The 57,671-nt window shown below is 57.4% G+C and carries 47 protein-coding genes and 3 pseudogenes (1 of these 50 running past the window's edge); 24 read left to right on the top strand and 26 right to left on the bottom strand.

Translation table 11 applies throughout. The features are described 5' to 3' along the window. The 3 genes in view from AACY44_RS09340 to AACY44_RS09330 are tightly spaced (at most 9 nt apart) and all read left to right on the top strand, a layout consistent with a single transcriptional unit that may run on beyond the window. Positions 1 to 1,339: the 3' portion of a sensor histidine kinase gene (locus AACY44_RS09340; protein WP_339420211.1), read on the top strand. 2 nt of this gene lie to the left of the window's left edge; only the last 1,339 of its 1,341 coding nucleotides appear in the window; its start codon straddles the left edge of the window (only 1 of its three bases is visible, at position 1); the stop codon is at positions 1,337 to 1,339. Continuing rightward, the gene (locus AACY44_RS09335) at positions 1,324 to 1,707 is read left to right on the top strand and encodes a response regulator (protein WP_339420210.1); all 384 of its coding nucleotides are present in this window, start codon (positions 1,324 to 1,326) and stop codon (positions 1,705 to 1,707) included. Before AACY44_RS09340 ends, AACY44_RS09335 begins: the two co-directional genes overlap by 16 nt. A 9-nt stretch (positions 1,708 to 1,716) precedes the next feature. Next, positions 1,717 to 2,934 carry an EAL domain-containing response regulator gene (locus AACY44_RS09330; RefSeq protein WP_339437242.1) on the top strand — a complete coding sequence of 406 codons (1,218 nt, stop codon included), beginning with the start codon at positions 1,717 to 1,719 and terminating at the stop codon, positions 2,932 to 2,934. 80 nt (positions 2,935 to 3,014) lie between these two features. Here AACY44_RS09330 and AACY44_RS09325 read toward each other — a convergent pair whose 3' ends face one another. From AACY44_RS09325 to AACY44_RS09315, 3 genes are all read right to left on the bottom strand, one after another. Next, positions 3,015 to 3,149 carry a hypothetical protein gene (locus AACY44_RS09325; RefSeq protein WP_339420206.1) on the bottom strand — a complete coding sequence of 45 codons (135 nt, stop codon included), beginning with the start codon at positions 3,147 to 3,149 and terminating at the stop codon, positions 3,015 to 3,017. An 11-nt stretch (positions 3,150 to 3,160) separates the two neighbouring features. Beyond that, the gene (locus AACY44_RS09320; protein WP_339420205.1) at positions 3,161 to 3,373 is read right to left on the bottom strand and encodes a hypothetical protein; all 213 of its coding nucleotides are present in this window, start codon (positions 3,371 to 3,373) and stop codon (positions 3,161 to 3,163) included. 85 nt (positions 3,374 to 3,458) lie between these two features. Further along, positions 3,459 to 4,004, bottom strand: a complete 546-nt coding sequence (locus AACY44_RS09315) for a hypothetical protein (RefSeq protein WP_339420203.1) — start codon at positions 4,002 to 4,004, stop codon at positions 3,459 to 3,461. Between the two features lie 404 nt (positions 4,005 to 4,408). Between AACY44_RS09315 and AACY44_RS09310 the strand changes: the two genes are divergently transcribed. Both AACY44_RS09310 and AACY44_RS09305 read left to right on the top strand, forming a co-directional pair. Next, entirely contained in the window at positions 4,409 to 5,818 is a 1,410-nt protein-coding gene (locus AACY44_RS09310) for a circularly permuted type 2 ATP-grasp protein (RefSeq protein WP_339428449.1), read from the top strand. A 2-nt stretch (positions 5,819 to 5,820) separates the two neighbouring features. After that, on the top strand, positions 5,821 to 6,771 hold the full coding sequence (locus tag AACY44_RS09305; protein WP_339428448.1) for an alpha-E domain-containing protein: 951 nt from the start codon (positions 5,821 to 5,823) through the stop codon (positions 6,769 to 6,771). Between the two features lie 108 nt (positions 6,772 to 6,879). Here the strand turns inward: AACY44_RS09305 and AACY44_RS09300 are convergent, their stop codons facing one another. The 5 genes and pseudogenes from AACY44_RS09300 to AACY44_RS09285 all read right to left on the bottom strand — a co-directional run bounded on the left by AACY44_RS09300 (position 6,880) and on the right by AACY44_RS09285 (position 12,354). Continuing rightward, the gene (locus AACY44_RS09300) at positions 6,880 to 7,821 is read right to left on the bottom strand and encodes an alpha/beta fold hydrolase (protein ID WP_339420199.1); all 942 of its coding nucleotides are present in this window, start codon (positions 7,819 to 7,821) and stop codon (positions 6,880 to 6,882) included. Continuing rightward, a complete protein-coding gene (locus tag AACY44_RS09295; RefSeq protein WP_339437244.1) occupies positions 7,778 to 8,020 on the bottom strand; it encodes a helix-turn-helix domain-containing protein in 243 nt (80 codons plus the stop codon). The genes AACY44_RS09300 and AACY44_RS09295 overlap by 44 nt, the downstream gene beginning before the upstream one ends. A 55-nt stretch (positions 8,021 to 8,075) precedes the next feature. Beyond that, positions 8,076 to 8,165 (bottom strand): annotated as a pseudogene (locus tag AACY44_RS27730) (hypothetical protein); the annotation flags it as partial. Between the two features lie 281 nt (positions 8,166 to 8,446). Further along, entirely contained in the window at positions 8,447 to 10,711 is a 2,265-nt protein-coding gene (locus AACY44_RS09290) for an ATP-dependent DNA helicase (RefSeq protein WP_339530111.1), read from the bottom strand. Next, positions 10,708 to 12,354, bottom strand: a complete 1,647-nt coding sequence (locus AACY44_RS09285; RefSeq protein ID WP_339530109.1) for a VRR-NUC domain-containing protein — start codon at positions 12,352 to 12,354, stop codon at positions 10,708 to 10,710. The genes AACY44_RS09290 and AACY44_RS09285 overlap by 4 nt, the downstream gene beginning before the upstream one ends. Positions 12,355 to 12,540: 186 nt before the next feature. Here AACY44_RS09285 and AACY44_RS09280 point away from each other — a divergent pair, with 186 nt between their 5' ends. Further along, the gene (locus tag AACY44_RS09280) at positions 12,541 to 12,765 is read left to right on the top strand and encodes a YgdI/YgdR family lipoprotein (RefSeq protein WP_049708369.1); all 225 of its coding nucleotides are present in this window, start codon (positions 12,541 to 12,543) and stop codon (positions 12,763 to 12,765) included. Positions 12,766 to 12,922: 157 nt separating this feature from the next. On the opposite strand, the gene AACY44_RS09275 is transcribed toward AACY44_RS09280, so the two are convergent. From AACY44_RS09275 to AACY44_RS09235, 9 genes and pseudogenes are all read right to left on the bottom strand, one after another. Beyond that, a complete protein-coding gene (locus AACY44_RS09275) occupies positions 12,923 to 14,257 on the bottom strand; it encodes a TolC family outer membrane protein (protein WP_339420186.1) in 1,335 nt (444 codons plus the stop codon). 2 nt (positions 14,258 to 14,259) lie between these two features. Then, the gene (locus AACY44_RS09270) at positions 14,260 to 15,573 is read right to left on the bottom strand and encodes an HlyD family type I secretion periplasmic adaptor subunit (protein WP_339437246.1); all 1,314 of its coding nucleotides are present in this window, start codon (positions 15,571 to 15,573) and stop codon (positions 14,260 to 14,262) included. Beyond that, the gene (locus AACY44_RS09265; protein WP_339530106.1) at positions 15,570 to 17,321 is read right to left on the bottom strand and encodes a type I secretion system permease/ATPase; all 1,752 of its coding nucleotides are present in this window, start codon (positions 17,319 to 17,321) and stop codon (positions 15,570 to 15,572) included. The genes AACY44_RS09270 and AACY44_RS09265 overlap by 4 nt, the downstream gene beginning before the upstream one ends. A gap of 103 nt (positions 17,322 to 17,424) precedes the next feature. Then, entirely contained in the window at positions 17,425 to 17,793 is a 369-nt protein-coding gene (locus AACY44_RS09260) for a protease inhibitor Inh/omp19 family protein (protein WP_339437247.1), read from the bottom strand. A 49-nt stretch (positions 17,794 to 17,842) separates the two neighbouring features. Beyond that, on the bottom strand, positions 17,843 to 19,276 hold the full coding sequence (locus AACY44_RS09255; protein ID WP_339494568.1) for a serralysin family metalloprotease: 1,434 nt from the start codon (positions 19,274 to 19,276) through the stop codon (positions 17,843 to 17,845). 363 nt (positions 19,277 to 19,639) lie between these two features. Then, positions 19,640 to 19,990 (bottom strand): P1 family peptidase, encoded by a 351-nt coding sequence (locus AACY44_RS09250; protein WP_370467913.1) that lies wholly within the window; start codon positions 19,988 to 19,990, stop codon positions 19,640 to 19,642. 4 nt (positions 19,991 to 19,994) lie between these two features. Further along, positions 19,995 to 20,098, bottom strand: a pseudogene (locus tag AACY44_RS09245) (spermidine/putrescine ABC transporter substrate-binding protein PotF); the annotation flags it as partial. Between the two features lie 44 nt (positions 20,099 to 20,142). After that, positions 20,143 to 21,549 (bottom strand): NAD(P)/FAD-dependent oxidoreductase, encoded by a 1,407-nt coding sequence (locus tag AACY44_RS09240; protein WP_339437249.1) that lies wholly within the window; start codon positions 21,547 to 21,549, stop codon positions 20,143 to 20,145. Positions 21,550 to 21,598: 49 nt separating this feature from the next. Next, positions 21,599 to 22,303, bottom strand: coding sequence for a helix-turn-helix transcriptional regulator (locus AACY44_RS09235; protein WP_370467914.1), 705 nt, complete (start codon positions 22,301 to 22,303; stop codon positions 21,599 to 21,601). A gap of 362 nt (positions 22,304 to 22,665) precedes the next feature. Between AACY44_RS09235 and AACY44_RS09230 the strand changes: the two genes are divergently transcribed. After that, a complete protein-coding gene (locus tag AACY44_RS09230) occupies positions 22,666 to 22,938 on the top strand; it encodes a DUF1652 domain-containing protein (RefSeq protein ID WP_339420174.1) in 273 nt (90 codons plus the stop codon). Positions 22,939 to 22,961: 23 nt separating this feature from the next. Here AACY44_RS09230 and AACY44_RS09225 read toward each other — a convergent pair whose 3' ends face one another. After that, positions 22,962 to 25,409, bottom strand: coding sequence for a UvrD-helicase domain-containing protein (locus AACY44_RS09225; RefSeq protein WP_339437250.1), 2,448 nt, complete (start codon positions 25,407 to 25,409; stop codon positions 22,962 to 22,964). 219 nt (positions 25,410 to 25,628) lie between these two features. Here AACY44_RS09225 and AACY44_RS09220 point away from each other — a divergent pair, with 219 nt between their 5' ends. Then, the gene (locus AACY44_RS09220) at positions 25,629 to 26,324 is read left to right on the top strand and encodes a pirin family protein (protein WP_339420170.1); all 696 of its coding nucleotides are present in this window, start codon (positions 25,629 to 25,631) and stop codon (positions 26,322 to 26,324) included. A gap of 55 nt (positions 26,325 to 26,379) precedes the next feature. On the opposite strand, the gene pgm is transcribed toward AACY44_RS09220, so the two are convergent. The 4 genes from pgm to AACY44_RS09200 form a co-directional block, all read right to left on the bottom strand. Beyond that, positions 26,380 to 28,023 carry a phosphoglucomutase (alpha-D-glucose-1,6-bisphosphate-dependent) gene (gene pgm / locus AACY44_RS09215; protein WP_339437251.1) on the bottom strand — a complete coding sequence of 548 codons (1,644 nt, stop codon included), beginning with the start codon at positions 28,021 to 28,023 and terminating at the stop codon, positions 26,380 to 26,382. A 105-nt stretch (positions 28,024 to 28,128) separates the two neighbouring features. After that, positions 28,129 to 29,535: an aminotransferase-like domain-containing protein gene (locus tag AACY44_RS09210; protein WP_339420166.1), complete on the bottom strand. Its 1,407-nt coding sequence runs from the start codon at positions 29,533 to 29,535 to the stop codon at positions 28,129 to 28,131. Continuing rightward, on the bottom strand, positions 29,532 to 30,956 hold the full coding sequence (locus AACY44_RS09205; protein ID WP_339530103.1) for a hypothetical protein: 1,425 nt from the start codon (positions 30,954 to 30,956) through the stop codon (positions 29,532 to 29,534). Before AACY44_RS09205 ends, AACY44_RS09210 begins: the two co-directional genes overlap by 4 nt. Before the next feature lie 703 nt (positions 30,957 to 31,659). Then, a complete protein-coding gene (locus AACY44_RS09200; protein ID WP_339420163.1) occupies positions 31,660 to 32,682 on the bottom strand; it encodes a zinc-dependent alcohol dehydrogenase family protein in 1,023 nt (340 codons plus the stop codon). A gap of 247 nt (positions 32,683 to 32,929) precedes the next feature. On the opposite strand from AACY44_RS09200, the gene AACY44_RS09195 reads away from it, so the two are divergent. Together AACY44_RS09195 and AACY44_RS09190 are read left to right on the top strand one after the other, a co-directional pair. Next, positions 32,930 to 33,844, top strand: a complete 915-nt coding sequence (locus AACY44_RS09195; RefSeq protein WP_038850482.1) for a LysR family transcriptional regulator — start codon at positions 32,930 to 32,932, stop codon at positions 33,842 to 33,844. Positions 33,845 to 33,998: 154 nt separating this feature from the next. Further along, entirely contained in the window at positions 33,999 to 35,267 is a 1,269-nt protein-coding gene (locus AACY44_RS09190) for a tyrosine-type recombinase/integrase (RefSeq protein WP_339530246.1), read from the top strand. A 364-nt stretch (positions 35,268 to 35,631) separates the two neighbouring features. Here the strand turns inward: AACY44_RS09190 and AACY44_RS27725 are convergent, their stop codons facing one another. The 3 genes and pseudogenes from AACY44_RS27725 to AACY44_RS09180 form a co-directional block, all read right to left on the bottom strand. Continuing rightward, positions 35,632 to 36,387 carry a methyl-accepting chemotaxis protein gene (locus AACY44_RS27725; RefSeq protein ID WP_445261116.1) on the bottom strand — a complete coding sequence of 252 codons (756 nt, stop codon included), beginning with the start codon at positions 36,385 to 36,387 and terminating at the stop codon, positions 35,632 to 35,634. 102 nt (positions 36,388 to 36,489) lie between these two features. After that, positions 36,490 to 37,497: pseudogene (locus tag AACY44_RS27720) on the bottom strand (PDC sensor domain-containing protein); the annotation flags it as partial. 891 nt (positions 37,498 to 38,388) lie between these two features. Then, a complete protein-coding gene (locus tag AACY44_RS09180; protein ID WP_339530099.1) occupies positions 38,389 to 39,714 on the bottom strand; it encodes a hypothetical protein in 1,326 nt (441 codons plus the stop codon). Positions 39,715 to 40,327: 613 nt separating this feature from the next. On the opposite strand from AACY44_RS09180, the gene AACY44_RS09175 reads away from it, so the two are divergent. The 3 genes from AACY44_RS09175 to AACY44_RS09165 all read left to right on the top strand — a co-directional run bounded on the left by AACY44_RS09175 (position 40,328) and on the right by AACY44_RS09165 (position 44,653). Further along, a complete protein-coding gene (locus AACY44_RS09175) occupies positions 40,328 to 41,221 on the top strand; it encodes a LysR family transcriptional regulator (protein ID WP_339530097.1) in 894 nt (297 codons plus the stop codon). A gap of 531 nt (positions 41,222 to 41,752) precedes the next feature. Continuing rightward, on the top strand, positions 41,753 to 43,168 hold the full coding sequence (locus tag AACY44_RS09170; protein WP_339530095.1) for an APC family permease: 1,416 nt from the start codon (positions 41,753 to 41,755) through the stop codon (positions 43,166 to 43,168). Positions 43,169 to 43,306: 138 nt separating this feature from the next. Further along, complete coding sequence (locus tag AACY44_RS09165) at positions 43,307 to 44,653, top strand: aspartate aminotransferase family protein (protein ID WP_339530093.1); 1,347 nt, start codon at positions 43,307 to 43,309, stop codon at positions 44,651 to 44,653. A 147-nt stretch (positions 44,654 to 44,800) separates the two neighbouring features. On the opposite strand, the gene AACY44_RS09160 is transcribed toward AACY44_RS09165, so the two are convergent. After that, on the bottom strand, positions 44,801 to 45,811 hold the full coding sequence (locus tag AACY44_RS09160; protein ID WP_339530091.1) for an AraC family transcriptional regulator: 1,011 nt from the start codon (positions 45,809 to 45,811) through the stop codon (positions 44,801 to 44,803). 466 nt (positions 45,812 to 46,277) lie between these two features. Here AACY44_RS09160 and antA point away from each other — a divergent pair, with 466 nt between their 5' ends. The 11 genes from antA to AACY44_RS09105 all read left to right on the top strand — a co-directional run bounded on the left by antA (position 46,278) and on the right by AACY44_RS09105 (position 57,393). Next, positions 46,278 to 47,681 (top strand): anthranilate 1,2-dioxygenase large subunit, encoded by a 1,404-nt coding sequence (gene antA, locus AACY44_RS09155; protein ID WP_339530089.1) that lies wholly within the window; start codon positions 46,278 to 46,280, stop codon positions 47,679 to 47,681. Between the two features lie 4 nt (positions 47,682 to 47,685). Further along, on the top strand, positions 47,686 to 48,177 hold the full coding sequence (gene antB, locus AACY44_RS09150) for an anthranilate 1,2-dioxygenase small subunit (RefSeq protein WP_339530087.1): 492 nt from the start codon (positions 47,686 to 47,688) through the stop codon (positions 48,175 to 48,177). 19 nt (positions 48,178 to 48,196) lie between these two features. Continuing rightward, positions 48,197 to 49,216 carry an anthranilate 1,2-dioxygenase electron transfer component AntC gene (antC, locus tag AACY44_RS09145; protein ID WP_339530085.1) on the top strand — a complete coding sequence of 340 codons (1,020 nt, stop codon included), beginning with the start codon at positions 48,197 to 48,199 and terminating at the stop codon, positions 49,214 to 49,216. A 122-nt stretch (positions 49,217 to 49,338) separates the two neighbouring features. Beyond that, entirely contained in the window at positions 49,339 to 50,283 is a 945-nt protein-coding gene (locus AACY44_RS09140) for a PDR/VanB family oxidoreductase (RefSeq protein WP_339530083.1), read from the top strand. An 18-nt stretch (positions 50,284 to 50,301) separates the two neighbouring features. Next, a complete protein-coding gene (locus AACY44_RS09135; RefSeq protein ID WP_339530081.1) occupies positions 50,302 to 51,633 on the top strand; it encodes an aromatic ring-hydroxylating dioxygenase subunit alpha in 1,332 nt (443 codons plus the stop codon). Next, positions 51,623 to 52,156, top strand: a complete 534-nt coding sequence (locus tag AACY44_RS09130) for an aromatic-ring-hydroxylating dioxygenase subunit beta (protein ID WP_339530080.1) — start codon at positions 51,623 to 51,625, stop codon at positions 52,154 to 52,156. Before AACY44_RS09135 ends, AACY44_RS09130 begins: the two co-directional genes overlap by 11 nt. An 11-nt stretch (positions 52,157 to 52,167) precedes the next feature. Further along, entirely contained in the window at positions 52,168 to 52,749 is a 582-nt protein-coding gene (locus AACY44_RS09125) for an isochorismatase family cysteine hydrolase (protein WP_339530079.1), read from the top strand. Further along, the gene (locus AACY44_RS09120; RefSeq protein ID WP_339530078.1) at positions 52,746 to 53,540 is read left to right on the top strand and encodes an SDR family oxidoreductase; all 795 of its coding nucleotides are present in this window, start codon (positions 52,746 to 52,748) and stop codon (positions 53,538 to 53,540) included. Before AACY44_RS09125 ends, AACY44_RS09120 begins: the two co-directional genes overlap by 4 nt. A 22-nt stretch (positions 53,541 to 53,562) precedes the next feature. Beyond that, positions 53,563 to 54,798, top strand: a complete 1,236-nt coding sequence (locus tag AACY44_RS09115; protein ID WP_339530077.1) for a dienelactone hydrolase family protein — start codon at positions 53,563 to 53,565, stop codon at positions 54,796 to 54,798. Positions 54,799 to 54,899: 101 nt separating this feature from the next. Then, on the top strand, positions 54,900 to 56,366 hold the full coding sequence (locus tag AACY44_RS09110; RefSeq protein ID WP_339530075.1) for an aldehyde dehydrogenase family protein: 1,467 nt from the start codon (positions 54,900 to 54,902) through the stop codon (positions 56,364 to 56,366). 277 nt (positions 56,367 to 56,643) lie between these two features. Beyond that, entirely contained in the window at positions 56,644 to 57,393 is a 750-nt protein-coding gene (locus AACY44_RS09105; RefSeq protein ID WP_339530074.1) for a hypothetical protein, read from the top strand. Positions 57,394 to 57,671 lie beyond the last annotated feature (278 nt).

Below are 57,671 nucleotides of genomic sequence, written 5' to 3'. Positions count from 1 at the left end.
GGACACACCGCTCCCCGAACAGCCGCAATCGCGCGCCGAAAAAATCGTCGAGTTCAAACGCCAGAAAACCCTGCTCAAGACCGGCGCACTGCAAGACGCCATCTTCAACAGCGCCTATTTCTCGAGCATCGCCACCGATGAGAAAGGCGTGATCCAAATCTTCAATGTAGGCGCCGAACGCATGCTCGGCTATGCCGCCGCCGATGTGGTCAACCGCATCACCCCCGCCGATATCTCCGACCCCATCGAACTGGTCACCCGCGCTGCCGCGCTCAGCCAGGAACTGGATACGCCGATCACGCCGGGGTTCGAAGCGCTGGTGTTCAAGGCCTCCCGGGGTATAGAAGACATCTACGAGCTGACCTATATCCGCAAGGATGGCAGTCGCCTGTCGGCCATGGTGTCGGTGACCGCCTTGCGTAACCGGCATGACACGATCATCGGTTACCTGCTGATCGGCACCGACAACACCGCGCGCAAGCAGGAAGAAGCCGAACGCAAAGGCTTCGAGCGTGCCCTGGAAGAGAAGAACCTGGAGCTGGAGCACGCCAGCCACATGAAGTCCGAGTTCCTCGCCACCATGTCCCACGAACTGCGCACGCCGCTGAATGCCGTGATCGGTTTTTCCGAGGCGCTCAAGGACGGGCTGGTCGGGGAAATGAGCGAGACCCAGCGCGAGTACATCGGTGATATCTTCACCAGCGGCCAGCATTTGCTGTCATTGATCAACGACATTCTCGACCTGTCCAAGGTCGAGGCCGGCATGATGGAGCTGGAACTGGAGAGCGCGGAGCTTTCCAGCTTGTTGGCCAACAGCCTGTTGATCGTGCGGGAAAAGGCCGCGCTGCAACGTATTCAACTGAAGCTGGAAAGCCCTGAAGACTTCGGCTGTCTGGAACTGGACCTGCGCAAGACCAAGCAGATCGTCTACAACCTCCTGGCCAATGCGGTGAAGTTCAGCGAGCACGGCAGCTCAGTGACGCTGATGGTGCGCCAGGTGGCCCGCGAGCAGGTCGGGCAGATTCCCGGCGAATGGCCGGTGTACCGCTTCGACTTGCCCGACAGTGCGCATCAACAGTTCCTCGAGTTGAGCGTCAGCGATACCGGGATTGGTATAGCTGAAGGCGACATGGGCAAGCTGTTCAAGGCGTTCAGCCAGATCGACAGCAGCCTGGCGCGCAAATTCGAAGGCACCGGCCTGGGGCTGGCGATGGTCAAGCAGCTGACGGATTTGCACGGCGGCAGTGTAGCCGTGGCCAGCCGTGAAGGCTGTGGCGCGCGGTTTGTCGCGTGGTTGCCGCTGCATCGCACGCCGGAGGCAGCATGGCCGAGATCCTGATCATTGAAGACAATGAAGCCAATATGCGCCTGGCGCGCCTGTTGTTAGTGAATGCCAGCCACACGGTGCTGTGGGCACCCGATGCCGAAACCGGCCTGACCCTGGCCCGCGAACAACAGCCGGCGTTGATCCTGATGGACATCCAACTGCCCGGCATGGACGGCCTGGCGGCCACTGCGCTGCTCAAGCAAGACCCGCTGACCGCACACATCCCGGTGATCGCCTTGACGGCCATGGCGATGAAAGAAGACCGCGAAAAGACCCGGCTCGCCGGTTGTGACGCCTACATCACCAAGCCGTTGCGTTACAAAGAGCTGTACCAAGTGATCGACACCTTGCTGCAAACGCCCAACAGCCCCCTCACATGAGTCCGCTCCATGGCCAGCCAACCCGCGACGTTGTTGATCGTTGATGATGAACCCCAGGTGCGCAAACTCCTGGAAACCCTGCTGCAACACGAGGGCTACCAGACCCTGAGTGCAAGCAGCGGTGAAGAAGCCTTGCAGTTGGTGGCGCGGCAGCCCCCGGACCTGATCCTGCTCGACGTGATGATGCCGGGCATGGACGGCTATGAAGTCGCCAGCCAATTAAAGGGTGATGAAACCACCGCGGGTATCCCGATCATCATGTTATCCGCCCTCAGTGAGCAGAGCGCCCGTGTCAGTGGGCTGGAGGCCGGTGCCGAGGAGTTCATCAGCAAGCCGGTAGAACGTGTCGAGTTGTGGTTGCGAGTGCGCAACCTGCTGCGGCTCAAAGAGCGTGGTGACCTGGCAAGCCATTCGCGCGAACTGGGGCCACTGCAAACGGGGATAAACGTGCATGACCTGGCCCTTCAGGACCTCGAAAATGCCTTGCGCCAAGCCGTCGAGCGCGAAGACTTCACCGTGCATTACCAGCCCAAGGTCGATATCGCCAGCGGCCGCCTCTGCGCCCTCGAAGCGTTACTGCGCTGGGAGAGGCCCGACTACGGCGCTGTGTCCCCGGCCGTGTTTGTGCCGATATTGGAGCGCCTTGGGCTGATTGTACCTGTGGGACGCTGGGTGATAGAGCAGGTTTGCCAACAAATTGCCGAGTGGCAACGTGGCGCCATTGGTGCGGTGGAGGTGTCGGTGAACGTCTCCGGCCATCAACTGATCGAAGGCGACCTGATTGCCGATATCGCGCGCACCCTGGCGCAAACAGGTGTCGAGCCGCATTGGCTCGAAGTGGAGCTGACCGAAGGCTCCTTGATGGAAAACACCCAGCACACCATCGCCAGCCTGCAGCGCCTGCACGCGATGGGCGTGAAGATTTCCATCGATGACTTCGGCACCGGCTATTCGAGCCTGGCGTATCTGCGGCGTTTTCCTATCCATACGTTGAAGATCGACATTGCGTTTATCCGCGAAGTCACCACCAACCCGCAAGACGCGGCGATCACCCGCACCATCATTGAACTGGCCCACAGCCTCAACCTGCGGGTGGTGGCTGAAGGCGTGGAAACCCAGGCGCAGTTGGCGTTCTTGAAGGAGGCCGGTTGTGATCAGATCCAAGGCTACCTGTTCAGCCGGCCGTTACCCGTGGAAACCTTGGAGCGCTTGTTGCTGGAGCGTTGAGAGGTCCCTCTGACTGCATGTGCATGGATGCCGGAGGGCGCTACGGATCCGACACGCCGCCGCAAGCGCCAGGTGAGCACTCAGTCCAGATTCTCGGTATTGCCCACATCCGCCGCTTCATCCAGATCGTTGAGCGGCACTTCTGCGTCATCCATCAACGAGCCAGGGTCTTCATTGCCTGGGTCGTTGAGTTCGTCATCAAGTTCTTTTGACATCACCGTCTCCACTAACCGCCTTGGGTATCGATATCGGCATCGGTTTCAGCCTTGGGCTCCGGCTCCGGCTCGAAGTCTGGACTGTAGTCGTTTTCTTCAGCCTTGGGTTCTTTGGCCGGTGCCGGATCTTTTGGCGCGTCGGCGCCAGTACCTGGCGCGGGTTCGCCGCCGTCGATGGCCGGGTCGTTGCGCCCGCTGACTTGGGGATCGTCGTGTGTGTTCATGGGTCACCTCTTCTGTTCGCAGTATTGGGAAAATGCAGCCTGCGTAAAGGTAAGGTCACGCCCTGGGCAATGAAGTTCAAATTGCCTAAGAGCCTGGGTTATCTACCTGAATGTAGAACGCATAAGCCGCGAGCAGCACCCAGAACACCATGAACAGCCACGGGGCGCGCATGGAGAACAACAACGACTTGCGATAGCCCTTGTGGGACGACTCCATTTCGGAAAACAGCGGCGACTCGTCGTAGGCCATGCCCATCACTGGCTCGCTGCGCAGCAGTTCGCTTTGCTTGAAGTGCCAGTGGTCAATGATGTCATACGCCGCGCGTATGCCGGGCCAGGCGTTGAGTGAGCTGAGAATGCCCAGGAGCGCCAGGAACAGCGGCACCAACAGTGTGAACAATTTGCCCCATTCCGGGTTGAGGTTGCCCATGCCAGAGACAAAGGCGATCACCAGGAACGACTGCGCCGTGAGGTAGGCGTCGGTGCGGTTGGCCAGGATCGAGGTTTCGTATTGTATCTCGCGCCGATAGAAGTCGAGGCGGTCTTTGGGTGAGCCGAAGATCTTGGCGTTGTGTTCACTGTGATCTGTCAGGGTCGATTCTGGGGATTGGGGGGAGATGATTCTGGGCACATGCGTGCTCCGTTTTGGATCGAGTCTGTTTAGAAGGAAGGGGCGCTGGCGAAGTTCAAGTTAGTTTGCGCACCAATCTGGCGCATTTTGTAGTGAGCGGGCTTGCCCCGCGCTGGCGTGCGTAGCGCTCCCGTTTTTTTTGGGCCGCTGCGCAGCCCAGCGCGGGGCAAGCCCGCTTACGGCAATAGGGTTATTGGTGGTTTCGGCACACGCATTGCTTAACCCTTTCATCACTCACCTGCCTTGCCCGCTTACAGGAGCATTCGTTACCCACCGACCCAGAGCCGACCCCATAAGAAAGTAAGGACCAGGCCGGTTGGCACCTTCAGCCACGGCCTTATAAAAATGCGTTTTTTGAAGCGGCAGTGCCACTTGGCTATCCTCGGCACTGACAAGGTACTGGAATGGCTCGATCTTTCTTCGATGAAATGAATGACGCAAACGGCGCGTGCCGTGCGCATTATCAAGACTTCTCCCGCTGGCTGGCGAATACGCCGCCGGAACTGCTGGCCCAGCGTCGCCGTGAAGCCGACTTGCTGTTCCACCGCGCCGGGATTACGTTCACGCTGTATGGCGACGAGCAAGACACCGAGCGCCTGATCCCCTTCGACATCATCCCCCGCAGCATCCCCGCCAGTGAATGGAGCCTGATCGAACGCGGTTGTATCCAGCGCGTCAACGCGCTGAACATGTTCCTTGCCGACATCTACCACGACCAGCGCATTATCAAGGCCGGGATCATTCCGGCGGAACAGGTGCTGGGCAACGAGGGTTATCAGAAGGCGATGGTCGGCCTGGACCTGCACCGCGACATCTACTCGCATATTTCCGGTGTCGACCTGGTGCGCGATGGCGACGGCACCTACTACGTGCTCGAAGACAACCTGCGCACCCCCAGCGGCGTGAGCTACATGCTCGAAGACCGCAAAATGATGATGCGCCTGTTCCCCGAGGTGTTCGCCAAGCAGCGTATCGCGCCGGTGGACCATTACCCCAACCTGCTGCTCAAGACCCTGAAAAGCGCCAGCCGCCTGGACAACCCCAACGTGGTGGTGCTAACGCCAGGGCGCTTTAACAGTGCATTCTTCGAACATGCGTTCCTGGCCCGGGAAATGGGCGTGGAACTGGTGGAAGGCGCCGACTTGTTCGTACAGGACCTCAAGGTGTTCATGCGCACCACCGACGGCCCCAAGCCGGTCGACGTGATTTACCGGCGTATCGACGACGCCTTCCTCGACCCCAAGGCCTTCAACCCCGATTCGATGCTTGGCGTGCCCGGCCTGGTGGCCGCCTATTGCGCCGGCAACGTGGTGCTGGCCAATGCCATCGGCACCGGCGTGGCTGATGACAAGTCGATCTACCCCTACGTGCCCGAGATGATCCGCTTCTACTTGGATGAAGAACCGGTGCTGCAAAACGTGCCGACCTTCCAGTGCCGCAAACCCGACGAACTGTCCCACGTTCTGGCCAACCTGCCGCAACTGGTGGTCAAGGAAACCCAAGGCTCCGGCGGCTACGGCATGCTGGTCGGCCCGGCCTCCAGCGCCGCCGAGATCGAGGACTTCCGTCAACGCATCAAGGCCCGACCCCACGCGTATATCGCCCAACCCACACTGAGCCTGTCCACCTGCCCCACCTTTGTCGAGAACGGCATTGCTCCGCGCCATATCGACCTGCGGCCCTTTGTGCTGTCGGGCAAGGAAACCCGCCTCGTACCGGGTGGTCTTACCCGTGTTGCGCTGAAGGAAGGCTCACTGATCGTCAACTCGTCGCAAGGCGGCGGAACCAAGGACACCTGGGTGGTGGAGGACTGAGTATGTTGAGTAGAACCGCCGCAGACCTGTACTGGATGTCCCGTTACCTGGAGCGCGCCGAGAACCTGGCGCGGATGCTCGAGGTCAGCTACTCCCTGTCGTTGATGCCCCAGGCCGGGCATAGTGATGGCCTGGATGAACTGGCCATGTCGCTGCTCAGCAGCGGCACCCTGGACAATTACCTTGAGCGGCATACACAGCTGGATGCCGAGCGCATGTTGCACTTCTTTGCCCTCGACGAAGAGAACCCCGCCAGCATCTATAACTGCCTGCGCGCGGCGCGTGGCAATGCCCATGCGGTACGCGGGCGGATCACCGCCGACATGTGGGAAAACCTCAACGCCACCTGGCTGGAAATGCGCAGCATCGCCGCGGGCGGCCTGGCGCGGCATGGCATCAACCACTTTTGTGATTGGGTCAAGCAGCGTTCGCACCTTTTCCGGGGGGCCACCTCCGGGACGATCATGCGCAATGACGCCTATCGGTTTATCCGCCTGGGCACCTTCGTAGAGCGTGCGGATAACACCTTGCGCCTGCTGGATGCACGCTATGAGATGTTTGGCGAGGAGTCGGAGGAAGTCAGTGACTTGTCGGCACGCGGTTATTACCAATGGAGCGCCCTGCTCCGCGCGTTGTCGTCGTTCGAGGCGTACACCGAGTTGTATCCGAATGCGTTGAATGCTCGCTCGGTCTCAGAGTTGCTGTTGTTGCGCAGCGATGTGCCGCGTTCGTTGCATGCATGTATCGAGGAGTTGAGTCATATCCTGGCGGACTTGCCCGGCAGTTACGGGCGCACGGCGCAGCGGTTGGCCGCGGAGTTTGAGGCGCGGCTCAGGTATACGGGGATTGATGAGATTCTTGAGGATGGGTTGCATAGCCGCTTGACGGAATTTATTGACACGGTTCGGGAGTTGGCACAGGCGATTCATAGTTCGTATTTGGAAGTTGTTTGAAGCGGTGGGAGCGCGATTGCTCGCGGTGCGGTGGGTCAGTCAACGGTTGAGTGGCTGACCCGACGCATTCGCGGGCAAGCCCGCTCCCACATTTGGAGGGGGTTGGGGTTACGGTTTTCGTAGGAACGCGAGCATCAGCGTGTTGACCTGCTGGCTTTGTTCGTTCTGGATCCAGTGGCCGCAGTTGGGCAGCACGTGTTGTTCAAGGTGAGGCACTGAATCGGGCATGCGTTTGAGTGTGTGCGCCTCGAACACACCGACCGGGTCTCGGTCACCGATCAGGAATAGCGTGGGTTGCAACACCTGCTGGCCAGCCAGGCATTCGGTGCGTTGCCAGTTGCGTTCAAAGTTGCGGTACCAGTTCAGCGGGCCACGAAAACCGTGGTCGGCGAAGGTGTTTACGTAGACGTCCAGATCTGCCTGGGAACACCATTGCGGCAATGCGCCGGGCGCGGGAACGCCCTCAAGTAACCTGGCGCTCGGCGGTTTCTTTTGCAAAAACACATCCTGATCCTGCATGAACAGGCGCAGCGTGCGCTCGATGTCAGCGTTCAGCTCCTGCTCGGCAACGCCAGGCTCCTGGAAATACAGGATGTAGTTGAAGCGATCGGCGTACAGCTCACGCATGATTTCGATCACCGGCCGCCGCGCGCGCCCAGCGAATGGCACGGACATCGTGATCAAGTGCGTGACACGCTCGGGTTCGAGCAGCGCCAGGTGCCAGGCCACCACTGCCCCCCAGTCATGGCCGACCATCACCACCTGCGCATGGCCAAAATGGTCCATGGCCTGCTGGATATCCCCGCACAGGGTCAGCAGATCATAATCGGCGATCGCGGCGGGCGAACTGGTCTGGCCGTAGCCGCGCATTTCCGGGGCGAACACTCGGTAACCCGCAGCCGCCAATGCGCGAATCTGCTCGCGCCAGGAGTGCCAGCATTCCGGGAAACCGTGGAGCAGCCAGATCGGCGGGCCTTCGTCCGCCCCCGTGACCTGCACACTTAACTCAATGCCGTTGACCTGGATCCTGTGCTGCCGGGTAGCGTTCATCAGAGGCGTCCTTGTGTAGTTTGCGCTCGCGGTACTCTCGCGGTGAGCAATTCATCAAACGTTTGAAAGCACTGCTGAATGCGCTGTCCGACTGATAACCCAATGCCTGGCCGATGCTGGACACACTGCTGCTGGAGGTGTTCAACGCCTGTACCGCCAAATGCATGCGCCAGCGGGTCAGATATGCCTGAGGTGCCATGCCAACACTCCCCCTCCACCACCGCGTTGAACTTGATGCCACCCGGTGGTGGAAAATCCAGCGCCCAGTCGCCGCCCGCCTTCAAACCTGCAAAATACGAGTGGTGACTGCGTAACAACGCCACCACATCAGACAGGGTATCCATAAATAAAAAAGCTCCGGACGATCGCGACAGAAATACAGACTTTAGGCTATTCCGCGTCCGGCCCCAAAAAAACACTATAGGTCCTCCTGAGTGGAGAGCCTTATGACCAGCAAGCAAACCCCTATCAACAGCGGATTAGACGTCGCCGTGGTGCTGGACCAGCGTGGTCAAGCATGCGGTGTAGCCGCCCCCGCTCACGATGAAAGCAGGCGCTCCGGCGTCTATCCCTGGGCCGTCGACCTCGGAGCGTTTGTGGGCATTGAGCGAGCGACTGTGTGGCGTCACGCTCTGATCGTCGGTGCCCACCAGCGCGGCAACAATTGGCGCACCCGCGCCTCGCCGAACCGGTCATCGATCAACATCACCACACCCCGGTCCTGCTGGCTGCGGATCACCCTGCCCGCCGCCTGCACCACTTTCTGAATGCCGGGGTACAGGTAGGTGTAGTCGTAACCCGCGCCGAAGATCGCGCCCATGCGCAGTTTCATCTGTTCGTTGACCGGGTTCAGTTGGGGCAGCCCGAGGGTGGCAATAAAAGCACCGATCAAGCGCGCACCGGGCAAGTCAATGCCCTCGCCGAATGCGCCACCCAGTACGGCAAAACCGATGCCCTGGCTGTGCTCGGTGAACTGGTCAAGAAAGGCCTGGCGCTCGGCCTCCGCCATGCCGCGTGACTGCTGCCAGAGCGCGATCTGCGGGTGTCGCTCGCCGAGCAACTGCGCCACCTGCTGCAGGTAATCAAAGCTTGAGAAAAACGCCAGGTAGTTGCCAGGCTGCTGGGTGTACTGGTGGGCGATCAGCTCAACGATGGGTTCCAGCGAGGCGTTGCGATGGACGAAGCGTGTGGAGATTGCATCGACGATGCGCACCTGCAATTGCTCGGCCTTGAACGGTGACTCCACGTCGATCCACGCGGTATCCGCCGGCAGGCCCAGCAAGTCGGCGTAGTAATGACGAGGGCTGAGGGTGGCGGAAAACAGCACACTGCTGCGGGCCGCGGTCAATCGCGGGCGGATGAACTCGGCGGGCACCACGTTGCGCAGGCACAGGGTAGAGCTGCTGCGTTTGCCACTGAACTGGCGCTTGCTGATATCGAAAATAAAGTGCTCGTTGAACAGCTCGGCAACCTTGGCAAATTGCAGCACCTCGAAATAAAACGCTTGCAGGTCGCCACTGAGTGACTCGGGGTGCGCGTTGAAATAGTCGCCCATGGCGCTGGCACACAGGGTCAGGGCCTGTATCAGTTTTTCGGGTCGGGCGACATAAGCCTGGTACGGCGCGAGCTGGTCCTTGTGCAGCGCGTTCCACTCACGGTTGAGGCGCTGCAAGGGTTTCTTCAACGCTTCGGGCGCGGTGTCGCGCAGGGTCTTGAGGCTGTACTGGTCAAGGCTGGCGCTGTACATCGAACGGGCACGTTCGACCAGGTTGTGCGCCTCGTCCACCAATACGGCGGCGCGCCACTGATTGAGCTGGGCCAGGCCAAACAGCATGGCGCCAAAGTCGAAGTAGTAGTTGTAGTCGGCGACCACCAAGTCGGCCCAGCGCGCCATTTCCTGGCTCAGGTAGTAAGGGCAAACGTCATGGGCCAGGGCGACGTCGCGCAGGTTTCGCTGATCGAGCAGGCGCACCTTGGACGCGGCAATGCGCGCGGCGGGCAAGCGGTCATAGAAGCCTTGGGCCAGGGGGCAGGAATCGCCGTGGCAGGCCTTGTCCAGATGTTCACAGGCTTTGTCCCGCGCCACCAGTTCCAGCACGCGCAATGGCAGGCCGGGGCTGCTGGCGTATAGCACTTGGGCAGCATCCAGGGCGAGCTTGCGGCCGGGGGTCTTGGCGGTGAGGAAGAACAGCTTGTCCAGTTGCTGGGGCGCCAGGGCCTTGAGCAAAGGGAAAATCGTGCCGATGGTCTTACCGATACCCGTAGGCGCTTGAGCCATCAGGCAACGCCCGGTGCTGACGGCCTTGTACACCGACTCGGCCAGCGAACGCTGGCCAGGACGAAACCCGGCATGGGGAAAAACCAGGGTGTGCGCGGCGTTGTTGCGCGCTACGCGATGCTGCATTTCCTGCTGGGCCCAACCGAGGAACAGCGCGCATTGCTGATTGAAGAACGCCTCCAGCTCAGTCGCTTGAAAGCGTTGGTTCAGCACCGTCTCGCCTTCGCCGACGATATCGAAGTACACCAGTGCCAGGTCAATGTCCGCAAGGCCGAGTTTCTGGCACATCAGCCAGCCGTAGACCTTGACCTGGGCCCAATGTAGTTGGCGATGGTTGGCGGGCTGGGCATCGAGGTCGCCACGATAGGTTTTGACTTCTTCCAGGCGGTTGGCGTCCGGGTCATAGCCGTCCGCCCTGCCCCGTACCTTGAGTTGTTGGTAGTCGCCTTCAAGCGCGACTTCATTCTGGTAGTGCTTGCTGCGCCGTGACGCGACGGTGCGGTGGCCGAGAATGCCTTCCTGGGCGCTGGGGGAAGGCGTAAAGCGCAGGTCCAGGTCACCGACCTTGGCCGTGAACTCACACAACGCACGCACGGCAACGCTGTAACTCAAGCGGACTCTGCCCAGCGCACATAGCAGACCGTCACTGGCATCTGGTATTCGCCGCAGAACTCCAGCCAGCGCAACTGGTTGTCTTGCAGGCGATCGCCAGGGCCCTTGACCTCGATCATGCGGTAGGTCTTTTGCTCGGGCCAGAACTGGATCAGGTCCGGCATGCCGGCGCGGTTGGCGCGGATGTCCAGCAGCAGCCGTTCAAACCAGTAATGCAGGTGCTCGGCGGGCAGGCAGGCCAATGCCTGTTCCAGCAGTTCTTCGCTGAGCAGGTTCCAGAACACAAACGGCGACTGGATTCCCCACTTTTCGCTATAACGCTGGCGGATGGTGGTTTTATAGCGCTCGTCCTGCAACTGCTCGAAACACCCGGCGAACAGCGGCGCGCGGCGCTGGTGGAAGTCTTCGCTGTGCAAATCTGCGGGGCCGCGCTGGAACGGGTGGAAAAACGAACCTGGCAGCGGCGCAAAGATCACGTCCCAGCACAGCAGGCCGAACAGCGAATTGATCAGTCCGTTTTCAACGTAATGCACCGGCCCATCGGGCTCGCTGAGGTGAGCCTGCACGCAGTACTCCACCGACATCAACGGCTCGGGCAGCGCCAGGGCCAGATCCAGTCGCGTGACCGGCCGGGGCTTGGTTTTGGGCAACGCCGGTTCGCCCAATTTGCGCCGCAGGCGTGGCAACACACGCAACACGTGTTGCTGCTCGGCGGCGCTTTCCGGCATTTGTTGAGCGGCGTAAGCCAGGGCAATGGCCTGGGTGTAATCTTCCTGACGCTCCAGCACGCGGATCAGTCGCGCGCGGGCACCTGGGTAGGCGCACGCGCGGTAAATCTGCTCCGCCAAGCCCAGTTCCGCATTGCGTTCACAGTACTGGCCCACTTGGAACAATAGCTTGGCCCGGCGTTTTTCCAGCCAGGGGTTATCGGTGTTCAGGGTAGCGATCCGCACGAGCACTTCTTCCAGCGCCTGGCCTGTTTCAAAGGCCTGCTGGCACTGGTGCAGGAACAAAAAACCGTGCACGTCGTCTCGGCTGCGCAAACCGCGGGACTCGGCACAGAATTCGACTTTTTCATAGGTATAGATGCCAAGGTCGGCCAGCACGAATTCTGACCAGTCCTGATGCAGGTTGCCAAAGAACATCAGGCGCAGGCGGTCGCACAATTCCATCACGGTGAGGCTGTACAGCGTGTCAGCCAATGCGGGGCACCACGTGGCGAAACTGCGGCTGTCGACAAACTGCGCCGCCAGCCCTTCCAGCCAGTCGGTTTTCCTCGCTTTGGGTTGGTCGATCCAAGGCTTGAACGCCGCGAGAAGTTCGCCTTTCTGCAACAAGGCGAACAGCTCTTCAAAGCTCAGCAGGCATTGATCATTCACCCAGCCCAGTGCCAACAACGGCTCGGCAGCGGCGTGCGGGCAACCGATCTCGAGGTAACTGAGCTTGCCCGCACGAAAATGCACACCCTTGCGCATCACCATGCGCACCAACAACGCCTGGGACGCTTGCGGCAACCTGTCAAATTGCTGAATGAAATGCTGTTCGTCCGGATCAAGCAAATCCGCATAGCGCTGCTCCAGCCAGTGCAGGACCTGACGGAAGTTATGCAGGTAATAGAGCGGGTCTTCGAGGGGATTGGCCATGGCGCACAGTGATCAAGTACTGGTTATGCATACAGAGTGCCGCCGCAGATGCCAGGTTGCAATCGGTAATAGATAAATGGCGCCTGCAACTTTTTACGTAAAAGTGATCAGATGGGTGAGTCGATGGCGTAACATTTGTGGCCCGCGGCCTCTGGCGTGGGACTTTTCAGGGTTAAGGTAAGGGTTATGAACATGAAGAATTTGGGTCTGCCACTGGTTGCACTCACTTTTCTGGTATTGGCCGGTTGCGCGACGCAAACCGTGGTAACGCTGCAAAATGGCACACAGTATTTGACCAAGGACACCCCAAAAACCAAGACTGCCGACGGCTTCTACGAATTCACCGACATCGCCGGCAAACGCATCCGTGTCAAAGCCGACGACGTAGCCACCGTGCGCAAGGAAGATTAGGCAACGCAGGTCAAATGTGGGAGCTGGCTTGCCTGCGATAGCGGTATCTCAGGTACATAGCCGCTGCATGACACTCCGCCATCGCGGGCAAGCCCGCTCCCACAGTGAATTGCATTCCAGCCCCGGCTGATGTCCATCTCCCCCCAAAAAACCAGCGCTACAATCGCGGCCCAAACGCCTCATCCACCTTCGCCAAATCAGTATCCCGCAGATTCCCCGCGTAATAATGCAACTTGGTCCAAGCCATCAAATAGTCATACCGCGCCTGCGCCAGGTCACGCCGGGTGCTGTACAGCTGCTGCTCAGCGTTCAGCGCATCAAGGTTGACCCGCTCCCCCCCGAGGATGCTTTGCTTGGTCGACACCACCAGCGCTTCGGCTGACACCAACGCCTTCTGGTACGCCCGCAACTTGCTCACCCCCGACAGACACGCACTGAACTGGCGACGCAACTCGATCAGGGTTTCGCGGGTCTTGCCCTCCAGCTCGTACTCGGCCTGTTCCATGGCGCGGCTGGCCTGGCGGGTGGACGCCGAGATACCGCCACCGGCATACAGCGGCAGGCTGACTTCGACGCCGATGGTGTTGGTGTCATAGCGTTGGTTGTAGGTATTGCCGCTGTCGGACTCCTGCTGGCGCGAACTGGCGTACGCCGTGACCTTGGGCAAATGCCCGGCGCGGTTGCGCTCCACCTCATAACGCGCCACTTCCAGGGCCTGGCGCTGGGACGCCAGCGTGGGGTTGTTGCTGATCGCCAGTTCATGCCAGGTGTCATAGTTGGCCGGGGTCAAGGTGAACGCGACAAACCCCTGGTTCAAAGGGGCCAGGTCATTGATGTTGACGCTTTGCACGCCGATCAATGCACCCAGCTCGCGCAAGGACGCGTCCTGTTCATCCATCGCCTGGATTTCTTCGGCGGTGGCCAGTTCGTAGCGCGACTCGGCCTCCAGAATGTCCGTGCGAGTACCCTCGCCCTGCTGGAACAGGTGCTGGTTTTGCTGGAACTGCTGCTCGAAGGCCCTCTTCTTGGCGCGGGCGATGTCGATCTGGTCCTGGGCAAACAACGCCTCGGTGTAATACGTCAGCACGCGCACCAGCAGCGCCTGGCTCTTGTCGCGAAAGCTTTCATCGGCGAACAGCGCCTGGGCCACGCCTTTACGGTAGTTGGCGTAGGCCTCGTAGTCGAGCAGCGGCTGTTGCAGGCTGAAGGTAGAACCGTAGCTGTTGTAGTTGCGGTCGTCGTGATAACTGCCGCCGCGCCCGTCCGGCAAGGTGGCCTGGGAGTTATTGCGGCCCTTGTTGTAGTTGTACGACAGTTTGGGCAACAAGCCCGCACGGCCGATGGCGCGATTCTCCAGGCCGGCGTCACGCTCTTTGATAGCGCCGAGGAACACCGGGTCGTTACGCAAGGCCTGCTCGTACACATCGAACGGGCCCATGGCGGCCTGGGCGTTGGCGCAGGTCAACAGCAAGGCGATAAACACAGCTTTCATGTCTATTCCTCGGTCAACGCGGAGCCGGCGCGGTCGAGCAGCGGCTTGAACAGGTAATTGAGCAACGAGCGCTCGCCGGTACGCACGAACATCTCGGCGGGCATGCCTGGCTTGATCACCAACCCGTGGAGTTTTTCCAGTGCCGCGTCGCTGACCGTGGAGCGCAGCACGTAATACGGCGCGCCAGTTTTTTCATCGAGCATTTGGTCGGCGGAGATCAGGCTGACCTCGCCCGGCACACGCGGTGTGCGGCTCTGGTTGAAAGCGGTGAACAGGATGTCGACCGGCAGGTGCGTTCCCACTTTGTCCACCAGGTGCACCGGCAAGTGCCCTTCCACTTCCAGGCGCGTGTCCTGGGGCACGATCTCCAGCAAGGTCTCGCCGGCGCGCACCACGGCGCCGACGGTGTGCACGCCGAGGTTGACCGCGATGCCATCCGCCGGGGCGTTGATTTCGCTGTGTTGCAGGTCGAACCCGGCTGAGGTGAGTTGCTGTTCCAGGGTCAGGCTGCGCAGTTGTGCGTCGGCCAATTGGCTGCGCACTTCCTTCTGGTATTCCTCGCTGTGCTGCTGCAATTTCAGGCGCGATTCGAGGATGCCCTGCTCCACGCGTCCACTTTCGCCGGTGTTCTGCGCCAAGTCCTGTTGCACTTGGGACAACTGCCGCTGGTACTCCATCAGCCGGTTGCGCGGGATGTAACCGTTGTCGGCCAACGGTTGCAGGTTGCCGAGTTGCTCGCGCAAGGATTGGGCCTGCGCCGTCAGGTCGCTGCGGGCACGGCGCATGCCGTTCAGTTGCGCAGTGGCACCTTCAATATTGGCGCGGATACCGGCCTGTTCGCGGGCAAACGCTTCGCGACGGCTGCTGAACAGTTGGCGCTGGCCTTCCAGTACCAGCGCCAGGGCTGGGTCGGGATTGGCGCCCAACTCGGCAGGAAAGGTAATGCGGGTTTGGTTGTCACGCTCGCTCTGCCAACGCGCCACGCTGGCCCAGGCCATGCGGTACTGGGCTTGCAGTGACTGCACGTCGGCCTGGTGCTGGGTCTGGTCGAGGCGAAACAGCGGTTGGCCTTGTTTAACCGTTTCACCCTCCTTCACCAGAATCTGGCTGACCACACCAGGGCTGAGGGTTTGCACAGCTTTGCGCTTGCCGGATACCACCACCGTGCCCTGTACCGGAATGCCCTGGTCCAACGGGGCCAGGCTGGCCCACAGGAAAAATCCGCCGGCACCGACTACCGTCAGCAACCAGCCCATTCGGGCGAAGAACCCGGCGTCGCGCTCTTTGAAACGCGGTTCAAAAGTGATGCTGCTCATGCGCCTGGATTCCTTCCGGCCTGGTACTGACGACTGAAACTGACGCCGGTTTTTTCCTTCGGTGCTTCCTGCTGACCCGACAACGCCCGCAGCACCTCCTGGCTCGGCCCGAACGCCTGCAAATGCCCTTCACTGAGCACCAGCAGCTTATCGGCCTGGGCCAGCGCCGAAGAGCGATGGGTCACCAGCACCACGCTGCTGCCCTGGGCTTTCATCTGCACGATGGCGCTGGCCAGGGCGGCTTCGCCGACGGTGTCGAGGTTGGAGTTGGGCTCATCCAGCACGATCAGACGCGGCCCGCCATACAGCGCGCGGGCCAGCGCCACCCGTTGTTTCTGGCCGCCGGACAGGCCACCGCCGTTGTCGCCCAAAACGGTGTCGTAGCCCTGGGGCAACCGCAGGATCAGTTCATGCACGCCCGCCTGCTGCGCGGCGCGCACCACTGATTCGGGATCAGCTTCGCGAAAGCGCGCGATGTTGTCGGCGATGCTGCCGCTGAACAGTTCGATGTCCTGGGGCAAGTAGCCGATGTGCGGCCCCAGGTCGTTGCGGTCCCAGCGATGAATATCCGCGCCATCCAGGCGCACGGTGCCGGCCAGCGTCGGCCATATCCCCACCAATACACGCGCCAGGGTGGATTTGCCAGAGCCCGATGCGCCGAGCACACCGAGCACTTCACCGGCGCCCAAGTTGAAGCTGACCTGCTGCAAGGTCGCCACACGCTTTCCGGGCGGGCCCGCACTGACCTGTTCGAAACTGATTTGGCCGAGCGGCGTCGGCAATTTCATCTGCTCCACTTGCGGAGGAAACTCGCGAAGCAACTCATCCAGCCGCTGGTAGGCCAGCTTGGCCGAACTCCACTGCTTCCACACCGCAATCAACTGGTCGATGGGGCTGAGCACCCGGCCCATCAGGATCGAACCGGCAATCATCATCCCGGCGGTCATATCGCCTCTGATCACCAGTAAAGCGCCAAGCCCCAGCACCAGCGATTGCAGGCACAGGCGCACGGACTTGCTCAATGACGTGACCACCGAACCGGTATCACTGGCCTTGTTCTGCAGGCCAAGGAACCGCGAATGCACCGCAAACCAGCGTTTGCGCAGCGCGCCGAGCATGCCCATGGCCTGAATGGTCTCGGCATTGTGCAAGTGGCTGGTGGCCAATTGCGTGGATTGCTGGGAGTAACCGCTGGCCTCCCCCAACGGCTTTTTGGTCAGGTATTCATTCAGGCATGCCAAGCCGATCAGCAGCGCGGCACCGGCGGTGGCCAGCACGCCAAGCCACACGTTGAACAGGAAGATCACGAACAGATAGATGGGAAACCACGGCGCATCGAAAAATGCGAACAACGCAGGGCCCGTGATGAACTGACGAATATGGGTCAAGTCGCCCAAGGATTGCCCGGCATGCCCCTGGCCACGTTGCAGGTTGCGTTCAAACGCGGCCTTGTAGACGCGCACGTTGAAACGCCGCTCCAGTTGGCTACCGATCCGGATCACGATAAAACTGCGGATCACCTCAAGCAGGCCGATAAACGCAAAAAAACCTACGACCATCAGCGTCAACATCACCAGGGTGGTTTCATTCTGGGAGGACAGCACACGGTCATACACTTGCAGCATGTAAATCGACGGCACCAGCATCAACAGGTTAATCAATGCAGTGAAACAGCCAACACTGATCAAGATGCTCTTGTATTCACCCAGCGCCTTGAATAACGGCGCGACGGCATGGGACTTAGCCATGGTGTCTGATCTTCCCTGAACCAAATTGCGCGCGATAGTTGCCCTTGCCCCGACGCACAGGGCGGCCAACTAATAAAATCAAGTTATAAACGTATAACAATAACTAAGGTGTGCGTTGCAAGACAACTTCCAGCCCACTGGGCGTGCGACCTTTATATCCGCCCTCTGTCTGGCGGTTCAGGTGGGTAATCCCGCTGCCCTCGGCATTCATCAGCCAAATTCCGTCCGGTGTTGGCGACCAGCTCAGGGGCTTGTCGCCCAGCCACTGCTCGACACACGCCACGTCGCCGCCCAAGGCATTGGCCTGCTCCAGCAGGTCCAGCGCGCACACCCGATCCTGCTGGTGCAACTGCCAATGGCCGGCCAACTGGGCGGTGGTAGGTAATACAAGACTGCTCGCCATTGCGTGGGCTCCTGCCGACACGAACATCACCTGCAACACGCAGGCGATCAATTTGAAAAAACGCTGCATCGCTATGCTCCATCCGTAAAGCGCGACGCCGAGGCGCCGCGCCCGTGCATCACGCTACGATGTCGCTGACCGCAGCCTGGCCGACGGTGGTGACGAGGAAGTCCGCCACGCCGTGCCCGGAGAAGTCCACTGCCAAGGTGCCCAGGTTGGTACCTGCGGCGTAGGTCAGCACAGCATCGCCGGCATGCCCGGTGAAGGCATTGACGAAGGTCAGGCCTGCACCTTTGGTAATGCCGGACAGGTCGATCTTGTCCGAACCCGAGGCAAAGTCAAAGATCTTGTCCACAGCCCCTGGCTTGGAGTCGGAACTGGCACCGAACACAAAGGTGTCGTTGCCGGCGCCGCCCCACAGCTGGTCCGCACCGCCGCCACCGTAGATGAGGTCGTTGCCGGCCCCGCCCTTGATTACGTTGGCGGCGTTGTTACCGATGATCAGGTCGTTGCCCGCGCCACCGAACGCGTTCTCGAGGGTCACGCCCTTGGCGATGGACACGTTGCCCACCAAGCCACCCACGTCCGAGAACGAAGCCTCATTGAGGTTGATCTTTTGGTTCTGAGTGAAACCGGAGAAGTCCAGGGTGTCATTGCCACCACCGTCCCACACCGAGAACACCAGCTTGTCGGCATTGGACGAAGCGCTGAGGAAATCACGCCCGGTGTTGGAGTTGAAACCGTAGGTGGTGTCGCCGGCACGGGTGTTGTAGTTGGCGCCGTAGAGCTTCTGGATCGCGGCAATGTCGTCGATCAACGGCCCGGACGCGTAAGCCTCGACGCCGCCTTTGCTGAAGTTCTGGTTAGTGTTGCTCTCGCTCCAGTAGCTCATCAGGCTGTAGCCGCGCGTGTCCTGTCCATAGGTCGCGTCGTTGTAGGTCGGGTTGCCATTCCCGGCGTTGTAGTCGCCAGGGTGAGCCAGGCCCAGGGTGTGGCCGATTTCGTGGGTCAGGGTTTGCCGGCCGTAGTTGTTCAGGTCCGGGGTCTTGTTGGGCGTGTAGCTGTTGTTGGTCAGGTACCACGAGGTGCCGTCGTAGCCTGCGCCGGTGCCGGGCAAGTAGGCGAAGGCCGCCGCGCCGTCCTGGCCGCTGCTGTAGTTGCCGAAGGTCATGTGGCCGTCACCGCCGGTGGCTTTCTCGGTGAAGGTGACGTTGGCCACGTCCGCCCAGGATTGCATGGCCAGTGCGGCCTGTGCTTTCTGCTGGGTGTTGAACTGACTGAAACCCGAGATGCCATGTTTGTTCATGGTGCTCGAAGAGGCCGAGGTGAGGAAGGTGTAGGTCAGGTCGATCTTGCCGTTGCCGTCAACGTCCCGGTACGCGGCGCCGTCGCGCAACAGCTGGGTGGCTGCCTGGTCAACGGTGTAGGAGGGTTTGCCATTGACCGTGAGGTTGCCGCCACGGTCGTACAAATGGCTAAAGCTATCGATTTGCGAGTAAGCGGTACTGGCTTGGGCCGCCGACACGATAGCCTTGTCTTTTACTTTTGACATAAACGTACTTCCTTGTTTGCAAGTGCATCAGTCTTTGATCGATAGGAACCCCGCGGGCGAGATCGTCCTATCACTCGCTTCTTTTGAAGGCGTCACGAAACTGACACAACTTGAAATCTTTCGTCTAGCTCTTTTCCAGCGTTAAAAATCAGCCTGCCTTCAACCCAACTAAGTTCAGTGCCGTGTTTATTGGACAGCCTTGGTTTTGTCCGACAAAAAACAGCGCGCAGTTATTTAAATATTAAATATCGCTAACGCCGCACACGTTGAGCGACGCTGTTAATTAAAGGATCCACTATATTGCCAGGGTGTCATTGGCAACATTAAACAGCCATTACTTGTATTAATAACGTCGCGTGTCCCCTATTGCCGGGACATACTCCACCCCGTCTTGCGTAGTACTGCCAGCAATGTATCGCCACTCAGGCCAGGCACCAGGACGCCGTCATCAGTCACCATGTCCTCGCCTGCCAGGATCGCATTGATGATCGCCTCTGCCGCCGCGCTGAACAGCGGCGAAATATGGTCATTGTTGACCCTGTGCAGCGTGCTGCTGAACGGCAGGCCTTTGCGCCCGTAATCCGCCCCTGGTAAATCCCGGTTACCCTTGGAAAACGCCAGGAACAGGTCACCGCTGGAATCCTCGGTGCCGCCGCCGGTACGCGCGATGCCGATGGACGCGCGCTGCGCCAGTCGCTGCCATTGGTGCGGCAACAGCGGCGAAGCCGACCGCCACGCAGATATCGCCGTTGGCCAGGTCGGCGGTGTATTTCGAGGAGGGAAGTAGGCCACATAAGGTCGCACGTTCATCAGCAGCGCTTTGAATTGAGTGATGCTCATGGGTTTTCCCATGTGAGTGAAACGACTTAGTGCATGAAACCCTCCATGAAACCGGCCACGCCGGTGGCCAGCTTGCGGCGCCAAGGGGCGGTATTGGGGTTGGCCAGCACCTGGTCTTCATGGACGAAACTGCGAATGATCGCGTTATAGCCCAACCAGCGGCAGGGCTCGGGCTCCCAGGGTTTGAGCGCATCCAGGCCGCGTTCGCGGATCACCCAGGGTTGGTGGACCAACGGAGTGTCCCGGCCCAGGATCAGGTCTGCCAGCGTGCGGCCACCCAGGTTGGTAGCGCCGACGCCCTCCCCGCCATAACCACCGGACAGCGCGATGCCGGTCTTGGGGTCACAGAGCATGTGCGGACGAAAGTTGCGCGACATACCCAGGTTTCCGCCCCAGGAATGGGTAATCCTTACGTTCTTGAGCTGTGGGAAAAGCTCACCAAACAGATAGCGACGCAGCGCCACTTCGCTGTCGGTCAAATCAAAGTCATGCCGCAGTTTGCCGGCGAACTGATAACCGCCCCGCGCGCCGAACACCAAGCGGTTATCCGCCGTGCGCTGTCCGTAGGTGACTTGGCGGCTGCTTTCGCCAAAGGCCTGGCCATGGCGCAGGCCGATTTCGTCCCAGGTACTGGCCGGCAATGGTTCGGTGGCGACGATCAGGCTTTGCACCGGCAATTGGTAACGGCCCAGTGGCGGCAAGGTCGTGGCATAACCTTCTACCGCTGGCACCACCCAGGCAGCCCGAACAGCCGCTTTAGCGGTGCGCAGGCTGCCGGACTGCCAGTGGGTGACCGGGCTGTTTTCGTAGACCGTCACGCCCATGCTTTCAACCACCCGCGCCAGACTGCGCACCAGCTTCGCGGGGTTGATGGTCGCGACGTGAGGTGCATAGATACCGCCATAGGGCTTGGCGATGCGGATCTGTTCGGCCAGTTGTTGCGGGCTGAGCCAGCGGTAGTCGGCTTCGGTCAGGCCCTGGGCGTGGAGTTTGTCTAGATAGCGGCGCAGGCTGCCTTCCTGCTCCGGGTAACGCCCAGCGCAGTACAGGGCGCCGCCCTTGCGGTAATCGCAGTCGATACCTTCACGCGCCAGCACCTGGGCCACTTCATCCGGGATGGCGTGTGACAGGTCAAAGGAGGCACGGCGCTGTTCGGGAGCGAGGCTGGCCAACAAACGGTCCTCACCCAGCAGGTTGCCCATCAGCCAACCGCCATTGCGACCGGAGGCGCCGAACCCGGCGGTTTGCGCCTCGATGATGGCGATGTTCAGCTCGGGCGCCTGGCGTTTCAGGTAATACGCGGTCCACAACCCGGTGTAACCGGCGCCGATAATGGCCACGTTGACGTCCAGGTCATGGGCCAGCGCCGGCCGCGCTTGCAGCGGGTCGTCCAACGGGTCCATCCATAAGCTGATAGTGCGCCATGCCGGCATGCCAGGTTCCCCTACCTCGTTTCGATAGGGTGGATACTAGAGCGCGCCGTTATGGGCTGTCTTGCGTGCGTGCACGCAGGGAAATTTGTTTGACGTAGGCTTTGGGCGACTGGCCCGTGTGCTGGCGGAACGCGCTGTAGAACGCCGACAGTGAGTTGAAACCGGCGGCAAATGCCAGGTCGTCGACCTTGATCGGCGGTACGGTGTTATCCAGCGCGGCCAGCAAATGCTGGAGCCTGGCCTGGTTGACGTAGCGGTAGAAGCTCTGCCCCAGCACTTGGTTCAGCAGGTAGGAAATCTGATTGCGGCTATAGCCACACTCCTTGGAAACCCGCTGCAGGTCCAACTCCGGGTCCAGGTAGGGTTGCTTGCGCTCAAAATAGTGCTGCAGGTCATTGGCCATGTGCCCCAATTGCTGCGGCGACAGGCCCAGACGGCTGACCGAAGGCCGCGCGGCTTGGGCCGGCAGCTCATGCACCAGGGACGCGTACTCGTTGACCCGCCAGATCAACCCATCCCGCACGGTGATGGCCTCGCTGGTGCGAAACGACACCAGCCCCTGGCCGCCGCGCAGGGTGATGCGGTACTGGATGAACGCGGTGTCACCCTCGGCACGAATACGGTCGGTATGCTCAATCGCCTCGTCAGCCTCGCGGGGCATGCTGGCTTGCAGGTATTCGCGTAACTCAGCAAAACCGACGACACGGTTCTGGAAAAAATCGTGGTACTGGATGTCCGGGTGGTAGTAGGACATCACGCCCTAAAGATCCCGATGGCGCCAACACAGGTGGTGGCGCATCACCCGTTCACGTGTGACCTGTGATTGCGGGGCGTCATCGTCTGCAGCGATGTCTGGCATGGCAGGCTCGGCGGCGGGTAAACCGTGGAGAGTGCCGAATTTCGCGGGGGCCTTCAATGGTCAATTGGAACGTCTGACTAGTGGCCTTTCGCCTACTTTCAAGTAGGACATGACACACATCAAACTAATGGAAAACAACTGCCGAACGGGGCCAAAAAAGTCACCTTGTGGTTGCGAACGAATGCTATTTTTAATGCTTCGACGCCATGACCAGTGAAGGTCCTGGCCCCCTTGCCGCGAGCTAAAGGAAGCGCTCAATGAACACGGTAGGCAACATGAACAAAGTGACGTTCCCCAACGCCTGCCAGCTGATGCGCTGGCATTTTCATCCGATGGGTTTCGAGGGCAGCATGGACGCGCCCGGCAGCATGATCGTCCGCCTGTTCGACCGCACCAGCGGCGAGACGCTGATTGCCATCGCCGGCATCCCCTGTGCAACGGTGATGAATGCGGCGGATGTGGAGCGGATTATTGAAGCGGTGGAGGATGAGCTGGAGTCGTTTGTGCCGCCGCAGTCATTGCGGGCCTAAGGCACATTGGGTCCTGTGTGTCTTTAGTTGCGTTGATCGTCAAAAAACGCTTTCTTGCCATCCACCCGCTCCGATGCCTTAGGCATATTCACCGCCTTTCCTTCGGGCTTTTCCACATACCAATAGCAGTGGCTCACAGCCCGGGTAATGCCCACGTAGGCCAAGCGCAGCACCTCATCTTTTTGCGCATTGTCATACGGCTCGCTATCACCCTCCTTACCCAGGCCCGCCATGCGGTACACCTGGTTCTTGTAAGGCGAGCTCGTGACATGCTGGCAATCCCCAAGCAGAAATACCACATCAGCCTGCAAGCCTTTGGCACTGTGATAGGTCAGTTGCTTCAACCTGCGCATCGACGGCGGCAAGCTAGAATCCACATTAACTACAGGCTGAATATACTCTTGAATCAAGAGCTTATCGCTGCTTTTTCGATACAACATCAACACTGAATCACCCTTCTGGTAGTGCTCCAGCAACAGCCGCCCCAATGCCGCGTCGTCCCGTTCCAGCACCTTGACCGGCTGCAACGCCTTGGGCGCGCCACTGGCCTTGGCCTTCTTGCCGGGGATCGCCGGCGCGGCACGCACAATATGCTCGGCCGCGTCGATGATGTGTTGATGACTGCGGTAGTTCTCGCCCAGCATCACGCGGGTGGTGGCCGGTGAAGGGAATTCGTTGTTGAACGCCATAAAGTATTTGGGCGAACTCCCGCGCCAACCGTAGATTGACTGCCAGTCGTCCCCCACGCACAGCAGCGATGATCGCTGGGCGCCGCGCCCGACGTGCATGGCCGGGCCACGGCTGCGGATCTCGCGCAGGCTGGCGCGGATCCACGAGACAATTTGCGGCGAAACGTCCTGGAACTCATCGATCATTAAATGCGACAGGGGCCGCAACAGCGTGTCGCTGAGCAGCTTGAGGTTTTCCGGCGTATTTTCGCCAAACAGCGAGAACATGCGGTTGTAGGTCATGATCGGTGGCGACTGGTCCAGCAGGTGATCTTCCAGGGCTTTCCAGAAGATGCTCAGGGCTTCGAAGAAAAAGCGGTCCGGGTCATCCTTGGCGAAGCTCATCTTCCCAACCGCAGTCGGTACGTCCAGGCCCAGGTTCTCGATGAACCCGGCAGCCATCACGAAACTGTCCAGCAACGGCGCCGAAGCCAATTCGCCTTTAACCTTGTAATCAAAGCCTGGCCCGGCATTGGCATCACCGGCGAAGCTGCATAAAAGCCGCTTTGATGATTCATAACTATCGAGCCATATCAGAGGCTTACGGCAGAAAGCTTGAAACAGTGTGCGCTTAACGGCCCATTCTGCGCGCAGTGACAACTTTGCGTTGGGCCGGCTGAGCTGGGCGTTTTCCCGTGAATCAAAGCCCAGTACCACCCAAGCGTCTAGCTCGCGGATATAGCCATGGCAGTGAAATTGCGCACCATTGATTTCCACAGTCTGCCGATTGGGCTCAATGCCTTTGATCGGCCAGGCGCCCGCACGGAACCACAGGTCCTCGATCGCATCGCAGAGTTCTTCATCGCGCTTGGCCGCCAACTCGGTCACGGCCATGCGCTTTTGCACATCCGGATGATCCCGTTCCAACTCTTTGAGCTGCAGCCCGTGGCGCGCGAGCGGCGCAATCAGCTCACGAAAACGCGCGTGCTGCCCATGCAGCCGGTGATAGCAGGCATTCATCTGCTGGCGCTGGGCTTCGTTGATACGCAGGTCGAAGGGGTTGCTGTCAGCGTCTTCAACGCCCGAGTTCAGGTTCTCGAACGCTTGCAGGCGCTCAAAGCCCGGCAAGCTGCGCACCATCGGCAGGATGCGCGAGTGAAAGGTGCGCACCACGGCTTGAGCTTCTTTAATAACAAGGGGTTGGCCCCACAGACTAAAAACTTCCATGAGCTTGTTGATGAAGTCTTTGCGCGACTCACGGGTGAAGGTCACCACCGTCATTGAGCTCAGCTCGAAGCCCAGGTAATGGGTGAGCAGCAAAATACGCAGTACCAAGGAGGTTGATTTGCCGGCACCGGCACCGGCAATCACCGAGGTAGACGGTGTATCGCTGAAAATCATCTTCCATTGCGCCGCGCTGGGCTGGGCGTGAGCCGGCAACAATCGCGCAACATCAGCTTTGATGCGCTTTTTCAACTCGGCGGTGAGCGGCAGGTGCCAGTCATCAAACAGACTGTCATCAACTCCCGGCGCACGGTGCTCGTCCGGGCGGAAGTCGCGAATCAGCAGCACTTGCCGACCTTCCTCGAGGCCATCAGCCTTGCCCTCGCGATAGCCATATTCCACACCCGCTTCATGTCCGCTGCGAAAACCGTCGGCCTGACCGTGCAGCCATGAAAACCGGTGCTGGGCGCGCAAGCGAGTCAGACCATGGCCAAACAGGCGCGCGGCCAGGCGCTTCAACCAAGGCATTTCAGCCAGGGGACGCAGTTCGGGGGGCAAATCAGGCGGTTGTTGCGACACGCGGACTCCTGCGGTGAACAAGGTGTTTACATAAGGCCCCATGGTCGCCGGAATCGACGCTCAGTTCCAGCCAATTGCTTTGCAGTCATGCAGTTAGGCGATGAACTGAAAGTCAAAACGCCACTAAGCAATCAAGTAAATCGATAGGAATCAGGCATTTTTTACGCTTTTTATCGATCATGAGCTGCAGGATCATAAGCGCATCCACAGGAGACGATCATGCTTGAACTTCGACCTTTCACTTCCTTGGGCGGCGCCCACCACGGCTGGCTCGACGCTCATCACCACTTTTCATTTGCCGAGTACCACGACCCCAACCGCATGCACTGGGGCAACCTGCGGGTGTGGAACGACGACATCATCGCGCCGGGGACCGGGTTCCCGCAGCACCCACACCGCGATATGGAAATCATTACCTATGTGCGTGAAGGTGCGATCAGCCATGCCGACAACCTCGGCAACAAAGGCCGCACCGAAGCGGGTGATGTACAGGTCATGAGTGCAGGCACCGGGATCGCTCACAGCGAGTACAACCTGGAAGATACGCCGACCAAGATTTTCCAGATCTGGATTATCCCGAATGAAGCCGGATTGCCGCCTTCCTGGGGAGCCAAGCCGTTTCCGAAAGGTGATCGCGAAGGATTTGTAACGCTGGCCAGTGGCAAGGCAGGTGATAGCGAAAGCCTGCGTATTCGGGCGGATGCGCGGCTCGTTGCGGCGAATCTGAAGGCTGGGGAAAGTGCTGAATACCGGTTGGACAGCGGTCGACGCGCTTATCTGGTGCCTGCGACCGGAGTGATTGAGGTCAATGGCTTGCGTGCGCACGCTCGTGACGGCATTGCGGTAGAGGATGAGCAGGTGTTACGTGTTGTCGCCATCGAAGACAGTGAAATTGTCTTGGTCGACCTGGCCTGACGCTGTCCCAATGTGGGAGCGGGCCTGCTCGCTCCCACATTGGGTTTTGTAAGTGTTACTCGGAGATGGCGCCGTCTACCAATACCTGCGCTTCTTCCACCAACTGTTTGAGGTGATCTTCGCCAATGAAGCTCTCGGCGTAGATCTTGTAAATGTCCTCAGTCCCCGATGGCCGTGCAGCAAACCAGCCGTTTTCGGTCATCACCTTCAAGCCGCCGATCGCGTGGTTGTTACCCGGTGCGTGGCTAAGGATCTGCTGAATGTGTTCCCCGGCCAATTCAGTCGACATCACTTGGTCCGGTGACAGCTTGCCGAGCAAGGCTTTCTGCGCCGGCGTGGCCTTGGCATCCACACGAATCGCAAACGGCTCGCCCAGGGCGTCGGTCAGGCCGCGGTAGATCTGGCTTGGGTCCTGGCCTTTGCGCGAGGTCATCTCCGCGGCCAGCAGCGCCGGGATCAAACCGTCCTTGTCAGTGCTCCATACGCTGCCATCCTTGCGCAGGAACGAAGCGCCAGCGCTTTCTTCGCCGCCAAAGCCCAACGAACCGTCGAACAGTCCATCAGCAAACCACTTGAAGCCGACCGGCACTTCGTACAGGCGACGGCCAATACGTGCAGCCACGCGATCAATCAGGCCGCTGCTGACCACGGTCTTGCCCACGGCTGCGTCAGCGCGCCAGTCAGGACGGTTCTGGAACAGGTAATCGATGGACACTGCCAGGTAATTGTTCGGTGCCAACAGGCCACCGGACGGCGTGACGATGCCGTGGCGGTCGTGGTCCGGGTCGCAGGCGAAGGCCACATCAAAGCGATCCTTGAGACCGATCAGACCTTGCATCGCGTAGCTGGAGGACGGGTCCATGCGGATCTGACCGTCCCAGTCGACGCTCATGAAGCGGAAAGTCGAGTCGACTTCAGTGTTCACCACGTCCAGGTTCAGGCGGTAGTGCTCGGCAATGGCCGACCAGTAGCGCACCCCTGCTCCGCCCAGCGGGTCCACACCCAGGCGCAGATCGGCGCTGCGGATGGCGTCCATGTCGATCACATTGACCAGGTCAGCCACATAGCTGTTGAGGTAGTCATGGCGATGGGTGGTGTCGGCTTTGAGCGCCTGTGCATGGGTGATGCGCTTGACCCCGGCCAGTTTGTTGGCCAACAGTTCATTGGCCTTGGCTTCGATCCACTTGGTGACGTGCGTATCAGCCGGACCGCCGTTGGGCGGGTTGTACTTATAGCCGCCGCTCTGCGGCGGATTGTGCGACGGCGTGATGACGATGCCGTCGGCCAGGCCGCTGGTGCGGCCACGGTTGTAGCAGATGATCGCGTGGGAGATTGCTGGGGTCGGCGTGTACTCATCGCCTTCGGCCAGCATCACGTGCACGCCATTGGCAGCCAGCACTTCCAGCGCGCTGGCACCGGCGGGCGTCGACAGCGCGTGGGTGTCGAGGCCGACAAACAATGGGCCGTTGATACCCTGGGCTTCACGATAGAGGCAGATGGCTTGGCTGATGGCGAGCACATGCCATTCGTTGAAGCTCAATTCGAATGAGCTGCCCCGGTGCCCGGAGGTTCCGAAAGCCACACGTTGGGTGGAGATTGCTGCATCAGGCTGGCCGGTGTAGTAGGCCGTCACCAGTCGCGGGATATCCACCAGCAACTGGGCTGGCGCCGGCTTGCCCGCAAAAGGACTGATTGTCATGCATAAACCTCGGAAAGAAGGATTTGGAAAAAATGGCAGTTTACTGAGACTTGGACTGCTGCGCGACGCTATCGATCCTACAACAGTAAGAGAAACTTCACGCAATCAACCGTTCTGTGCCTGCTGCAGTGCTTCGCTTATAGCAGCCAGGGCGATATCCAGGTCGGGTTGCCCGTGAAAGGCGTAGCTCAAGCGCAGGTTCTGTTGATGCAGGCCACTGACACTAAACAACTCGCCGGGCGCAATCACTACCTGCTGGGCGAGCAGGCGCTGGAACACCTGGCGCATATCCACAGGCTTTGTGGAGCCCAACCAAAACGTCGCCCCGGCAGTTGGCGCGCGGTAGGCCACTTGGTCCCCCAGATGCTGCTCCAGGCGATGACGCATTTCCTCTGCCTGCTGGCGCAACTGCAGGTGCAGTGTGCGCAGGTGCTGGTCGATGCGACCGCTTTGATAAAGACGGGCAATCGCGCGCTGGCGAATCGACGACAACCGAAAGGAACGCAGCAGGAACTGTCGCTGCAATTCACTGCTCATGCGCCGAGACAGCAGATAACCATAAGGGGCTTCCGACCCAAGGACTTTCTCGAAAGAGGAAAACACCATCAGTCGCTCGGGGTTCACCAGTTCGCGCAAGGCTGCCTGCGGTTCTGTAAACCCCAATTCGCCATAGGTGTCGTTTTCCAACAGCCAGCAACCGTACTGATCGAGCATTTGCGCAACGGCCAGGCGGTCCTGGGTCGGCATAGCCACACCTGCCGGCAGGCTGACTGCCGAAGACAGCAACACCAGGTGCACCGGCTCATCGCACAACAATTGGTCAAGAGTCACCAGGTCCAGACGCCCCTGCAGCGTCCAGGGCAACTCGATAATACGTACCCCGGCATCCTGGAGAAGGCGCAAGACCAGCCAGTCGCAGGGTGATTCCACAATTACCGTCGTCCCCCTCAGGCCCAAGACTTCGACGAGGATGTCCAGTACACCGCGCAGGTCGGCACCGATGTAGACGTCATCGGCATGCCAACAACGAGTGGGCGAAGAGGTATAACGCGCCGCCAGCGCTGCGCGCAGTTCCCAGACACCGCAGGGCTGGGCCCAGGGTTGCAGATGTTGCGGGTATTGGCGTACCAACTCCCGCTCTAGGCGCAACAGGTTGCTATCCAGCGACACCAGCAACGCAGGTTCATCGCCACTGAGCACCACCATGCCCGGGCGGCGCGCCGCTGCGTAAAGCCGATCGAGCAGGTCGCCAGCGACCCACGCCAGCGGGTTTGCCGACATAGGCCAGGCGTAATAGCCCGACTTGGCCACCGAATAGACCCTGCCCTCCTTCTCAAGCAGCGAGTAGGCGTACTGGACGGTCGAGATCGACACGTTCAGGCGCCCCGCCAATTGCCGCAGGGACGGCAGCTTTACCCGCGCGTCGGTACTGATGTCGTTAATCAGGTTGATCATGTAGCGGTAAACCGCCTGATACGCGAAATCCGCCCGCCGTTCGCCGCGCAGTATCATTGCCCGGACAATTGACAGGCCTGCGCGCTGTCATAGGCCGTGGCACCCGCGCTGCGCAATTTGCCGCCCGCGTTGACCAACGGACGTTTGCGATAGAGGTGCTGCAGCAAGGGCATTGGCAAGCCGCTGGTGTCGGTGACCCATTGCTGCAACATCTCAGCGCACGGCTTGCCCTGCAGGACCTTGTGCAGCTCGGGCAAAGCAACCAGCATGCCGGGATGGCACTGGCGCAAATAGCCTTCCAAGCGTTCGCCATGATGGATAAACGGCGAAAACAGCAGGCAAATCAATTGAGTCTCGTCCAGGCCGAAGAACTGCTGGGCGTGAGTGCTCGACTGGCTGCGCCCTTCACGCGTCCCCGCCTGCGTGAGTAACGCGTCGGGCATGTTCATGCGACTCAAGAAGTGTGCTGCCTGTTGGATAAAGCTTTGCACCCCTTCTTCATAGCTCATATCTCGCAAGCATTGAGCCTGCAACCCACGCAGATGGGCCATCAGCAGCGGGATGGAATAGCTTGGATGGCTGAAATGAAACCCCAGCGGATCAGGGGCAAAGGCCATGAAGTCGGTGAGCATGGGCGAGGATGGGAGGTCTACGTTGTCCAGCAAATCGGCAATGCCGATGTAGGACAGGTTCCGGTGGCCGGTCTTGCTGGGGTTGTCACTGGCGACATAATGCTCCCCGTATGCATCACGGTAATAACCGGTACTCCATTCGTCCATACGTGCGAACAGCCCGGTCAGCGACGACGGCCAGGCCTCAGGCATGGCTATGCCAGAGCCCACTGCCGTGTTCTTGAGCCATGCAAGAAACTGTCTCTGCTTGCGCGGGGAGTCTGCGCTGACCAGTGCGTGCACCCCGCCATTCCAAGCGGTAACGCGCTGGTAAAAATCCCCCAATGCCAGGTAGGTGTCACTGCACACCGTAGCGCGGCAATCACCGGAACTCAGATGGCCGACAATCAACCTGTTGCGTTGGCTGCTTTCTCGCCCAACGACAGAGGCGGGTCGCAGGTGGTTGAAGAGCAATACTTCCTGGTTATCCACCATCAGTAACTCAACCCTTGGATCATCGTGCAGAAACAGGCGGCCATAGCCTTGATCGAGGCTGTCGAGCCTGCCCTCGGTCATGCCCGCATGCCGCAATGTCGCCACCCTCAAGTGAAAGGTACGCGGGGCGCGGCCAGCGATGGTCAACTGCGCGGCACGCAACAACGCCAAGGTGTAGCTGCTCACTTCGCCACCACCATGCGCCACCAGCACCTTGTAACCGCCCACTTGCTCCATGCCGCCGGCTGCCACGACGATTCGCTGGACCAGCAATTGGAGTGCCGTGCGTTCTGCGCGAGTAAAGTGCCCGATCAACCGCTGCAGAACTTGTTGGTAAACATAGTTCATAGCTTGTTCGTGAATAGTGCTCATCGTTTTACTACCTGAGTTGAAATATTAGTTTCAAGCAACTGCTGACAGTGTTTGCTCGACCGATTGCGTCTGTAGGAAATTCGCGCACAGCTTTGTACGCCGATGACTAGACACTAGCACCGTGCAACACAACGACACGAGTATCCGAGGGCAAAGCCCAAGACCTGCAAGCGCGTAAACCTCTGGATCTATTGGGCCAAAACAAATCCGATCACAGTCCTAGGAACTTTCCGACAGGCTCTTACACGCCGTTAACCGACTATTAAAGGAACTGTCCGACACGCGCGCCAACCAACTTCCCCACTCATGGGCACGAAACTTTTCATGAGTGCACCTATTTCCCTCAAGCCATGTGAACGCCGCGACATTAGTTTCAGGCGCTCGCAACCGTAGTGTCAGATATTCAATCATTGCTCAGTCCTTGAGATGAAAGTGAAGACGCAATTATCAGTGCTGGAATAATGATTAATAGATACAGAACCCTGGCGAAAACCAGTGCAGATGAGCAACCGCCAGCCCAAACTCACGCGCACACAAAGACGCCGCACTGGAATTCAGGGCGGCGTCAGCGAAAAAGTCAGGATTCAGGGGTTAAAGTGCCAGCAGGCACCTGAAGGGGGGATACAGTTTAAGCCCTGTCAAATGGCGCATTTGCCCCATGCGCCAAGTGCTAGGAAGACGCGTTTGAGAACCTTCCTACGTACTAAACAGCTTCGACCTGCAACGCAACACGCTCGCGGCACGGGCATTCGTCCATGTATCGGTGCGCTTCCACGAACTGATTGAACGGGAACACGGTCGTTTTCAACGGCACCAGCACGCGGTCGGCTGTCAGTTGGTTGATATCGCGCAACGCCCGTTGCAAGGCTACGTGGTCCTGAATGATGCCCAGCTCCGGTTTGCCAGTGAAGTTACCGATGCAGTGCACAAAAAACTGAATGTTCTTCTGGAACGCCGCGCACGCCGGGAAGGGCGTCTGGTTACCGCCCTGCAACCCATACAGCACCAGGCTGCCACGGGGTGCCAGTACGTCACCGAGCAAGGACATCTGCGGGCCACCCAAACCGTCGAACACCACGTCGACACCGCGGTTGTCGGTGAACTTGTTGATTTGCATCAGCAGGTCTTGCTCTTCGGTGACGATGACCTTTTCCGCACCGAGCGACAGCAGATACTCACGCTCCGCGCTGTCCTTGGTAGCGGCAATCACCCGCACCCCAAGGGCCTTGCCCAGCTGTACAAAGGACGGACCGGCGCAGTGGCTGGCGTCAGTCACCAAGGCAAATTGCCCGGGCTTGACCCGTGCCAAGTCCACGTAGGCGAAGTAGGCGATCAACAGCGGCGTGTAGTGCACGCTCGCTTCAATAGGGCTCAAGAGATCCGGGTACCGGGTCAGGGCCGAACGGGGCAGGACGATCTGCTCACCATAGACCGGGTAGTCATTGGGGCTCTCGGCCGGAAAACTGGCGACTTTATCGCCCACTGCGAAGTCATCCACGCCATCGCCTACGGCGACCACCACCCCGGCCATTTCATGGCCAAGACCGGACGGTAATCTTGCATGGGAAGACGCCAGGTTCTGGCGCCACAAAATGTCATACCAACTGATGCCAATCGCTTCGACACGCACCTGCACTTCGCCCGGTGCGGGCTGCGCGGCTGCATGCTCTTCGCATTTGAGCACCTCGGCCGGACCAAACTTGTGAAAACGGATCGTGCGGGACATCGCAAACCTCGTCAAAGTAACCTCTAATGCCATGAACTCTATCTGGGCTTTACGGGTAAGGCCACCGGTCGCCATTAATAGTCGACATGTCTGTCATTGATTCAGCGTCTGAGGAATAGACCTCAGCTCTTGTAAGAAAACTCAATTTTCCTGTGCAGAGTAACAGCCTTTCCCCGTAAGATTCGTGCTGGCCATTGTTGTTATATGCCCGCTCTCGTCAAGTCAGCTGACTCTTCCAGGACACAAGATGAACCGTAACGACCTGCGTCGTGTCGACCTTAACCTCTTGATCGTATTCGAAACCTTGATGCATGAGCGCAGTGTGACCCGCGCCGCCGAGAAACTGTTCCTCGGCCAGCCAGCCATCAGCGCGGCGTTGTCACGCCTGCGCGGGCTGTTTGATGACCCGCTGTTCGTGCGCACCGGACGCAGCATGGAACCGTCGGCCCGAGCGGTAGAAATCTTCGCCCTGCTCTCCCCGGCCCTGGACTCCATTTCCACCGCGGTCAGCCGCGCCGCTGAATTCGACCCGGCCACCAGCACCGCAGTGTTCCGCATCGGCCTGTCCGACGACGTCGAGTTCGCCCTGTTGCCTCAACTGCTTAAACGCTTGCGCGCGGAGTCACCCGGCATCGTGCTGGTCGTGCGTCGCGTCAATTACATCCTGATGCCCGGCCTGCTGGCCTCCGGCGAAATCTCCATCGGCGTCAGCTACACCGCCGACTTGCCGGCTAACGCCAAGCGCAAAGTATTGCGCCGCAGCCTGCCGAAACTGCTGCGCGCCGACAGCGTACCGGGTTCGCTGAGCCTGGACGACTTCTGCGCCCGCCCCCACGCGCTGGTGTCATTTGCCGGTGACTTGAGCGGGTTCATTGATGAAGAACTGGAAAAACTCGACCGCAAGCGCCACGTGGTATTGGCGGTGCCGCAATTCAACGGCCTGGGCACCTTGCTCGCGGGCACGGACATCCTCGCGACCGTGCCGGACTACGCGGCCGAGGCGTTGACCTCGGCGGGAGGGTTGCGTGCGGAAGACCCGCCATTGCCGGTGCGTAGCTTTGAGTTGCATATGGCGTGGCGTGGATCACAGGATAATGACCCGGGCGAGCGCTGGTTGCGGTCGCGGATTCAGATGTTTTTTGGGGACCCCGATAGCCTGTAACGGAATTCCACTAAATTCCATAAAACCGTTTAATAACAACAAGTTACTGGTTTTTTTAAATCCGTAGCCGTCTGTCTAAATCCAATGGATTCCACGACTCATGGGGGCATAATTGGGGGCAAATTTCGGTTCCTTAAAAAGGATGCCCCCACCGATGCCCCCAAATAATCCGGTTGTTTTCAAACGAAAACTCAGCGATGCCTTGATCCGCTCACTGACCGAACCTGGCAAACACGCCGATGGCGAAGTTCCTGGCCTCTACTTGGAGGTGAGGGCGTCGAGTAAGGTCGGCAAATCCCCTTCCAAGGTTTGGCGATTGAAGTATCGGCTGCATGGGAAGGAAAACCGCTTCTCCATCGGCGCTTACCCCGACATTAGCCTCAAAGAGGCGCGCGACATTGCCCGCGGCGCACGCCGCGACGTGGCTAACCACACCGCTCCGCTCAAGGCCAAGACCGCCAAGATCGAGGCACAGTTGCTCAATGAAGAGCGCACCTTCGCTTACGTGTCCGAGCAATGGTTGGCATTCAAGTCTGCCGAATTGGTGACCAAATCCATCTCGGGCTTTACCGGAGCGCTGAACAACCACATCTTGCCTGCCATTGGCAAAAAACCGATCAGCGAGATCAAGTTGGAGCACATCACTACAATCATCACTGAGTTGCGCCGCCAGCGCACCATGGCCATGGCCCGGCGCGTGCGCACCATCATACGTGCCGTTCTGGGCTTTGCCGAAGGTCGCGGCTGGGTGGAGCGCAATGTGGCGCTCAGTAATATCGAGGAGTTGAAGATTCGCCACATCGTGACCAGCAACCCGGCGATCGAAAGGCCATCCGACCTGGGCAGGTTTCTTCTACGCCTTGATGACTGCAACGACGGCAGCGTTGCCACCGCAATGCGCCTGCTGGTCATGTTGCCGGTCCGCCCAGGCGAACTGGTGCAGATGCGCTGGGAAGATGTCGACTTGGTGGGCGCCGATTGGCGTTATGTGGTGAGCAAGACCAAGCATCTGGACAAGAGCAAACACATCGTGCCGTTGCCTGAACAGGCCTTGGTTCTGTTACGCGAGCTACATAAAACCCGCGTGGTGGATGAAGAAGGCAAAGGCTGGGTGTTCGTCTCGCCGGTCTATCCGGGACGTCCCATAAACCCGACCTCCATGCTCAAGTCCTTTCAGCGTATTTGGCCGGAGTACAACATCACTGCTCACGGCTTTCGCGCGACCTACAGAACCATTGCACACGAGCACTTGGGCATTGATCCAATTGTGCTCGAACTATCGTTATCCCACAGAATGCCAGGTGCGCTAGGGGCTGTTTATGCGCGTGCGCAACTGCTAGCGCAACGCCGGGAAGCGGCTCAACGATGGGCTGACTATTTAGATCATCTACGGCAAAACGCTTGGCGAGTGACGACAGATTGACGATATACGAAAATCAGGAGAATGGAGCAGGAAACGAGACTCGTATCTGGTGTCCGACCCATTGAAATCTAAGGGGTTTATTTTCTTGCTGAAGTAGGAAAAGACTCAATTCTGGACTTGTTTTTGAGGTGTATCAAAGGCCAAGAAGGAGTGATTCAGGACTATGCCATTTTCTTCGCCCCCATAGCACGTCGGACGGGAAGCGGCGTCGGCGAAGAATGATGTCCAACCCAGGCCGAGCATCTCTCGATTGACGATGTCGCGGCCCGATGGGGGTCTACCACTTCAGCCATTTCGGAGCTTAGTACATGCGCTGTTGCCTAGTTACCGTCCCACCCGTCACACGCCGCTATACCGCCGCGTGTTACACGCGGAACTGGTCCATCAGCTTCATCTGTTGATTGGCCCGCGCGTTGAGCTGACTGCTGATCTGCGCCGACTCGGCGGCCTGTTCCGTCAGGGTCTCGGTCACGCCACGGATGGTCGAGACGTTGCGATTGACCTCTTCGGCCACCGCACTTTGCTCCTCCGCCGCAGTTGCAATCTGCAAGTTCATGTCGCTGATCACCGTTACCGCGTCGCTGATCTTGCCAAGCGCCTGCACGGCCTGATGAATCTGCCCGGCGTTGTCCTGGGCGAGCGTCTGGCTGGAATGCATGGTCGCCACCACGCCACGCGTGCCGGTTTGGATGCGTTCGATGACCATGCGGATCTCCTCGACGGAATCCTGGGTGCGCTTGGCCAGGTTGCGGACTTCATCGGCCACCACCGCAAAACCCCGGCCGCTTTCCCCGGCACGCGCCGCTTCGATCGCAGCGTTGAGTGCCAGCAGGTTGGTTTGCTCGGCAATGCTGCGGATCACTTCCAGCACCGAACCGATCTGCTCGCTGTTGACCGCTAGGGCTTCGACTTCCGTCACGGCCTTGCTGACCTCGCGGGCCAACGCATTGATGTCCTGGGTGCTGCGCTCGATAAGGGTGATGCCCTCCCTGGACGCCTGGTCGGCACCGCGTGCTGCCTGGGCGGCATTCGAGGCGCTGTGGGCAACTTCATGGGCGGTGGCGCTCATTTCGTTGGAGGCGGTTGCCAGTTGATCGATCTCGCGAAATTGCACCTGCATCCCTTCACTGGTCAGCCGCGCAATTTCCGAAGACTGGTCGGCGGTGCCGCGCGCATCGGTAATGCTCTGCTTGATCTGCGCCACAGTCGGCTGCAGTTTGTCAAGGAAACGATTGAACCCGCTCACCAGTTCGCCCAGTTCATCTTTCTTGCGGTAGTGCAGGCGTTGGGTCAGGTCGCCGTCGCCGCTGGCAATCGCCTTGAGCATCTGCGCGACACTGTTGATCGGGCGCGTCACCCCGGAGGCAGTGAACCAAATAAGCGTCAGGCCCAGCAGCCCGGCGCCGATGGCCACCAGCAATGACTCCAGCGTGTCGCGGGTTTGGGTCTGGTCAAGCAAGGTCTGAAGCGCTACCGAGTCGGCCAGCAAAACCTGTTTGGGCAAATCAATGACCACGCCCCAAGCCGGCGCGTCGGGGATAGGCGCGACGGGGTAGACGGCGCGGATCAAATCATTCTGGGCCAGCACCAGCGGTTTTTTTTGCGCCAATGCCGTGAGTATTGCCTTGCCTTCCTCACCCAATGTGACGCTGACAGGTTTGGCGACCTGGCCTGCATCCTTGCTGTATGCCGCGAGCACGCCGCTGTCGGACACAATCAGCATGCTTCCCGAGCCGTTGAACAGCATACGCTGGGCATCGCTTGCAGCAGCTTGAAGGGCGCCGAGTGCGAGGTCCACGCCCAAAGCACCGATCACCTTGCCATCGGCAATCAACGGTACCGACAGCGAGGTCATCACTTGGGCTTGCCCGCCCAGGGTGTCTGCGTAGGGCGCAGTCAGGCAGGTAATTCCCTTGTCTCTCGGGCAGGTGTACCAGCTGTTGTATGGGGTACCGCTGATGCTGAGTTCGGTCTTGTGCAAATCGCTTTCGGTAATCTCCAGGTTCATCGACTGGCCGGCACCCCGGTTCCAAGCGCTGGCAAAGCGTCCACTTTCGTTGGATGCGCGTGGCGTGTCGTTAACGAACTCGCTGTCCTTACCTTCCAAAGCATTAGGTTCGAACACCAGCCAAAGCCCCAGAATCTGCGGGTTGCGATCGAATGTTGTCTTCACACTCTGGTTAAGTTCCTCGCGTAATGTTGAGGCCGGCAAGCCGCGCTGGGCGGCCATGTTACGCAGGTTGGCCGCCTGGTCTGAGAGGGCGGTGATGATCAGCAGACTGTCCCCGAAGACCCTCTGCAGGTTACCCGCCTGTTCGGCGGCCTTAGCCTGCAGCAGATTTTGGCCACTATCGGTCAACATCTTGCTGCTGGAGGCACTGATCACCTGAATGTTCTGGTTGCCCTGATAGAGGTTCAGGCTGACGATCAGACCTATCACACCGAGAAGGCACAAGCCGGAAAGCAGGGTGATTTTCAAGCGGATGGAGATCGAATCGAGCATTGGAGTATCTCGCAAGTGAACAGCATGCCTGTTGACCATCAGTTGGCCTAAGCCACTGACTTCTTGTTGGGTATGTCATCTATCGGCCGGTCTCGCGTTTTAACGAGCCTGGTTTGGTGATACGTCAACTATCGCGTCCTTGAAGGTGGAGCCGAATGAGTTGATGCCCAGACTGGAGCAGGTGACGAACAATGACGTCATACGCGCATTCCCCGACCTATCAGCGTCTTGTTCGAACCGATCTTCAGGCGCCGCAATCATGACCCTCGGAGGCCAGTGGATTGGCCTAGCGAGAATGATTGGCGTCGTTGACCGCATATTACTCGCCGCCATGGGGACAGTATTGATCATGCAACTGGCCTCTGTGACCAAAGCGCTGCCGTTCCTGATAATCGAACCGCGAAAATTAGACGCGTTCCATATTGGTCCCATTTGAGGTGAGGTCAGTTTTTAATAGTTACTTGGGTCAATTCGGCGTCGTCGTCAACATTAAGGCAAGACAGAGAGTCGCGAGCAGGGTAATTTTGCTTGGTAGGGTCGCCGTAATCGTGCGCATGGGTACATCCTCATGGGAGTAAGCTGGAACGAAAAAGGGTGGCGCTAGCCACCCAACTACGCTCAAAACGTCGTAGCAAATACTAACTGGCTGTAGACGTTTTTGTCGTTATTACCCAACTGGGTCCCCCCCTGCCCTGCGCTCTTGTCTGGCTGGTAGATACCGATTAACGGCATCACAGTCAGGTGTTCATTGAAGTGCCATTCGGCATACAGATCGACTTCATGGCCATCGGTGTTACCCAATTTTCGGTCGAGGGCGTCGTAATTGAAGTACAGCGCGCCGACGATCAAATTTCCCAATGGGGAGACCTTCAGAGTGACGTTCTGGATACGCGAATTACTGTTGAAGGGGCCGGCATAGTTACCAGCCACTTCACCCTGGAACCAAGTGCCATAACCCCGGCTCATGCCGTAAAACAACGTGTCATAACCTTCCGAAAAGCGGCTGTAGCGGTAACTAGCGCTCGGCTTCCACATCGCATCTGCAAAGGTCCATCCGGCTTCCAGGTACCAGGCGTCCTCATTCGCCGCATTGGGCTTGTTCTGCCTGGCGTATTCACCGGACAAAAACAGGTTTTTCACACCAGCGTTACCTGCTGCGCGCAGGCTGTAGGTCTTCATGCCGTCACGCTCAAGCTGCAGCGAGGAAGCGTACTGCTCACTGATCCTGGTGGTGTCGATGTACGTCAGGCCAACAGTCCCCGCTTCAGCCACGTGTTCCAGCGTACCGACGTACATCTCGGTATCGGCCTGCGCATGGTTATCGGATTTAAGCCACATCAGATCGCCACGCCAGCCTTCCTTACCGCCGATCCGCAACACGGCGGTTTTGTCAAAGGCCTTACGCGCCGCTAGGTAGTAAGCGCCGCCACGGTTGAATTGGCCGTCGGCGGTGCCACGCCCCAAGTTGAGGGCGTCGCCCTGAATCAGGAAACCGTCACCCACCACAATATTCTGTCGACCGAATGACAGGTCGATGCCGTCCTGGCCAAGGGCTTCAAAGAGGTTTCCCGAACGCCACCCCAGATAGGCATCCTCGATCTTGGTCGTGCGTTCAGAGCCATCGGTAAAACCGGCCGCGTCTCCATCGCCCCAGGTCCCTGAACAGAGCAGTGAGAAGGCGCCGTAGGCCGTCCCGGCGCCACCAAGCCCCTGATCGCCGCTCAAGCCATACTTGATGTAACCCTCCCGCCATGAGGACGACCCCGGCTGCAATCGACCGGAAGGCGCATAATTTTCCTGACTGTGGAATGCGCCAAACACCGCCTCCAGGTTGGCGTTCAGATGAGTGTCGCCCTGGGCATACAGCTCGTAGGCGGCCGCGTGAGTTGCAGTGCCGACAAGTGCTGCGAGTGTGCAAAAGCGGAGCATGGGATATTGGCGCATGGAGGCATTTCCAAGTTTTTATTAGAACGGAGCGGTGCCTTAAACAGGTTGAGAATCAACCCTGCATTTAAATACCGCCAAGGAGTGTTGCAGTTTTTTTCGGCAGTTAATGCGAGCAACTAATTATTATTAGATTTCTATCGGCCGCCTACGCCACATAGACGCAGCACGCCACAGTAGTGCAAGGACAGACTATACAATCGGCCGAAACTCATCTATCCGCTTCATTGGTCAATTTCATCCTGGAAATCAGCGTCTGATATTTTGCTCACCTAAACAAGCAGCAGTGCACACCCACGACTTAAAGCACAATTTTTCGGATAGTCGAGCCAACTTCCAGGCTATCCGCTATTAGCTCATATACTGTTTTACCCACATAGAGCATGAAGTAATCGCCAGCACCAACGTGGTGCAAACCCTACAAGCTAATTATCTGTTACAGGCCTTCCCGTTTTATCTTTCCGGTAACATGTTGCCGGTGCCCGTAGTAAGGTTGCCAAACGTCAGCAACGCCACTGCGTGAGGTGTCCCGGGTTCGCGGGCGGTTCAGTGCGTGACAAGGTGCGATTTTTGCTAGCTAATCCTAAACTTCTCTTATGCGGTCCTATCGAACATGGACACCAAGAAACTGCTGCTCGCCGTGAGACTGGCCGAAACCCTTCATTTTGGGAAAGCCGCAGAAATTGAAAATATGGCGCAATCAGGCCTCAGTGCGCAGATCGCCAAATTGGAAAGCGAGCTGGGTTTTCGCCTTTTCGTGCGTGCCAATCGCACAGTCTCGCTGACGGAGGCGGGTGAAATATTCATTAAAAAAGCGCGCGTGATCCTGGCTGACATGCACAACTCAATCGTCGAATGCAAAGCGCTTTCCGACAACAAACGCTCTGTGCTGAAGGTTGGTATGTTCGGCGATCAAGCAGCGGAATACACCCATCCGATGTTCACCCTTTTTCAACGACTGAACCCGGATATCCGACTGGTATTCATTGAGCTGCAAATGACAAACCAGGTGCAATCCCTGGTGGGCGGCCTTGTCGATGTGGTGTTGATGCGTATCCCGACTCATGATGCACGGCTGGAGTACGTTGAGCTGTTCAGGGAGCCTCGCGTTGCCGTCGTTCCCGCGACCCACGAACTGGCATCGCTGGGTGCACTGACCGTAGCGGATCTGCTCGATAAGCCCTTTGCCATTCCGGCCGAGGGAGCACCGTCCGACCTAATTTCATACTGGAGCCTGGCAGACGTCAGAAATGAGCCGAGTAAAGTGGCCGCCAAGGTAAAAACCATACCTGAAGTGATATCGGCAGTCGCTTATGGGGGCGCCTTCGATACCTTCCCGTCGTCACTAACCAAAGCCTATAACCATCCCGGCATTCGATACATTCCTATTGAAGACGCATCGCTCAGCGCAATGTCCCTAGCCACCCTGCAGGGCAATCGAAGCCCTGGTGTCAGGGCGCTGCGCTATTGTGCGGAGCAGACGTTTGAAATCAGTTTTGTCCGGTAGTCGGTTGCGCGTGACAGCTCCCCCCCAAAAAATCGCCGGTGACGCCAGCTGAACCCATCACAAAGCGTGATTGATCAATCAGCTTTAACGCATTGAATCCCCCTTCAGATGGTCACATTATCATGCTGCCGCCACACAAACTTGTGGCCGCTATAAGGTTTAAAAGTGCCTTCGCGTGAACGAGAAAATAATAACGTTTATCCCGACCGCTAAGAAAACAATAGGTGTCGAATGTGAAAAAAATAAAAACAACCGTCCTGTTGCCTGTTGACACATTACTCAGCCGGGATGCGTTCAAATGACTGACGCCACAGCTTCCTCCTGAAATTGCGCCGGCCGACATAACAACAAGAATTTTTGCCAATTCAAAAAGTGCATCGGCTACTTTTTTCTTTGCCCCTCAGGCGAAAAAAGTTCACTGCCCGTGCACCACTCAATACTGCTGAATAAAAAATCGCATTGCTGTAATGGGCCGCGCAACAGGCCGCCTGGTCACGGCAATGCAGAATGGTATTCCGCGTGGAGGATGTGATGCAAAACCGTGATCAAAAAGACAACCTGAAAACAAACTCGCTGGGCGTGTCCGACATTGTATTTTTTGTTGTCGCCGCCGCCGCGCCACTGGGCGCGACACTCGGTGGCTCGCCGGCCGTGTTTGCCATAGGCGGGAACAGTGCACCAGGCCTTTACCTATGTGCGTCGGTGATCCTCATGCTATTTGCCATCGGATTTGCCGCCATGAGTCGCTATGTCGTCAGTGCGGGCGGATTTGCCGAGCTGGTTAAAGTGGGCATTGGCCGCACCGTAGGTCATGCGGCCTCCGGCATCGCGATTCTTGCGTACATCTGCATGCTGGCAGGTATTTACGGCGCATTCTCCGCGTTTAACTCGGATCTTGTTAAAAACTATACGGGTATTGAGTTCACCTGGCAGCTAAGCGCCTTATTGGCGATTGTCGTCGTCGGTATATTTGGCTACCTGGACGTGAACATATCCGCGAAGGTGCTCGGGGTCTTGATGATCCTCGAAGTGTTGATTCTTGTCGTATTCGATATTGCGGTACTGATCCAGGCAGACCCGGCAGCCATGAACTTTGCCAACTTCATACCCAAAGACCTGAGCGCTCCGGGCCTTGGCGTCGCGATGATGTTTGCCTTCGCTTGCTTCGTGGGTTTCGAATCAACAACCCTCTACGGAGAAGAAGCGAAAAACCCTCATACCACGATCCCGCTTGCCACCTACATTGCAATCGCGCTGATCGGCGTGTTTTATACGCTCACCACATGGTGCCTGGGCATCGCCTATTCGGGCAGCGATATACAAGCCGCTGCAACCGGCGACCTGGTTAACTTCGTGTTCAACATGAACAGCAAATTTGTCGGGCTCTGGTCAACCCAACTTATGCAAGTCCTCGCGGTTACCAGCCTGTTTGCCGTGCTGTTGTCATTCCATAATGCCCTGTGTCGATACCTCTTCTCCCTTGCCCGCTCGAACTTCCTGTTTAATGCGTTGAGCCGCGTACACCCTAAAAACAGCAGTCCTCACGTCGCCAGCCTGGCGCTCAGCGTCATTACGCTTCTCATACTGTCGGCATTTATGCTCACTGGCGCTGATCCGATCGGCAATCTTTACATGTGGATGGTGGCCGTGGGCACGCTAGCCATACTGGTGCTGCAATCGATGGGCGCGATCGCCGTGATTGCCTACTTTAAAAAGACCAGGCAGGGCTTTCTGTGGCAAGGCTTTATTGCGCCACTGTTGGGTGGTGCGGGCCTGATCTTCGTGGTGATACTTGCGCTCACTAACTTCCACGAATTAACCGGCTCCAGTTCTGAGCTGGTAGGTTTTCTGCCTTGGCTCGTGCCGATTGCAGCCGTGATAGGGATTATCAACGGGAAACGCAAGGCAGCCAACTACATGGCGAATGAAATCCCGACGTCGGCCTGACCTTGAATAAGTAACACCGCGCTTGTTCTGCAGCACATTCCGATTGCTGAATCCAAGGTGTTCGCTGGGGGAACGCCTTGGTTCATCTAAACCCAACACCCCAAACTACTTTGTTCAGTTCTTTACGTGGGAATAGCCATGAAGCTTGATTATCAACAGTCTGTGACCAACTTTTCTGAAGCGTTCAACTTGTCCAAACGTGAAACAACCAAGGGCAAGGATTATATTCCAGGCGGCTTCAGCCGGCGCACCTTTGCTTTTGGACCACACGCCATTTTTGTAGAAAAAGGCGATGCCCAATATATTCATACTATTGATGGAAAACGCTTACTCGACCTTAATAATAATTTTTCCACCAACGTCCTCGGGCATAATCACCCTGCCGTTATTCAGGCCATCACGGATATGCTGCCCAATGGTTTCTCCTTCGGCAATCCGACCGATCATGAACTGGAACTTGCGAAATTGATTTGCGAACGAATTGAATCAATCGAGCAGGTTAAGTTCTCTTGCTCGGCGAGCGAGGCGTGTCTCAGTGCCGTGCGTATTGCCAGGGGTTACACCGGACGAACCAAGATCGCCAAGTTCGAGGGCGGCTACCATGGCTTTACCGATGAGCTAGCGGTTTCCGCTCATCCAAACCCGGACAACTTTCCCGGTCCGGACTTCAACCCCAAAGCCCTTCCAGACTCCGACGGCATCCCAGTCTACAAAACCGAAAACGTCATTATTCTGGTGCAAAACAACTACGAAGCCTGCGAGAAAATTCTACGCGGTAACGCAGAAGACATCGCTTGCGTGATGATGGAGCTGCAGGCCTGCGCCGGTGGCATCGTAGTGCTGGACAAAACGTTCGTTAAAAAAATTCGTGCGCTGACGGAAGAACTGGGCATTTTGCTGGTCGTCGACGAGACCGTGACTATGCGCGCGGCTTACAACGGCCTTCAAAGCGAATATGAGATCAAGCCTGACCTGACCGTGCTGGGCAAGATGATCGGCGGCGGCCTGCCTATCGGTGCAGTCGGCGGTAGCCGCAAGGTGTTCCGCGTACTTGAAGATAACCAGGTGATGATCTCCGGGACTCACCATGGCCACCCGCTGGCGTGCGCAGCCGGTATTGCATGCCTCAAGGCCATGGATGAAAAGGCCTATAAAAGACTTAACGACATGTACGCGAAGATCAAAACAGAACTGAACAGCTGGGCCGCAGAACATAACTACCCTTTTATTATCTACGGCGCCTTCTCCGTATTCGCTTTTGCGTTTACTCGTGAAAGGGGTCAGGCGATCACCACGCACCGCGATCACTGGCACAAGATTGACGACAACAGCATGAGCATCTATGCACTGGAGATGGCCACTCGCGGTTACTTCCCGGTGCATCGCGGCCAGGTCGGCTTGACACTTCCCATGACTGACGAAGACGTTAACGGCTACATCGAAACAACCAAAGACGTGGTTACACTCATTTACGGTACTCGTTGACCCCGCCCTGCCAAGCCGGATTATTCATGCACTGGATAGTCCGGCTATTTTCGCCACTCATCCGATCAATAAAAAATGGCTTGGGATTAAAATCAACCAAGCCATTTGAGGGTGTTGTGAATATACGACTTCGCTACAACACACCCATCACATATGCGCCCGCCCACCATCGTTACGATGTATCGTAGCACTTGGGATCTCATTAAATAGTTTTTTGTATTCGCTCGCAAACCGACCCAAATGGTTAAACCCCCATTCAGTGGCAACAGTGGATATATTCGTACCCCGCCCACCATCCAGCAACTGCCTGCGCACTTCAGACAAGCGTAATTTCTTCAGGTACGCCATCGGCGACATGCCCATATGTTTACGAAACCCATCGAAAAGCTTAAATCTGGAAACACCGGCGGCATGCTCAATATCTTCGAGACGAATATCTTCACGGGCATTCGAATGTATAAAGTCTTTGGCTTTAAGTAAAAAGCTGGGCAGTTTTCCGATCAGACACTGGTGAATCTCGTCGGTGTAATTACTCTTCTGAGCCAATATCAAGCCCCTGACAAGGGAGGCCTCGATGTCTCTTGAAAAGAGAGTCTGATCGAAAATCGCCCCACCCACTTCTCGCTCGGAAACAAAATGATTGATCAATCGCCACCAGGAAGCGCTCGCCCCTATTTGTCCGTCCATCAGCGGATCAAAGTTGATAGGGGTTTCCACGGGGCGCTTCAGGATTTCTTCGAGCGCAAGTCTCATCGTGACTCTAGGGATTACGACCGACAGCTTCTTGCAATCGCCCGCTATTGAAAGTTCCTGACTATGGAAAGGCGAAACGATGACCCCCATGCTCCTGTTGGACGGGATACGACGCCCAAGGTAAATCAGCTCCTGCTCGCCGGAAAGCGGCAAACTAAGGCTGTAGCTGTCCAACTGTTCAGAGCCCTCGACGCCGATACAAACATCGGCCCCATACTCCAAAGTACCTAACTTCGTGGCATAGGAGCGAAACACTCTGGCGCTGTGACGGAATGAAATCCGTCCTGGCTGTCCACTCTTCAGACTGTGAGGACCGCACACCTGCTCCATCCATGCTCGGGCGCCTTCCATATCACAGCCGTTGATCTGAATATCACTATGGGGAACAAAATGCGGCTCGGTCATAGCAAGGCACCACAGTTAGGAAAGACGATGCGCTCTTCGGCGCGTATCTGATTAATAGCAAGAGGCGTGCCACAGAGTTGATCAACGATTGAAGCCTGCCTATTTGGATAATATTCTCCGATTAATTGGATAGTTTCGAACCTTTAGGTAATACCTGCCATTTCAGGCACCGTCACGAGCACTCTTCGTGGGCGATACCAAGGAAACTTGCACCACTTGTTACCCGAAAGACGACCTGATTTAATGGATCGGCACCTTTCTACCCACGACCAGTAACATCTACACTGCATGCCATAACAACCCGCTGATTATCGTTCTCATTAATATGATGATTCAATATCCAGCTATCCACGTCGACTTTTGATCTCATTAAGTGGCTTTAAGTCATAAATAAATCGGATAGACCAATCGACGGCCGCCGCCTCTAATAGGAAGCCTGCATAACCGCACGATTGAGGATCTACCCATGAGCCGTATGCGCGATATTAGCCAGTGGAAAGAATATATCGAGAGTTGCCTGGACTTTCGAAGCGAGGAAGGCATCTACCGTATTGCCCGTGATATGTTCACGGAGCCAGAACTTTTCGATCTGGAAATGGAATTGATTTTCGAAAAAAACTGGATTTATGCCTGCCACGAAAGCGAGATCCTGAACAAACACGACTTCGTCACCATGAACGCAGGTCGTCAGCCGCTTATTATTACCCGTGATGGCGAGGGCAAGTTAAACGCCCTGATCAACGCCTGCCAACACCGTGGCACTACCTTAACTCGCGTCGGCAAAGGCAATCAGTCTACTTTTACCTGCCCTTTCCATGCGTGGTGCTATAAGAGCGATGGCCGGCTTGTGAAAGTCAAGGCACCTGCTGAATATGGGGAAGACTTCGATAAAGCAACTCGTGGTTTGCAGAAGGCCCGTATCGAAAGTTACAAGGGTTTCGTCTTCGTCAGCCTTGACGTGAATGGCACTGACTCGCTTGAGGATTACCTGGGGGATGCGAAAGTATTCTTCGACATGATGGTCGCCCAATCGCCCACCGGCGAACTGGAAGTGTTGCCGGGCAAATCCGCTTATACCTACGATGGTAACTGGAAGCTGCAAAACGAGAATGGGCTTGATGGCTATCACGTCAGCACTGTCCACTATAACTATGTGTCGACCGTGCAACATCGTCAGCAAGTTAACGCTTCCAAGGGGCATAACGCCGGCGACTTCCTTGATTACAGCAAGTTGGGCGCCGGGGATGCGGAAACCGACGACGGCTGGTTCGCCTTCAACAACGGCCATAGCGTCTTGTTCAGCGACATGCCGAACCCGGAAGTTCGTCCAGGGTACGCAACCATCATGCCGCGACTGGTGGAGGAATACGGCCAGGACAAAGCTGAGTGGATGATGCATCGGCTGCGCAATCTGAACGTCTATCCAAGCATGTTTTTCCTCGATCAGATCAGCTCGCAGCTGCGGATCATCCGTCCGATTGCGTGGAACAAGACCGAGATCAACAGTTTTTGCCTTGGCGTGAAAGGCGAGTCCGATGCCGACCGCGAAAACCGGATCCGCCAATTCGAAGACTTCTTCAATGTGTCCGGCATGGGAACGCCCGACGACCTCGTCGAATTTCGTGAAGCACAGCGGGGGTTCCAGGCCCGCCTGGAGCGCTGGAGCGACATCTCCCGTGGCCGCGACAAGTGGACAACAGGGCCGACGAAAAATACCGACACCATTGGAATTTCTCCCGCCATGATCGGGGCCGAATTTACCCACGAAGGCCTTTACGTAAACCAACACGGCAACTGGCAGAAGTTTCTGCTCAATGGCCTGGCGCGCAAAGCCGCCGACGCCCAAGCGCTGAAGTTGAAGGAGGTATAAGGCAATGAACGTCGAACTTCAGTATCAAGTAGAACAATTCCTCTACAAAAAAGCAGAGCTTTGCGATGACCAGGATTGGGACGGCTACCTCGCGCTTTTTAGCGAAGACAGCGTGTTCCACCTGCCCCAGTGGGATTCGGAGCACGTCTACACCACCGACCCCAAGCGCGAGATGTCGCTGATTTACTACCCCAACCGTGGTGGCCTGGAAGATAGGGTATTTCGAATTCGCACAGGAAAAGCGGCATCTGCGACGCCCCTGCCGCGGACTCTGCATCAAATAAACAACGTTCGGATTCACCCGTTGGAGGGAGGCGATCTTGAAGTGCGCGTTAACTGGCAGACCCTGTATTACCGCCAAGCCTTGTCCGAGCACTTTTACGGGCGTGCTACCTACACACTCCGACCGCATGGTGATAGCTGGCTGATCTCCAAAAAGCACAGCGTGCTGCTGAATGACAAGATCAATTCAGTGTTGGATTTCTACCACATCTAAGTCCGAGAAAGGTTAAAACATGTACAAGGTTGCGTTTAACTTCGCCGACGGTAAAACACTGTTTTGCCCCGTGCAGCCTAACGAAATTTTGTTGGATGCTGCGCTTAAAAGTGGGATCAAAATCCCTCAGGACTGCCGCGAAGGGGTTTGCGCGACCTGTCAGGGCCGTTGTGAGTCCGGAAGTTATACTCAGGATTACGTAGACGAAGAAGCCCTTTCTGAACAGGATTTGGCTGATCGCAAGATTCTGTCGTGCCAAACGAGGGTGTTATCCGACGCCTCCTTCTATTTCGACTTCGACTCGACACTGTGTGGAAGTTCTGGAACATCGAAGGTGATAACGACTGTCACTGAAGTCATTCAGGTATCTGACAGCACTGCTGTATTGAAGGTCGAGTCAGCTCCAGATTCAGCTCCACTGAATTATCTGCCCGGCCAATATGCACGCCTGCACGTGCCGGATACCGGTCACAGTCGCTCCTATTCGTTTGCCTGTGCACCTGGAAGTAGAACACTCGAATTTCTGGTTCGTCTTCTACCCAGCGGAGTCATGACCGACTACATGCGTGATCGTTGCAAGCCAGGCGATATCATCCAGATGGAGGCACCATTGGGCGCCTTCTACCTGCGCCATATCGACCGTCCAGTGTTGATGGTTGCAGGCGGAACCGGGCTGTCCGCCTTCCTCGGCATGCTCGACCAACTGGTAGAGAAAGGCGGGGCCGGGTTCCCGATCCATCTCTTCTATGGTGTCAGGACAGAACAGGATCTGTGCGAAATTCCGCGTATCGAGGCGTACAAATCGACGATCCGAGGCTTCGATTTCACACCGGTCCTCAGCAATGCGGCTGACGATTGGCAGGGCAAAAAGGGGTTTATTCCTGAACACCTCGCCCCCTTCGAACGCTCAGACACGCCCTTTGACATGTACATGTGCGGCCCTCCGCCAATGGTAGAGTCTGTAAAAAAATGGCACCTGGAAAAACAACTTACTTCGGTGCGGATGTACTTTGAAAAGTTTACGGAAAGTAATACCTGACACCCTTCAGGCACTGCCACTCAAGCGATAGCCATTTAAATAAGTTTTATCGCCTGAGTCATGAGTTCCACCGGACGCCCAGTTGACTTTTATTGACTGTTAGTTATGCACGCGGGTTCTTTATGTCCAGATTATCAGTAAAAATAGAAAGTATTGAAGCGCTTACTCCCCGCATCCGGCGGTTGGTACTAGTTGCGCAAGACGGTAGCCGGCTCCCCGAATTTACCCCGGGGGCTCACCTCGAACTGCATATCCAGGGTGCTAGAAAGCAGAAGCGCGCCTACTCAATCGTGAACGTGTCGGCCGGCGACCACTATGAAATCGCCGTGCAACTGGATGACAAGAGCACGGGAGGATCCAAGTGGGTACATACACTTACCGAAGGTCAAATCATTGAGGTAGAACCCCCTCGCAATCATTTTCCACTGGTCGACGAGGCCCACCACATACTGCTAATCGCAGGTGGAATCGGCATCACACCGATGCTGAGCATGGGCCGCGCACTGCAGACGTCCAAACAGGCTTTCACCCTGCATTACGCCGGCCGCGATGCTGCCAACATGGCGTACCTGGACGAGGTGCAGTGCCTGGGCAACAGCCAATGCTGGATAAGCGGCGGAGACGCCAGCAAACGTTTCGCGGCATCCACTGTGTTAGCGAACCCCTCCCAAGGCACGCATCTGTATATATGCGGCCCCGTGGAGATGATCACTTCGGTTATAAACGTCGCTCGGGAACTTGGTTGGTCGGAAGATCATATCCATTACGAACTGTTCGCCGGCGCCCTTGAAGAAGATGGCGACCAGGCGTTCGAAGTGGAACTTCGCGCCAGTGGAGTAACCCTTGCGGTGGCCGCAGGCCAGACCCTCCTGGACGTGATGATCGAGGCAGGCCTGGATCCGATGTTCGACTGCCGCCGTGGTGATTGCGGTGTGTGCGTAACGCAAGTCATTGAGGGTGAACCCGATCACCGTGATATCTGCCTGTCTGATCGCGAGCGCTCCGGCGGCGCTTTCTGCACCTGCGTTTCTCGTGCCAAGACTGCCAAGTTGGTACTTGACCTCTAATAAATAAAGGAGCGACCAATGATTCCCAGTAATGAACAAATTGCCGATTTGATCCGGCCCGACAGCGTTCATAAAAGCGTGTACACAGACCCTCTTCTCTTTCAACTCGAAATGGAGCGGATTTATGGGCATGCCTGGATTTATGTGGGCCATGAGAGTCAAGTAAAAAACCCTGGCGATTACCACACGACCCGGATCGGCGACCAGGATGTGGTAATGGTTCGTGCGCCTGACGGCAAAGTGAACGTCCATTACAACCGCTGCCCTCACAAGGGCGCAAAGTTGGTGGCGGACGGTGACGGCAATGTCGGCAAGTTCTTCCGCTGCCCCTACCACGCTTGGACATTCAAGTTGGACGGCTCTCACCTGTCGGCGCCGCTGAAGAGCGGTTTCGAGGGCACCTGCTATGACCCGAAACATCCCGATTTCTCCATGGCCAGTGTGGCCCGGGTCGATAGCTACCGCGGCTTCGTCTTCGCCAGTCAGGCGTCCTACGGCGAAGACTTGAAGACATTCCTTGGCGGCGTCGTCAGTTCCATCGACAACATGTGCGACAGGTCCCCGGTGGGTGAACTCGAAGTAGCGGGCGGTATTTTCCGCGTGCAACAACGTTCCAATTGGAAAGTTTTCTACGAAAACCTCCACGACACCATGCACGCACGGGTCACCCATGAATCATCTGTCGATGCCGCTCGAGAACAGGCCGAAGCCATCGGCGAGATGCCGTTCGAACTGCTGATCATGGATGGCAATGGCGAGCCCTATGACTTCTGGGAAAAACTGGAACTGCGCGCCTACCATAATGGCCATGGCTACATGGAGGCGATCTTCGATCCGGATGCCGCTGAGAAGGACGAAGTTTCCCGCGCGCACTTTGAATGTTTGAGCCAAGCCTACGGGGCGGACCGGGCTCGTGAAATCATGGGCATGAACCGACACAACACCGTGATTTACGGCAGCGGATCGCCTCATACCGTGTTCATGCAATTCCGGGTTATCCGCCCGGTTGCCGTCGATAAAACCATGGTGGAGATCCAGACGTTCCGCTGCAAAGGTGCCCCCGATGTGGTGTTCGATCGGGCGCTGACTTACGCCAACGTCATCAACTCCCCTTCTTCAAATGTCATGCCGGACGACGTTGAAGTGTATGCACGCTGCCAGGAGGGCAACATGACCCGAGGCGGCAACTGGATCAGTATGCACCGTTATGTCGGCACCGATACCCTTCTTGAAGACGGCGCAGTCTCTACCAACGGCACCAGCGAACTGCCCATGCGTAATCAGTTTGCGGCCTGGAAAAAGTTCATGACCGGAACAATTATCGCCAAGGAGAGCAATAATGTTGCTTGACCGCGCTTTCAACGTAAATACATCCGACCTCAAGCCTGCACCTGTCGAAGAAGCCACCCTTCGCTCGGTCGAGCAATTTCTGTTTAAGGAAGCTCGGCTGCTGGATACGTGGAAGTTCTGGGAGTGGGACAAACTCTTCACCGACGATGGCATGTATTGGGTGCCGCAAAAGCACAACCAGGTAAATCCTTTCGACCACATTTCCCTGTTCTGGGAAAACCGAATGCTGCGCGAGACACGTATTCGTCGCGTGGAGAATGCGCGTAACTGGTCACAGCAACCACAAACTCAAACAGCGCATCTGGTTGGGAATGTGTGCATCGAAGGCCTGGACGAAGACGATTGCCTGATAGTCAGCGCGGTGTTCCAGGCCACGGAATGGCGTCTGGACCAACGTCAACTCGCCGGGCGTTACACCTACAAACTTGCCGGCAATAAGGTGGATGGTTGGAAGATCAAGCTCAAGCGTGTTGACCTGGTCAACTGCAATGATGTGTTTGCCAACTTGGAGGTATTCGTGTGATGGAGCGGCCCGTGGTTATCGCGCTCCACTATCAGAATGATGTCCTGCATCCGGAAGGACGTATCAAAGTAGGCATGGACGAAGATGGGGCTGTTCGCGCGAATCTGATTGCCTCTGCGACAGCTTTACTTCGTGGCGCGCGAAAAAACGGCTGGCCCATCATCCATGCGCGTGTCGCGTATCGAGGTGATTACTCCGACTTGATCGCTAATGCGCCCATCTTGAAGAGCGTAGAGAAGATAGGCGCCGTGATTGACGGCACGTGGGGCGCCGAATTCCTCGACGCCTTGAGCCCCCATGAAAACGGCAAGGAATTCATCATTACCCACAAGCGTATCAACGCGTTTTACGGCACGCATGGAGAAGCACTTCTAAACACGCTTAATACGCGGACGCTGATCATTGCCGGCGTGGCCACTCATTCGGTCGTGGAAAGTACCGTAAGGCACGCCGTGGACTGCGGTTATCACGTAGTCGTCCCCGCAGATGCCTGCTCTGCAGCAGACCCGGCGGCACATCAAGCGTCTCTTAAAAGCATGAGCCTGATCGCTGAAATTTCCAGCGTTGACCAATTGTTCAAGGTGCAATCATGAGCCTGGAAGGAAAAGTTGCAATCATCACCGGCAGCACTCAGGGGCTTGGTCTGGATATTGCCAAAGTCATGATCGCCCAGGGTGCGCAAGTTATGTTGGTCGGGCGTAACGCCAGCGCAGGAAGCACGCTATGCGACGAGCTGGGGCCGTGCGCTTCGTACACAGAGTGCGATGTGGAAAACGATGAAGATATTGATAGGTGTATTGACAACACCCTCAATCAATTCGGAAAAATCGACATTCTGGTTAACAACGCATGTATCTACACCGACCAGGGCATTGAGTCGTCCCGGAAAGATTGGCACAAAAGCCTGAACGTCAACGTTATCTCTGCCGCCATCTTCGTGCAAAAAGTATCGCCCCTGCTAAAGCCTGGCAGCACGATAGTGAACATCACCAGCACGGGCGGGAAATTCGGTGCAGCAGGCCGTGCACTCTACCCCGCGTCTAAAGCCGCGATGCTTCAATTAACCAAGAATTTCGCCGTGAGCTTGGCACCCAAGGGCACTCGCGTGCTGAGCGTCTCACCGGCGTGGACCTGGTCCCCGACCGTAGCCAACCTGACAAATAACGATATTGCGCTCGCTGACCGCGTCGGCGCTGACTTCCACCCTCTAGGGCGTATCGGACGAGGTGAGGAAGTGGGGAATGTGGTCGCTTTTCTCTGCACATCCGGCGCCTCTTGGATGACCGGCGTGGATATACCTGTTGATGGCGGTTTTTCCATCCTGGGTCCAGACAGAGGCATATCACCTCGCGTTTGGTTCGAGCGTCATTCCGATTCTGAATAGTTTGATCGAGAGGAACATAAAAATGGGCGAATTCATCGGTATCCAGACTCTGGACAAAGCACAAACGTTTCGCGGTTATCTTGCCGTACCCGCCAGCGGAACAGGACCAGGGCTGGTTCTCGGACAGGAAATTTTTGGCGTCAACGCAAACATGCGTGCCGTTGCAGACCTCTACGCTGAAGAGGGATACGTGGTACTGGTGCCCGACCTATTCTGGAGAATGGAGCGGAACGTCGACCTCGGCTACACGGAACAGGATTTTGCAAAAGCGATTGATTTCTTCCAACGCCTGGATTTGGATCTGGCTGTTGATGATATTTCTGCAAGTTTTGCCAAGCTCAAAACCCTGGACCAGGTCGAAGGCGATGACTTCGGTTTCGTCGGCTTCTGCATGGGCGGCAAACTGGCGTATCTCACGGCCACACGCACTAAGGCTGCCTGCTCGGTAGGTTTCTATGGCATGGGCATCGAAAACTATCTCGACGAAGTGGATAACATCCGGGGTCGTCTGGTTCTTCATTTTGCCGAAAACGACGCTTACTGCGACGCCCAGGCCCGCGCAAAAATCAGCTCAGCGTTAAAGGGCAACAAGGGTTCGGAGATCTATGTCTATCCGAATGTCGACCACGCTTTTGCACGTGCAGGCAGTGACCACTTCGACAAACCCGCCGCCCTCATGGCGCATGAGCGAACCATTGCAGCGTTGAAGAGGGAGATTGGTCCAAACTTCAACCTTTCGGATTTGTGGGACGAACATGTAAAGCATGAGTTTGATACGCGGGACGTTCCTGCAACCATGGCCACCATGGTTTCGGAGCCCTACGTCAACCACATCCCGACGATGACCGGTGGCGTTGGCAGCAAGCAGCTGAGCCGTTTTTATCAGCACCACTTTGTCCATGGAAACCCGCCGGACATGAAACTGATCCCCCTGTCCCGGACGGTGGGTGCACTGCAGATCGTCGACGAATTCATCATGTGTTTTACCCACACGACGGAGATCGATTGGATGCTGCCGAACGTGGCGCCTACCGGCAAGTACGTCGAAATCCCCATGCTGGGGGTCGTCCGATTCAGGGGCGACAAGCTCTATCACGAGCACATTTACTGGGATCAAGCGAGTCTGCTGGTCCAGGTCGGCCTTCTTGACCCAACAGGCTTGCCTGTCGCAGGCGTGATCACTGCGCAGAAGCTTCTGGATGAGGCACTGCCTTCGAATACGCTGATGAATAATTGGAAGAATAGCGAAGCCTCGTAATGCGCCGCTGGGCAGTCCTGAGAACAGGGGGGCGTAGCCCGCATCCATCGCGATACTTCAACAATAATTTCTGCGCAAACTTGACCCAGAGGTGTGCTGCAATGACCGACTTAGCCATAAAAGACCTGAAAATCTATCACCCTTATATCAACGGTAAATCGTGGCAGAGCGACGACCAGCCGGAACAGGTCGTGATTAACCCCTACACCCAAAAAGCTATTGCACGCGTGAAGCTTGCAACGGCAGCAGATATCGACAGCGCTATCGCGTCAGCCTTCGAGGCGCAAAAGGCTTGGGGGAAAACCCTGGCCAAGGAGCGCGAGGCCATTCTCTGCCGTGCTGCGGACATCATCGAACGCCGTCGCGGCGACATTGCGAAGATCCTCATCGAGGAAGGTGGCAATGTGTTCGGCAAAGCCATGTTCGAATGCGACTACATGGTCAGCACATTCCGTATAGCGGCAGGACAGGCGCGGGATATCCGTGGCGAAACCATGCCTGCCGACGGCGCGGGTCGTATCTCGATGTCCATCAGGCAGCCGCTGGGTGTCGTTGCAGGAGTTGGTCCTTTTAACGCACCGCTGCTTTTGAACGGGAAAAAGCTCGCCCCTGCATTGGCCGCCGGGAACGCATTCCTCATGAAGCCGGCCCCGCAAACCCCGCTGATTGGCTTGCTCTTCGCCGAGATTCTGGAAGAAGCCGGCGTCCCACCTGGCGTGTTCAGCGTGCTGCCCACCACCAATGAAGCGCTCGGGGACAAGTTCTTCTCCGACAAGCGAGTGAAAATGGTGACCTTCACGGGGTCGGCAAAAGTCGGCCGTTATCTGTCCGAACTGGCAGGCAAGTTTCAGAAGCGAATCGTTTTGGAACTTGGCGGCAAGAGCCCTATTGTGATCCTCAATGATGCGAAGCTGGACTATGCCGTCAGCGCGGCTGCTTTCGGCATCTTCTTTAACCAGGGTCAGGTGTGCATGGCCAACTCGCGGATCATCGTCGAAGAAGGCATTTATGAGGAGTTTTGCACCGCGTTCGTTCAAAAAGTCCGCTCCATTCGCTGTGGGGACCCGGCAGATCCCACCACGATCGTTGGCCCGCTGATCAACGCCACACAGTGCGAATTCATCCGTGGTCATATCGACGATGCCGTTGCTAAAGGTGCTCGTTTGCTCACGGGTGGAGAGTATCAAGGCAACCTGTTCCAACCCGCCGTATTGACTGACGTCACGCCGTCGATGGACGTCTACGACGAAGAGAGCTTCGGACCACTTGTTTCTATATACAAGGCCAGAGACTTTGAGCACACCATTGAGCTGGCAAACAATACTTCCTACGGTCTTTCTTCCGGCATTGTGACAAACGATCTTCAGAAGGCGTTTGACTTCGCTCTGCGTATCGAAGCTGGCTCGGTACATATCAATGACAATTCTTTTGACGACGACCCAAATGCCCCGTTCGGAGGTTTCAAGGATAGCGGTCATGGTAAGGAAAATGGTCGTTACTCAATTCACGACATGACCGAGCTTAAGTGGGTAACTTTACAACTGGGTGAGCGTGCCTTCCCTATCTGATGAGCAATATTATGGCCCCATCCTGTCGGGTTGGGGCCATTGTATTAATCCGCACCATGACTGGAGACTGATCCCAGTTGAGTTCAGAAGAAGAAAATAGTGAGCATTGGAAAAAACTACGATTTCCGAGATATTTTACACTTAAAAACTCGTTTAACTGGAATGGAATGACCTCACCGAGTCCGTCAGCCGAGGAAGCGGCTAGCGTGAATAGTTAGTTTTGATTTTCAGATCATCGGTGAGAGACCTACCTTTAAGGAATGGAGGTCCGCCGTAGATGAGCCTTAATGTTTTCAATCCGCATAGCAAAAGCTTCTATCGCCCTATAGATGCAGCATTGCGCTGGTGCAATCTCACTCGCTACGAAGCCAAAATTGTCCAGGAGGATTGGTCTCGTCCCGAGAACCTTGCAGTCCTATTCCCCCAATGGCCCAATCTTCACATCGCTTTCGAAAGGATTTTAGACGCCATACGCAATGGTGAACTGCCGTACGGCTGCCTTGGCATTCCTGTTCCTTTGGGAAGCTATGTAGAGCCCTATCAGCTGACCATCCGCCATTCGGACTTACGCCGTTGGATGGAGATTCACTACCCCGACCATAAGCCCAGCTTTTTATTCGAGTCCGGTGAGGGTACATCTGCAAAGGTCAGTCTCGGAACTTTTCTTTCAGTAAAAGCAGATCGAGACGAGTTATCGAGAGCGTTGAAAGCGCAACAGCAACACATTCAAGAAATCTTGGGAGAACTCCAGTCGATTGGACTTGAAAGAGATGATCTCAAAGCCTTGGCCAAAACGAATGGTCAACTCAGCGAGCGTAGTGAACTGACCTATCACAATATCATTGGGGCATTGGTCAGCCTTCTTTTGGACCATTCGCCCGCCGGAAAACCTCTTTCGGTATTCACGAATCAAGCAGCCATCGTTGACGCCATTGTCGCCCGTCACAAAGATGTGCCCGGCCTCAGCAAGCGCACGCTGGATGAAAAGTTTGCCGTGGCCAATCGTAGCCTCAAAAAAAATACCTGATCGAGCCAATTGCGTTGCAATAGGGTTGATTGCGATGCAATGACTCATCCGCCGTGGTGCGATTCAATCCATGTCACTTCCCACCACGCGCCAACTGGCGCCAGGAGTGACTAGCATGTCCAATCCATCGGTACCCGCAGTCGAAACACCTTGTAGTGGTCAACTGATCCCGGACACGACGTTAAGTTTTTTCTCAGCCTGAGCCGGTGGCAGCCCACCATTAAATTGGTGCGGTCGAATCCAGTTGTACCGGTGCATCAAAAAATGGCTGATATCCC

It is taken from the genome of Pseudomonas sp. RA_15y_Pfl1_P11 (genome assembly GCF_963970975.1).
Lineage (GTDB): Bacteria > Pseudomonadota > Gammaproteobacteria > Pseudomonadales > Pseudomonadaceae > Aquipseudomonas > Aquipseudomonas tritici.
This window is presented reverse-complemented; position numbering and strand designations above follow the sequence as displayed.

Excerpts from the sequence above, each read along its gene's own strand:
- AACY44_RS09335 (WP_339420210.1), top strand. The coding sequence starts at position 1,324 with ATGGCCGAGATCCTGATCATTGAAGACAATGAAGCCAATATGCGCCTG.
- AACY44_RS09330 (WP_339437242.1), top strand. The coding sequence starts at position 1,717 with ATGGCCAGCCAACCCGCGACGTTGTTGATCGTTGATGATGAACCCCAG.
- AACY44_RS09325 (WP_339420206.1), bottom strand. The coding sequence starts at position 3,149 with ATGTCAAAAGAACTTGATGACGAACTCAACGACCCAGGCAATGAAGAC.
- AACY44_RS09320 (WP_339420205.1), bottom strand. The coding sequence starts at position 3,373 with ATGAACACACACGACGATCCCCAAGTCAGCGGGCGCAACGACCCGGCC.
- AACY44_RS09310 (WP_339428449.1), top strand. The coding sequence starts at position 4,409 with ATGGCTCGATCTTTCTTCGATGAAATGAATGACGCAAACGGCGCGTGC.
- AACY44_RS09305 (WP_339428448.1), top strand. The coding sequence starts at position 5,821 with ATGTTGAGTAGAACCGCCGCAGACCTGTACTGGATGTCCCGTTACCTG.
- AACY44_RS09300 (WP_339420199.1), bottom strand. The coding sequence starts at position 7,821 with ATGAACGCTACCCGGCAGCACAGGATCCAGGTCAACGGCATTGAGTTA.
- AACY44_RS09295 (WP_339437244.1), bottom strand. The coding sequence starts at position 8,020 with ATGGCACCTCAGGCATATCTGACCCGCTGGCGCATGCATTTGGCGGTA.
- AACY44_RS09285 (WP_339530109.1), bottom strand. The coding sequence starts at position 12,354 with ATGGCCAATCCCCTCGAAGACCCGCTCTATTACCTGCATAACTTCCGT.
- AACY44_RS09280 (WP_049708369.1), top strand. The coding sequence starts at position 12,541 with ATGAACATGAAGAATTTGGGTCTGCCACTGGTTGCACTCACTTTTCTG.
- AACY44_RS09275 (WP_339420186.1), bottom strand. The coding sequence starts at position 14,257 with ATGAAAGCTGTGTTTATCGCCTTGCTGTTGACCTGCGCCAACGCCCAG.
- AACY44_RS09270 (WP_339437246.1), bottom strand. The coding sequence starts at position 15,573 with ATGAGCAGCATCACTTTTGAACCGCGTTTCAAAGAGCGCGACGCCGGG.
- AACY44_RS09265 (WP_339530106.1), bottom strand. The coding sequence starts at position 17,321 with ATGGCTAAGTCCCATGCCGTCGCGCCGTTATTCAAGGCGCTGGGTGAA.
- AACY44_RS09260 (WP_339437247.1), bottom strand. The coding sequence starts at position 17,793 with ATGCAGCGTTTTTTCAAATTGATCGCCTGCGTGTTGCAGGTGATGTTC.
- AACY44_RS09255 (WP_339494568.1), bottom strand. The coding sequence starts at position 19,276 with ATGTCAAAAGTAAAAGACAAGGCTATCGTGTCGGCGGCCCAAGCCAGT.
- AACY44_RS09240 (WP_339437249.1), bottom strand. The coding sequence starts at position 21,549 with ATGCCGGCATGGCGCACTATCAGCTTATGGATGGACCCGTTGGACGAC.
- AACY44_RS09235 (WP_370467914.1), bottom strand. The coding sequence starts at position 22,303 with ATGTCCTACTACCACCCGGACATCCAGTACCACGATTTTTTCCAGAAC.
- AACY44_RS09230 (WP_339420174.1), top strand. The coding sequence starts at position 22,666 with ATGAACACGGTAGGCAACATGAACAAAGTGACGTTCCCCAACGCCTGC.
- AACY44_RS09220 (WP_339420170.1), top strand. The coding sequence starts at position 25,629 with ATGCTTGAACTTCGACCTTTCACTTCCTTGGGCGGCGCCCACCACGGC.
- pgm (WP_339437251.1), bottom strand. The coding sequence starts at position 28,023 with ATGACAATCAGTCCTTTTGCGGGCAAGCCGGCGCCAGCCCAGTTGCTG.
- AACY44_RS09210 (WP_339420166.1), bottom strand. The coding sequence starts at position 29,535 with ATGATACTGCGCGGCGAACGGCGGGCGGATTTCGCGTATCAGGCGGTT.
- AACY44_RS09205 (WP_339530103.1), bottom strand. The coding sequence starts at position 30,956 with ATGAGCACTATTCACGAACAAGCTATGAACTATGTTTACCAACAAGTT.
- AACY44_RS09200 (WP_339420163.1), bottom strand. The coding sequence starts at position 32,682 with ATGTCCCGCACGATCCGTTTTCACAAGTTTGGTCCGGCCGAGGTGCTC.
- AACY44_RS09195 (WP_038850482.1), top strand. The coding sequence starts at position 32,930 with ATGAACCGTAACGACCTGCGTCGTGTCGACCTTAACCTCTTGATCGTA.
- AACY44_RS09190 (WP_339530246.1), top strand. The coding sequence starts at position 33,999 with ATGCCCCCAAATAATCCGGTTGTTTTCAAACGAAAACTCAGCGATGCC.
- AACY44_RS27725 (WP_445261116.1), bottom strand. The coding sequence starts at position 36,387 with ATGCAGGTGCAATTTCGCGAGATCGATCAACTGGCAACCGCCTCCAAC.
- AACY44_RS09180 (WP_339530099.1), bottom strand. The coding sequence starts at position 39,714 with ATGCGCCAATATCCCATGCTCCGCTTTTGCACACTCGCAGCACTTGTC.
- AACY44_RS09175 (WP_339530097.1), top strand. The coding sequence starts at position 40,328 with ATGGACACCAAGAAACTGCTGCTCGCCGTGAGACTGGCCGAAACCCTT.
- AACY44_RS09170 (WP_339530095.1), top strand. The coding sequence starts at position 41,753 with ATGCAAAACCGTGATCAAAAAGACAACCTGAAAACAAACTCGCTGGGC.
- AACY44_RS09165 (WP_339530093.1), top strand. The coding sequence starts at position 43,307 with ATGAAGCTTGATTATCAACAGTCTGTGACCAACTTTTCTGAAGCGTTC.
- AACY44_RS09160 (WP_339530091.1), bottom strand. The coding sequence starts at position 45,811 with ATGACCGAGCCGCATTTTGTTCCCCATAGTGATATTCAGATCAACGGC.
- antA (WP_339530089.1), top strand. The coding sequence starts at position 46,278 with ATGAGCCGTATGCGCGATATTAGCCAGTGGAAAGAATATATCGAGAGT.
- antB (WP_339530087.1), top strand. The coding sequence starts at position 47,686 with ATGAACGTCGAACTTCAGTATCAAGTAGAACAATTCCTCTACAAAAAA.
- antC (WP_339530085.1), top strand. The coding sequence starts at position 48,197 with ATGTACAAGGTTGCGTTTAACTTCGCCGACGGTAAAACACTGTTTTGC.
- AACY44_RS09140 (WP_339530083.1), top strand. The coding sequence starts at position 49,339 with ATGTCCAGATTATCAGTAAAAATAGAAAGTATTGAAGCGCTTACTCCC.
- AACY44_RS09135 (WP_339530081.1), top strand. The coding sequence starts at position 50,302 with ATGATTCCCAGTAATGAACAAATTGCCGATTTGATCCGGCCCGACAGC.
- AACY44_RS09130 (WP_339530080.1), top strand. The coding sequence starts at position 51,623 with ATGTTGCTTGACCGCGCTTTCAACGTAAATACATCCGACCTCAAGCCT.
- AACY44_RS09120 (WP_339530078.1), top strand. The coding sequence starts at position 52,746 with ATGAGCCTGGAAGGAAAAGTTGCAATCATCACCGGCAGCACTCAGGGG.
- AACY44_RS09115 (WP_339530077.1), top strand. The coding sequence starts at position 53,563 with ATGGGCGAATTCATCGGTATCCAGACTCTGGACAAAGCACAAACGTTT.
- AACY44_RS09110 (WP_339530075.1), top strand. The coding sequence starts at position 54,900 with ATGACCGACTTAGCCATAAAAGACCTGAAAATCTATCACCCTTATATC.
- AACY44_RS09105 (WP_339530074.1), top strand. The coding sequence starts at position 56,644 with ATGAGCCTTAATGTTTTCAATCCGCATAGCAAAAGCTTCTATCGCCCT.